Annotated in this window: 59 protein-coding genes and 1 tRNA gene (2 of these 60 cut by a window edge); 15 read left to right on the forward strand and 45 right to left on the reverse strand. The window is 32.3% G+C overall.

Features of this window, described 5'->3' with window-relative positions; translation table 11 throughout:
* From B0A65_RS06135 to B0A65_RS06240, 21 genes are all read right to left on the reverse strand, one after another.
* A protein-coding gene (locus B0A65_RS06135) for a sugar phosphate nucleotidyltransferase (protein ID WP_074660082.1) crosses the window boundary here: on the reverse strand, positions 1-85 show its beginning. The gene continues 932 nt to the left of window position 1, outside the view; the window shows 85 of its 1,017 coding nt (coding positions 1-85); it begins with the start codon at positions 83-85; its stop codon lies off the left edge, out of view.
* Positions 86-251: 166 nt separating this feature from the next.
* Complete coding sequence (dut, locus tag B0A65_RS06140; RefSeq protein WP_074660083.1) at positions 252-686, reverse strand: dUTP diphosphatase; 435 nt, start codon at positions 684-686, stop codon at positions 252-254.
* A gap of 28 nt (positions 687-714) precedes the next feature.
* Positions 715-2,175, reverse strand: a complete 1,461-nt coding sequence (locus B0A65_RS06145; protein ID WP_074660084.1) for a lipopolysaccharide biosynthesis protein — start codon at positions 2,173-2,175, stop codon at positions 715-717.
* Positions 2,176-2,269: 94 nt separating this feature from the next.
* Entirely contained in the window at positions 2,270-2,716 is a 447-nt protein-coding gene (locus tag B0A65_RS06150) for a GNAT family N-acetyltransferase (RefSeq protein ID WP_074660085.1), read from the reverse strand.
* A 582-nt stretch (positions 2,717-3,298) separates the two neighbouring features.
* On the reverse strand, positions 3,299-4,831 hold the full coding sequence (locus B0A65_RS06155; protein ID WP_089069614.1) for an AAA family ATPase: 1,533 nt from the start codon (positions 4,829-4,831) through the stop codon (positions 3,299-3,301).
* A gap of 8 nt (positions 4,832-4,839) precedes the next feature.
* On the reverse strand, positions 4,840-5,670 hold the full coding sequence (locus tag B0A65_RS06160; protein ID WP_074660086.1) for an ATP-binding cassette domain-containing protein: 831 nt from the start codon (positions 5,668-5,670) through the stop codon (positions 4,840-4,842).
* A 2-nt stretch (positions 5,671-5,672) separates the two neighbouring features.
* Positions 5,673-6,404, reverse strand: a complete 732-nt coding sequence (locus B0A65_RS06165; RefSeq protein ID WP_123890284.1) for an ABC transporter permease — start codon at positions 6,402-6,404, stop codon at positions 5,673-5,675.
* A gap of 86 nt (positions 6,405-6,490) precedes the next feature.
* Positions 6,491-8,305 (reverse strand): phosphate ABC transporter substrate-binding/OmpA family protein, encoded by a 1,815-nt coding sequence (locus tag B0A65_RS06170; protein ID WP_074660088.1) that lies wholly within the window; start codon positions 8,303-8,305, stop codon positions 6,491-6,493.
* Positions 8,306-8,333: 28 nt separating this feature from the next.
* Positions 8,334-9,455 (reverse strand): hypothetical protein, encoded by a 1,122-nt coding sequence (locus tag B0A65_RS06175; RefSeq protein WP_074660089.1) that lies wholly within the window; start codon positions 9,453-9,455, stop codon positions 8,334-8,336.
* Positions 9,455-10,129 carry a hypothetical protein gene (locus B0A65_RS06180; RefSeq protein WP_074660090.1) on the reverse strand — a complete coding sequence of 225 codons (675 nt, stop codon included), beginning with the start codon at positions 10,127-10,129 and terminating at the stop codon, positions 9,455-9,457. The genes B0A65_RS06175 and B0A65_RS06180 overlap by 1 nt, the downstream gene beginning before the upstream one ends.
* A gap of 346 nt (positions 10,130-10,475) precedes the next feature.
* Positions 10,476-11,336, reverse strand: a complete 861-nt coding sequence (gene atpG / locus B0A65_RS06185; protein WP_074660091.1) for an ATP synthase F1 subunit gamma — start codon at positions 11,334-11,336, stop codon at positions 10,476-10,478.
* A 91-nt stretch (positions 11,337-11,427) separates the two neighbouring features.
* Complete coding sequence (gene atpA / locus B0A65_RS06190; RefSeq protein ID WP_074660092.1) at positions 11,428-13,005, reverse strand: F0F1 ATP synthase subunit alpha; 1,578 nt, start codon at positions 13,003-13,005, stop codon at positions 11,428-11,430.
* A 38-nt stretch (positions 13,006-13,043) separates the two neighbouring features.
* Positions 13,044-13,577 carry an ATP synthase F1 subunit delta gene (atpH, locus tag B0A65_RS06195; RefSeq protein WP_074660093.1) on the reverse strand — a complete coding sequence of 178 codons (534 nt, stop codon included), beginning with the start codon at positions 13,575-13,577 and terminating at the stop codon, positions 13,044-13,046.
* Positions 13,578-13,581: 4 nt separating this feature from the next.
* Positions 13,582-14,082 (reverse strand): F0F1 ATP synthase subunit B, encoded by a 501-nt coding sequence (locus B0A65_RS06200; protein ID WP_074660094.1) that lies wholly within the window; start codon positions 14,080-14,082, stop codon positions 13,582-13,584.
* A 125-nt stretch (positions 14,083-14,207) separates the two neighbouring features.
* Complete coding sequence (atpE, locus tag B0A65_RS06205) at positions 14,208-14,399, reverse strand: ATP synthase F0 subunit C (protein ID WP_047774646.1); 192 nt, start codon at positions 14,397-14,399, stop codon at positions 14,208-14,210.
* Positions 14,400-14,496: 97 nt separating this feature from the next.
* Entirely contained in the window at positions 14,497-15,648 is a 1,152-nt protein-coding gene (atpB, locus tag B0A65_RS06210; RefSeq protein WP_074660095.1) for a F0F1 ATP synthase subunit A, read from the reverse strand.
* 568 nt (positions 15,649-16,216) lie between these two features.
* Positions 16,217-16,444, reverse strand: coding sequence for an AtpZ/AtpI family protein (locus tag B0A65_RS06220; protein WP_026982434.1), 228 nt, complete (start codon positions 16,442-16,444; stop codon positions 16,217-16,219).
* Positions 16,410-16,820: a bactofilin family protein gene (locus tag B0A65_RS06225; protein WP_074660097.1), complete on the reverse strand. Its 411-nt coding sequence runs from the start codon at positions 16,818-16,820 to the stop codon at positions 16,410-16,412. Before B0A65_RS06225 ends, B0A65_RS06220 begins: the two co-directional genes overlap by 35 nt.
* 3 nt (positions 16,821-16,823) lie before the next feature.
* Positions 16,824-19,439, reverse strand: a complete 2,616-nt coding sequence (porW, locus tag B0A65_RS06230) for a type IX secretion system periplasmic lipoprotein PorW/SprE (protein ID WP_074660295.1) — start codon at positions 19,437-19,439, stop codon at positions 16,824-16,826.
* An 88-nt stretch (positions 19,440-19,527) separates the two neighbouring features.
* Positions 19,528-20,223, reverse strand: a complete 696-nt coding sequence (locus B0A65_RS06235) for an ABC transporter ATP-binding protein (protein ID WP_074660098.1) — start codon at positions 20,221-20,223, stop codon at positions 19,528-19,530.
* A 115-nt stretch (positions 20,224-20,338) separates the two neighbouring features.
* A complete protein-coding gene (locus B0A65_RS06240) occupies positions 20,339-21,799 on the reverse strand; it encodes a DUF5687 family protein (protein WP_074660099.1) in 1,461 nt (486 codons plus the stop codon).
* A 128-nt stretch (positions 21,800-21,927) separates the two neighbouring features.
* Here B0A65_RS06240 and B0A65_RS23640 point away from each other — a divergent pair, with 128 nt between their 5' ends.
* The 3 genes from B0A65_RS23640 to B0A65_RS06255 all read left to right on the forward strand — a co-directional run bounded on the left by B0A65_RS23640 (position 21,928) and on the right by B0A65_RS06255 (position 24,068).
* Positions 21,928-22,980, forward strand: a complete 1,053-nt coding sequence (locus B0A65_RS23640; protein WP_074660100.1) for a ferredoxin--NADP reductase — start codon at positions 21,928-21,930, stop codon at positions 22,978-22,980.
* Between the two features lie 144 nt (positions 22,981-23,124).
* Complete coding sequence (locus tag B0A65_RS06250; RefSeq protein ID WP_074660101.1) at positions 23,125-23,433, forward strand: hypothetical protein; 309 nt, start codon at positions 23,125-23,127, stop codon at positions 23,431-23,433.
* 236 nt (positions 23,434-23,669) lie between these two features.
* Positions 23,670-24,068: a hypothetical protein gene (locus B0A65_RS06255; protein WP_074660102.1), complete on the forward strand. Its 399-nt coding sequence runs from the start codon at positions 23,670-23,672 to the stop codon at positions 24,066-24,068.
* A gap of 84 nt (positions 24,069-24,152) precedes the next feature.
* Here the strand turns inward: B0A65_RS06255 and B0A65_RS06260 are convergent, their stop codons facing one another.
* On the reverse strand, positions 24,153-25,166 hold the full coding sequence (locus B0A65_RS06260; protein ID WP_074660103.1) for a glycosyltransferase family 9 protein: 1,014 nt from the start codon (positions 25,164-25,166) through the stop codon (positions 24,153-24,155).
* A 241-nt stretch (positions 25,167-25,407) separates the two neighbouring features.
* Positions 25,408-26,013, reverse strand: a complete 606-nt coding sequence (locus B0A65_RS06265) for a DUF4254 domain-containing protein (protein WP_074660296.1) — start codon at positions 26,011-26,013, stop codon at positions 25,408-25,410.
* Between the two features lie 111 nt (positions 26,014-26,124).
* Between B0A65_RS06265 and upp the strand changes: the two genes are divergently transcribed.
* On the forward strand, positions 26,125-26,778 hold the full coding sequence (gene upp / locus B0A65_RS06270) for a uracil phosphoribosyltransferase (protein ID WP_074660104.1): 654 nt from the start codon (positions 26,125-26,127) through the stop codon (positions 26,776-26,778).
* On the opposite strand, the gene B0A65_RS06275 is transcribed toward upp, so the two are convergent.
* Positions 26,773-27,702: a DUF6427 family protein gene (locus tag B0A65_RS06275; RefSeq protein WP_074660105.1), complete on the reverse strand. Its 930-nt coding sequence runs from the start codon at positions 27,700-27,702 to the stop codon at positions 26,773-26,775. The genes upp and B0A65_RS06275 overlap by 6 nt on opposite strands.
* Before the next feature lie 141 nt (positions 27,703-27,843).
* On the opposite strand from B0A65_RS06275, the gene B0A65_RS06280 reads away from it, so the two are divergent.
* A complete protein-coding gene (locus B0A65_RS06280) occupies positions 27,844-28,074 on the forward strand; it encodes a DUF6341 family protein (protein WP_074660106.1) in 231 nt (76 codons plus the stop codon).
* On the opposite strand, the gene purD is transcribed toward B0A65_RS06280, so the two are convergent.
* Positions 28,066-29,340 (reverse strand): phosphoribosylamine--glycine ligase, encoded by a 1,275-nt coding sequence (purD, locus tag B0A65_RS06285; protein ID WP_074660107.1) that lies wholly within the window; start codon positions 29,338-29,340, stop codon positions 28,066-28,068. The genes B0A65_RS06280 and purD overlap by 9 nt on opposite strands.
* Before the next feature lie 136 nt (positions 29,341-29,476).
* On the opposite strand from purD, the gene B0A65_RS06290 reads away from it, so the two are divergent.
* A complete protein-coding gene (locus tag B0A65_RS06290; protein ID WP_074660297.1) occupies positions 29,477-30,787 on the forward strand; it encodes a phenylacetate--CoA ligase family protein in 1,311 nt (436 codons plus the stop codon).
* Between the two features lie 41 nt (positions 30,788-30,828).
* Positions 30,829-31,359 carry an ORF6N domain-containing protein gene (locus B0A65_RS06295; RefSeq protein ID WP_074660108.1) on the forward strand — a complete coding sequence of 177 codons (531 nt, stop codon included), beginning with the start codon at positions 30,829-30,831 and terminating at the stop codon, positions 31,357-31,359.
* A 117-nt stretch (positions 31,360-31,476) separates the two neighbouring features.
* Here the strand turns inward: B0A65_RS06295 and B0A65_RS06300 are convergent, their stop codons facing one another.
* Complete coding sequence (locus B0A65_RS06300; protein WP_074660109.1) at positions 31,477-32,244, reverse strand: glycosyltransferase family 2 protein; 768 nt, start codon at positions 32,242-32,244, stop codon at positions 31,477-31,479.
* A 12-nt stretch (positions 32,245-32,256) separates the two neighbouring features.
* Positions 32,257-33,240, reverse strand: coding sequence for a UDP-glucuronic acid decarboxylase family protein (locus tag B0A65_RS06305; protein WP_074660298.1), 984 nt, complete (start codon positions 33,238-33,240; stop codon positions 32,257-32,259).
* 181 nt (positions 33,241-33,421) lie between these two features.
* On the opposite strand from B0A65_RS06305, the gene B0A65_RS06310 reads away from it, so the two are divergent.
* Positions 33,422-34,498 carry a glycosyltransferase gene (locus tag B0A65_RS06310; RefSeq protein WP_074660110.1) on the forward strand — a complete coding sequence of 359 codons (1,077 nt, stop codon included), beginning with the start codon at positions 33,422-33,424 and terminating at the stop codon, positions 34,496-34,498.
* Here the strand turns inward: B0A65_RS06310 and B0A65_RS06315 are convergent.
* From B0A65_RS06315 to B0A65_RS06355, 9 genes are all read right to left on the reverse strand, one after another.
* Entirely contained in the window at positions 34,467-35,612 is a 1,146-nt protein-coding gene (locus tag B0A65_RS06315) for an O-antigen ligase family protein (protein WP_242670244.1), read from the reverse strand. The genes B0A65_RS06310 and B0A65_RS06315 overlap by 32 nt on opposite strands.
* 130 nt (positions 35,613-35,742) lie before the next feature.
* Positions 35,743-36,807: a hypothetical protein gene (locus tag B0A65_RS06320; RefSeq protein WP_074660112.1), complete on the reverse strand. Its 1,065-nt coding sequence runs from the start codon at positions 36,805-36,807 to the stop codon at positions 35,743-35,745.
* A gap of 15 nt (positions 36,808-36,822) precedes the next feature.
* A complete protein-coding gene (locus B0A65_RS06325) occupies positions 36,823-37,842 on the reverse strand; it encodes a glycosyltransferase family 2 protein (protein WP_074660113.1) in 1,020 nt (339 codons plus the stop codon).
* Positions 37,843-37,853: 11 nt separating this feature from the next.
* Positions 37,854-39,158 (reverse strand): oligosaccharide flippase family protein, encoded by a 1,305-nt coding sequence (locus B0A65_RS06330; RefSeq protein ID WP_242670245.1) that lies wholly within the window; start codon positions 39,156-39,158, stop codon positions 37,854-37,856.
* A gap of 4 nt (positions 39,159-39,162) precedes the next feature.
* Positions 39,163-40,152, reverse strand: coding sequence for a hypothetical protein (locus B0A65_RS06335; protein ID WP_074660114.1), 990 nt, complete (start codon positions 40,150-40,152; stop codon positions 39,163-39,165).
* Between the two features lie 8 nt (positions 40,153-40,160).
* Positions 40,161-41,840, reverse strand: a complete 1,680-nt coding sequence (locus B0A65_RS06340) for a DUF6909 family protein (protein ID WP_074660115.1) — start codon at positions 41,838-41,840, stop codon at positions 40,161-40,163.
* Positions 41,841-41,922: 82 nt separating this feature from the next.
* Complete coding sequence (locus B0A65_RS06345) at positions 41,923-42,585, reverse strand: transposase (RefSeq protein WP_074660116.1); 663 nt, start codon at positions 42,583-42,585, stop codon at positions 41,923-41,925.
* Positions 42,586-42,654: 69 nt separating this feature from the next.
* Positions 42,655-44,139 (reverse strand): GH3 auxin-responsive promoter family protein, encoded by a 1,485-nt coding sequence (locus B0A65_RS06350; protein WP_074660117.1) that lies wholly within the window; start codon positions 44,137-44,139, stop codon positions 42,655-42,657.
* 11 nt (positions 44,140-44,150) lie between these two features.
* Entirely contained in the window at positions 44,151-44,651 is a 501-nt protein-coding gene (locus B0A65_RS06355; RefSeq protein ID WP_074660118.1) for a peptidase, read from the reverse strand.
* Between the two features lie 212 nt (positions 44,652-44,863).
* Here B0A65_RS06355 and B0A65_RS06360 point away from each other — a divergent pair, with 212 nt between their 5' ends.
* The gene (locus B0A65_RS06360; protein WP_074660119.1) at positions 44,864-45,040 is read left to right on the forward strand and encodes a Sec-independent protein translocase subunit TatA/TatB; all 177 of its coding nucleotides are present in this window, start codon (positions 44,864-44,866) and stop codon (positions 45,038-45,040) included.
* Positions 45,041-45,115: 75 nt separating this feature from the next.
* Here B0A65_RS06360 and B0A65_RS06365 read toward each other — a convergent pair whose 3' ends face one another.
* The 3 genes from B0A65_RS06365 to B0A65_RS06375 all read right to left on the reverse strand — a co-directional run bounded on the left by B0A65_RS06365 (position 45,116) and on the right by B0A65_RS06375 (position 49,486).
* Complete coding sequence (locus B0A65_RS06365) at positions 45,116-45,742, reverse strand: hypothetical protein (RefSeq protein WP_074660120.1); 627 nt, start codon at positions 45,740-45,742, stop codon at positions 45,116-45,118.
* A 261-nt stretch (positions 45,743-46,003) separates the two neighbouring features.
* Entirely contained in the window at positions 46,004-48,127 is a 2,124-nt protein-coding gene (locus tag B0A65_RS06370) for a Tex family protein (RefSeq protein ID WP_074660121.1), read from the reverse strand.
* Positions 48,128-48,187: 60 nt separating this feature from the next.
* On the reverse strand, positions 48,188-49,486 hold the full coding sequence (locus B0A65_RS06375; protein ID WP_074660122.1) for a Fic family protein: 1,299 nt from the start codon (positions 49,484-49,486) through the stop codon (positions 48,188-48,190).
* Between the two features lie 163 nt (positions 49,487-49,649).
* Here B0A65_RS06375 and B0A65_RS06380 point away from each other — a divergent pair, with 163 nt between their 5' ends.
* Entirely contained in the window at positions 49,650-49,919 is a 270-nt protein-coding gene (locus tag B0A65_RS06380; protein WP_074660123.1) for a DUF1294 domain-containing protein, read from the forward strand.
* 153 nt (positions 49,920-50,072) lie between these two features.
* On the opposite strand, the gene rpiB is transcribed toward B0A65_RS06380, so the two are convergent.
* Positions 50,073-50,504 (reverse strand): ribose 5-phosphate isomerase B, encoded by a 432-nt coding sequence (gene rpiB / locus B0A65_RS06385; RefSeq protein WP_074660124.1) that lies wholly within the window; start codon positions 50,502-50,504, stop codon positions 50,073-50,075.
* 870 nt (positions 50,505-51,374) lie between these two features.
* Positions 51,375-51,608, reverse strand: coding sequence for a putative signal transducing protein (locus B0A65_RS06390; RefSeq protein WP_026982402.1), 234 nt, complete (start codon positions 51,606-51,608; stop codon positions 51,375-51,377).
* Between the two features lie 107 nt (positions 51,609-51,715).
* On the opposite strand from B0A65_RS06390, the gene rnr reads away from it, so the two are divergent.
* The 4 genes from rnr to B0A65_RS06410 are packed head-to-tail and all read left to right on the forward strand — an operon-like array spanning position 51,716 to position 55,839.
* Positions 51,716-53,896 carry a ribonuclease R gene (gene rnr, locus B0A65_RS06395; RefSeq protein ID WP_074660125.1) on the forward strand — a complete coding sequence of 727 codons (2,181 nt, stop codon included), beginning with the start codon at positions 51,716-51,718 and terminating at the stop codon, positions 53,894-53,896.
* A 23-nt stretch (positions 53,897-53,919) separates the two neighbouring features.
* Positions 53,920-54,588, forward strand: coding sequence for a head GIN domain-containing protein (locus tag B0A65_RS06400; RefSeq protein WP_074660126.1), 669 nt, complete (start codon positions 53,920-53,922; stop codon positions 54,586-54,588).
* Between the two features lie 13 nt (positions 54,589-54,601).
* Positions 54,602-55,279 (forward strand): LysE family translocator, encoded by a 678-nt coding sequence (locus tag B0A65_RS06405; protein WP_074660127.1) that lies wholly within the window; start codon positions 54,602-54,604, stop codon positions 55,277-55,279.
* A 14-nt stretch (positions 55,280-55,293) separates the two neighbouring features.
* Positions 55,294-55,839: a hypothetical protein gene (locus B0A65_RS06410; protein WP_074660128.1), complete on the forward strand. Its 546-nt coding sequence runs from the start codon at positions 55,294-55,296 to the stop codon at positions 55,837-55,839.
* 208 nt (positions 55,840-56,047) lie between these two features.
* On the opposite strand, the gene B0A65_RS06415 is transcribed toward B0A65_RS06410, so the two are convergent.
* The 4 genes from B0A65_RS06415 to B0A65_RS06430 form a co-directional block, all read right to left on the reverse strand.
* Positions 56,048-56,121, reverse strand: a tRNA-Cys gene (locus B0A65_RS06415).
* Between the two features lie 95 nt (positions 56,122-56,216).
* Positions 56,217-56,576, reverse strand: coding sequence for a dihydroneopterin aldolase (gene folB, locus B0A65_RS06420; protein WP_074660129.1), 360 nt, complete (start codon positions 56,574-56,576; stop codon positions 56,217-56,219).
* Positions 56,577-56,578: 2 nt separating this feature from the next.
* Complete coding sequence (locus B0A65_RS06425) at positions 56,579-56,875, reverse strand: hypothetical protein (protein WP_074660130.1); 297 nt, start codon at positions 56,873-56,875, stop codon at positions 56,579-56,581.
* Positions 56,876-57,094 (reverse strand): hypothetical protein, encoded by a 219-nt coding sequence (locus B0A65_RS06430; RefSeq protein WP_072970018.1) that lies wholly within the window; start codon positions 57,092-57,094, stop codon positions 56,876-56,878. It lies immediately after the preceding gene.
* A gap of 134 nt (positions 57,095-57,228) precedes the next feature.
* Between B0A65_RS06430 and B0A65_RS06435 the strand changes: the two genes are divergently transcribed.
* Positions 57,229-57,671: the 5' end (the start) of a glutamine--tRNA ligase/YqeY domain fusion protein gene (locus B0A65_RS06435; RefSeq protein ID WP_074660131.1), read on the forward strand. The gene runs 1,675 nt beyond the window's last position; 443 of the gene's 2,118 nt are visible here — the first part of the coding sequence; it begins with the start codon at positions 57,229-57,231; its stop codon lies beyond the right edge, outside the window.

Below are 57,671 nucleotides of genomic sequence, written 5' to 3' on the forward strand. Positions count from 1 at the left end.
CAACCGGAATTAATGGTTTAGGAACAGTTAAAGTATGTGGTCTAAGTCTCGAGCCGCGGCCCGCCATTGGAACTATTATTTTCATTTTGTCTTTATTTTTTATAGAAAGATTAAAAAAATCTTCTTGAGTTGGTTCTTGATTTAATTTTTAACCGCAAAGAGCGCAAAGAATTTACGCAAAGTCGCTCGTTTATCATTTCATTTTTAAGATCGCAAAGTTCAAACTGTTTACTGCGACTGAAAACCGAAAACTATTTTACGCCTGTACTCCCAAATCCGCCTTCACCTCTTGAAGTTTCTGATAATTCTTCAACTTCAATCCATTCAGCTCTTTCGTGTTTGGCAATAATTAATTGGGCAATTCGCTCACCGTTTTCGATTACAAATTCTTCATTTGATAAATTTACTAAAATTACCCCTATCTCGCCTCTGTAATCAGCATCAACAGTTCCTGGTGAATTTAAAACGGTTACTCCTTTTTTCGCAGCCAATCCGCTTCTTGGTCTTACCTGCGCTTCATATCCAATTGGTAATTCAATAAAAAGACCTGTTTTTACTATAGTTCTTTCTAAAGGTTTAAGCGTAATTGATTCGGTTAAATTAGCACGCAAATCCATTCCTGCCGAAGCAATTGTTTCGTAGTTTGGTAAGTCGTGCTGTGATTTATTGATAATTTGTATTTTCATTTTTTATTATAAAAGATTAAAAAGTCTATTACTTTCTATTCATAATTCCTTTGATTGTATCTTTTTCATTATGGTAAACAAAATAGATGAAAGCTAAAAATAACGGAATTCCAACAAAGTAATTTTCTCTAAATCCATAAAAAGATATAGCCGAAAATACTATTGAAATTCCAAGGTAAGCTCCAATTTTGTTCATATCATAAGGTATCGGATAATATTTATTTCCTAAAACATAAGAAATCAACATCATAGTTCCGTAAGCTGAAATTGTTGCAATTGCAGAACCGTAATAACTGTAAGTTGGAATTAATAAATAATTTAAAACCAAAGTTACTATTGCACCAACAATTGAAATATAAGCCCCAATTTTTGTTTTGTCGGTCAATTTATACCAAACTGATAAGTTGTTGTAAATTCCTAAAAAGAAGTTGGCCAGAATAATGAGCGGCACCACTTTCATAGCCTCCCAGTAGGATTGATCTTTAAGTAAAAGCATTTTTAAAAGGTCTGCAAAAACAATTACCCCTAATAAAATTAAGGAACCAAAAATCACAAAATATTTTGTAATTACGGCGTAAGTCTGAGGTGCTTTTTCATTGTTAGCATGACTAAAAAAGAACGGTTCAATTCCTAGTCTAAAAGCTGTTGCAAATAAAACCATAAATAAACCAAGTTTATAACAGGCAGAATAAGCCCCAACTTCAGATTTTGCTAAATTTTCAGGCAATAAATATCCTAATAGAATTTTATCGAAATGTTCGTTAACCGCAAATGCAAGTCCTGCTACCAAAATTGGTAAACCATATTTCATCATTTTTTTCCAAAGTACAGGATCAAATTTTCTTCCAAGCGAAAGATAATTTGGCGAAAGCACAACAAAAGTGGCCAAACTCGCCAACAGATTTGCAATGAAAATATAGGCAATCTGAAAATTCTCAACATATAAATTATCCCAAACTGAATTAGGATTTGAAGCAGCCAGTTTTGGCAAATACATCAAGAAGAAAATGTTCAACAATAAATTGATAAATACGTTTCCAATTTTAATTGCGGCATAAACCATTGGTCTTTGATTCGCCCGAAGTTTAGAAAACGGCACTAAAACCAAAGCATCCAAAACTAAAATCCAAACGGAATAGGTAATATATTGTACATCTACTTCTGCCAGGGCAGCTAATGTATTTCTAAAAATTAAGGCAACAAACAAAAAGATTATTGAAGACCAGAATATAGAAATTGTCGAAGTTGCAATTACATTTTTCTTATCTTCTTCGGCACTGTAGAATCTAAAAAAGGCTGTTTCCATTCCGTATGAAAGTACAACATTAAAGAAAACCATCCACGATAAAACAATTGACACTTCACCATATTCAGCCGTTGGCAAAATATCCGTGTACAATCTTACTAATAAAAAACTCAGCATTCGCGGTAATACCGTTGCTAGTCCGTAAATCGCAGTTTGCTTGAATAGATTTTTATATAATCCCAAAATAATTTAATAATAAGGTTTGTAAAACAAAAATAACCAATTCTTTGGTTTAATACTGATTTTGCAGGTTCAATAAAAAAAGTAATATACTTTTTTATTGCGTTAGTTTGTTTTCATCCAAAATTTTGACAAAATGGAATCCCTTCGGGCCGTAACCCTGATTATAGTAAAAACGGTGTGCAGCAAAATTTCCTGTAAAAGCATCCAGAACGATACTACTACAGTCCAGATCAATAGCTTTTTGTTCGATATAATCTGTCAGTAATTTTCCGATTCCCTTAGAACGATGTTCCGGGTTTACGACAAAATTATCGATCTCAAGATATTTCCCGGTCCACAATTTAGTTGCCGACCAACAACCTGTTATTCCTAGACAAACACCGGCTTCGAAAACGCCAATCTGAATATAATTGTGCGGAACCATCTCTGAAAGAAATGCTTTGTATTTTTCAATCGAAAGTTTTGGATAAAGAAAACGCATCGTATCAATTTGAGCCAGCATTTCTTCAATTGTAGTAAGCTCCTGAATTTGTAGTTTCATTGTAAAAAAAATAGAGACCAAAAATACTCATTTTTTTTTATTGCCTAAATATTACTTAAAATAATGGACATGTGAAATCTATAAATTAAAGATAATAATTATGTAACTTTTAATTAATAGTCTGTTATTAAATTTGTTACCACAGGGATCGAGAAAAGCTAGAAATACAACCCTTATAAAAAAGAAAAGCATTGGGACTAATAAAGCTAGTTTGTTCCCACAAAAGACAAAGCACAAGGGATTGATTCTGCTGTAATGTAACCCTCAAAAAAAACAGAGCATTGGGACTAATAAAGCTAGTTTGTTCCCATAAAAGACAAAGCACAAGGGATTGATTCTGCTGTAATGTAACCCTTAAAAAAAAACAGAGCATTGGGACTAATAAAGCTAGTTTGTTCCCATAAAAGACAAAGCACTGCAGATGGATTATCTGCCTGGTAAATTTATAAAATGGTATTGATTCTTGGTTTTTGAGTAATTCCAGGAATCACCATTTTATAACTTAAACTTCAAACATAGAAAAAGATAAAAACTACTATATTTTAAAAAGAGCCGACAATTGGGGATGTTGGCTCTTTTTTTTTACGATTCTTTACTTTTCATTTCCAAATTAACATTTTGTTCCGTTTCCTTCGGTTCCGGAATATCTTCTTCCGTTAGTGTTTTCAGTACCTTATTGGTAATTTTTTTTAGTTTTACAATTCTGTTTGCCTGATTCTGAACACATTTTTCAAATAGATTTCTAACTACTCTGGCGTTTCCGAAGCTCTCATTTTTACTTTCGTAGAGTAAATCAAAAGTGTCGGTCAATTTTTCTTTAGCATCATCAGAAATAATAAAATCAGACTTCAGACAAAAGGATTCAAAAATTTGAAATAATTCAGTTGGAGTAAAATGATCAAAATGAAAATATCTATTAAAACGAGAGCGAAGTCCCGGATTCGATTCTATAAAAACCTTCATCGGTTCTGTATATCCAGCCACAACAACCGCTAAATCTTCCCGATGATCTTCCATTCTTTTCAGAAGTGTATTTACAGCTTCAGCTCCATAATCATTTCCAAAAGCATTTTGAGATAAGGCATAAGCTTCATCAACAAATAAAACACCACCAAGACTTGATTCTACAGCAGCATCAACTTTTGTCGCCGTTTGTCCTACATAACCCGCCACCAAACCTTCTCTGTCTGTTTCGTACATTTGGCCTTTGGATAAAAATCCCAAATGCTTAAAAATTCGGCTCAAAAGTCTTGCTACAGAGGTTTTTCCTGTTCCGGGTGGACCGAGAAAAACAGTATGCAAGGTTATTTCAACATTTTTTAGTCCTTGTTCAGAACGTTTTTTTTGTATTTCTAACAAATTAATTAGCTCTGAAACATCTTTTTTTACCGCTGCTAAACCAACTAACTGATTTAATTCTTTCAGGACTTTTTCGAGCGTATCTTCTTCCGGAAGAGAATCTATTTCCCTTTTATCGCTTTTTGCCTTACTTAAATTTAAACCTAAATAATTACTGAAAGCAGTGCTGTCTTCAAATTTTTTATCAAAAGCAAAATGAATGAAGTTTTGATATTTAACCAAAATTTCGTCTAATTGATTGCTTTTTTTATCTGCTAAAATCTGAGGTAACAAATATTGATTTTGTTTCACATCGGCAGTGATAATGCTATTCTCTTTTTTTATTTTTAAAAGATGATTTTTGAATTCTGCTGTAAAAATCAATTGATTCAATTCATTTACCGAATTTGCATCTGCGAAATGTTTGTTGCGCAACGCATCATAATAATACGCCAAAACAAATTCTTGCTTTTCGTTTTTCTTTGCGGATTCTCTTTCATAAATGTCGATGATATCTGAAAGAAAAAAGTGTTCTGCTTTAAACAATAAACCTTTCGAAAAAACCGGATTTACTGCTTCATTTATCTTCTGAATAAAATCGGCATCCTGATTTAATACATTGCAAATTTCAAGAATATGCCTTGTTTCTTTTTGCAGATCCATAATAAATGAAGCCGTAAAAACGGCTTCATTAGTATTTATATTTGTTTCTAAATATTTTTTTAGAGACAAAAATGATTCTTCAATAATCGATATCGGATTGTTCTTTTTTGCCATAAGCTAATTTAAGAAATCATCATTTGATGAATAATTTCTTTTGATAATTTTAAGTGATCATCACAATACTCTTTCCACGAAAGTCCCATATCTCTTAGATCGTATTTTGCAACAATGGTCCCGTAATTTTCTTTTTTTCCATTAATGGTAGGATAACCAATAACGTAAATGGTTTGAGCTAACTCAATGGCCAGTTCAATATCATGTGTAGAAAAAATAACCGTATTAGACTCAGATGATTTGCCTAGCAGCTCAAAAGATTTTTTTACTTCTTCGATATTTCCAACATCTAATCCGGAAAAAGGTTCATCTAAAACAATAAATTGATCCGATGAAAACAATTGCTCTATAATAGCTGTTCTTTGTCTCTGTCCTCCAGAAAGCTCGTTAGGATATTTGTCTGCACAATTATCTAAACCCCATTCTTTTAGATACTTTTTTATCTTTTCCTCTTTTTCAGTATTCGATAATGCTGTTTTTCTCAGTGAAAACCGCAACGCCTGAGTAACCGTTTTATGCCTGAACAGAGTATACTTTTGATCAACAAAACCGATGTCGCCTTCGTTTACCGATTTAGCTGCATTAGGTTCTTTGTTTTCAAAATCTCTAATTAGAATTTTTCCTGTATTTGATGGAATAAGTCCAGTCAAGGCTTTAAAGAATGTAGATTTACCTCTTCCAGATCTTCCAACAAAAGCTACAACTTGACCTGTACAGTCTACTCCATCTCTGATTACGTCTTTTTCTACAAGATTAATATCCTTTATAATAACGGTATCATCGTAGGCAACACTTAAATTTTCAACATATAAAAGCGTTTCTTTATATTCGTGTTTCATGATTATATTTTTGAATATCTAAATAGTGCTTTTCTTAAGAAATTTATTCCTGCATCTAAGCCAAGACCTATTAATAAAATGATAATTTGAAGTGCAATGATTCGTCCGGTATTCATGAATTTATCCGAGTTTTTGATTAAAAACCCTAATCCTCCAGAAGCCACTACAATTGACTCAACTGTTACCAACATCATCCAGGTAATGGCTAGATTTTGTCTGATGACATCAATTACATAATCTATCCTTCCTAAAATAATCACCTGCCACAGCACTTCTAATCGAGTACATTTTAGCATTTTGGCATGATCAAATTCTTCTTGCGGAATATCTTTGATAACTGCAATTAATGAGGTTGTTAGGAAAGTAGTCAGGAAAATCACTAAAATCCAGACCTGCATTGCTCTTGCATCGTGCACCACCATTGTTATATAAAATGAAAGTCCGGTAAAAGGCAAAAATCTAAATTTTGTAACGAATTCAGCAATTGGTTTCAATAACGGAATTGGCCATGCATAAGCAAACAATAGAGAAATTATTGTCGCCAGAAAAATCGAGATAAAACACAAAGACAATGAATTGAAAATATGTACAACCAAACCTTCTTTATACAAATCTGAAAAGCCGGTTAAAACTTGCGATGGCGAAGGAAAAAGGTGTTTCTGACCAGCTGTTGTTGCAAACCAAATTATAATCAAAAGAAACAACCAACCCAATAAAATAAGGGTTTTGTTCATTTTTGATATTTTTTCAAAGGGCGTTAAAATTTTTATCATAATTATAGTAAAAGGCTATCCGTTAAGATAGCCTTTAAATATTTATTTTATTTTAATAAAGTAATAACAACACGTCTGTTTGATGCTTTCCCTGAAGCAGAATTATTATCTGCAACCGGATCGCTTTGACCTTTTCCGTCAACTAATTGGAAACGGCTTGCCGGAATACCTTTTTGTTTCAGGTAATTTGCAACTGCTTCTGCTCTGCTTTTTGAAAGAGCTAAATTAGCATCTGCATTTCCAACATTGTCAGTATGTCCAACAATAGTTAGTTTTGTGTTTTCAGCTTGTACCAAAAGATTGTAAATTTTCTCAACTTCTTTACTAGAAGAGTTTGAAATTTCAGCACTTCCTGTATTGAAATTAATTTTCCACTCTCCGGAAGCTACAACTTCTTTTGCTTCTGCACTATAATCTGCTTTATCAGCCGAAGTCGATTCGATATCGTTGATGTTTTTCAGGAAAAATAAGTTTACTGCCTGATCGTAAGGAACAACTGCGCCAACATTTTCATTAAATCCAAACGGATTCAATTCTGTTAAATATCCAGAAACCTGATTATAAACAGATTTATATCTGTTCACACCATCTGATAAACCAAAATATTGCATTACGTCAGCATAATTAAATACTTTAGATCCACCCATATTATAAGTCAATCCTGCTTTTGTTCCTTGCTGTCCTTTGAACATTTTGTACCAATATTCAGGAGTTTCAAGTTTATAAGTATCAGCAACTGCCTGTGATGCTCTTACTTTCCAGTCTTCATAGTTTTTCATTTGATTTGAAGCCGTCAATGCCGATTTCAAAATATTAGAAACAATATCCGGATTTTTCTCAGCCCATTCTTTAACTCCAATAAGAGCAGTTGGCATTTGGTTATTAAATTCTTTTGTAGAAACAATGTCCACAAAACCAGTAAGTTTATCAAAAACGGTTTTATCTCCAGGTGTCCAGGTAGCACAACCGTCGATTTTTCTGTTTACAGATTTTCCAGTTAATTTTCCGTTTACTACTTCTTTCAAAGTAACAGTCCATCCCGTTGTCTGAGATTTGATTAATTCTTCAGCCGATTTAATATAATCATCATTTTCAGATGGATAAATATTCACCGCATCTGCATCATATGTTGTTGGATCCGGATTTACTTTTAATCCGTTTGCAAAACAATAGTTTACAGTTGTAACCCAGTCACCATCTCCAAGAACTGCAGAAATAACAGAACCTTTCATCGATTTTGGATCAGATTTCCAGCTTGGAGGTCCAATCAATTTATCTTCACCGTAACTCATACCCACAACACCCATAACCTGTAAGTGGTATTTGTCTTTTCCGTATTTTTCGTCTAATGATTTTTGAACAGAGCTTATATAAAATGGAGCACCATCACCCATGATCATAACGGCAAAAACACTTTTATCTGAAGATGGAAAAGCTTCGCCTTTATCAAATTCTTCAATAAATTTCATTTGCATATTACGCAATTCTGAAAGCCAGTCCTGACGGATAATTTCAAGATTTACTCCGTTTTTTTCCATCAATGATCCTTTTGTTGTTTTTGGACCACCATTAGAAACAATAATTCCAGACTGCGCATTCCATGCATAAGCACCAATTTTTACTAAAGGTTTGTCGGCAACTTCTGAAGATATTTCTGTTGAAGGAAGTGCTATTTTTTCGGCATTGGTAACATTATTAACGTCTGTCGAGTTTAATTCCATACCATCCAATTGTTTAGAAACAGCTGTTTTAATTCCAGGAGACAAATAATAAACCCCTCCTAAAATTACTCCAATTCCAACAATAACGATCAATAATTCAGAAAGAGTAGTTAGCTTTTCTGTTCTTAAAATTTTTCCCATTTTTATTTAAAAATTAAATTTAATTGTTTTAAAAAATATCTCCAAAACCACCGCCAGACATCTTGTCTTCTTTGGTCATTTTGTAATTTGGATTTGTATATTTTGTCGAATCCGGAATTGTGTTGTCGCCTGTTTTAATTTCATCTGCTAATGAATCTAATCTAGAATAAAGCTCATCATTATCAACAGAATATTTAGAAGTCAGGGCATCAATGTCGATTAAGTTTTCAGACGTTCTGGCGATATCCTGAGCAATTGTAGAAGTTACAACCTCTAAAGCATATTCTAATTCCCAGTCTTTTGTAAATAACATTGCGCTTTTTGCACTTTCTGTCGCTTCTTTAGCGTTTCTGGCAAATTCATATTCTTTTTGAAGCATCTTAACTGTTACATCAAAATCAGCAATTTTAATATCAATTGCTGTTCCTGCCAAAGTTAATTTTCGATCCATTTTTCCTAAAACATTGGCACGAACACCATATTTTTGGATGAAACTTTTACTTTGCTCATATTGAGTTGAAACTCTTTGAGAATCACTTAACTTTCTGGCTAATTCACTTTGAAGAGCTACATATTCGTCAGTATCTTTTGCCGCAACACCATTTTGTTTCACCATTTCATCCATCGCAGATTTTAACTTTTCTGACTGGCGTTGTAAACTCAAAACATCTTCCTGAAACTCCTTTGCCTCTTTTTCAGATTTATTCGCTTCGATTTCCATTTCATTTTTAAGACCTTTTAGCTTTGCTTTGGTATTCTTAAAAACTTCACGGTTTTTAATCATTTTTTGTTTTTGTTCTTCTAACTCATTAAAAGGATTACTTTGAATTAATGCTTTATGAATGTTTTTTGTAGCAAAACGAAGTCCTTTCATAATTACAGGAGCCATCATAACCAAAAAAACCAAAAATACACCCGTCGCAGACAAAGCAATTGCCTGGCCAAGCATTGTAAACAATGGCGGAATAATATAAGTCCAGATTAAATAGCCGCCAACTCCTAATAAGCCAAGTGCCAAAGCCAAAAATAATGACTTTTCACCTTTTTTAAGCGCACCTGATTTTAACGCAATTTCTCCTTTAGACTCGTCAAAATGCTTAAGTATTGGTAGTGTCAAAAGAGTGCTTCTTTCTTGTTCGAATTTGTCCATTATAAATATTGATTAATTCCTGTAATTACAGTATTGATTGAGGCTAAGATTTTTTGTTTTGCCAAATTGTTGGCTTCCATTTTTAATTGAATTTCTGAAAGCTGCTCCATATTAACAGGATCAATTTTTTGAAGTTCTATTTTTTTGGCTTCCAATTCTTTTTGAAGTTCAATAATTTTGGCTTCCAAATCAGAAATACTTTTAGACAAATTGTACTTTTCTTTGGTAATTGTATTATCTAAATCGGCTTTTTTTGCTTTGCCAATTGTATCGTATTTGGCATAAACCTTCTCAATTTCGGCAACATAAAAACTACCTTTTTGTAAAAGGAATTCTTTAGTAAGGTCAGATTTAATTGATTTACCCATCGTAAAAGCCATCTGATAACTTTGCGGATTTGTTACGCCAACCGCCATTACAGATTTGTAAAGTTCGAAAAAATCAAAACCAGACTCATTCAATGACTCAAAACCTTTATCGTAAACTTCAAAAATTTCGTTTAAAAAAGGATTGGTCAGCGAGTTTGCAGAAACTGAGTCTGCAACGTGATTCGGAAATTTATTGTCGCTAGCTGGTAAAACAGGTGCTGATGGTGGAGTTGCAGGTGCACCCTCTGAATTATTTGCCTCATCATTAATGAAGAGACTCTTCCAATTGAAACTTTCTTTTGCCATTGTTTTTGGTTAATCTTTTAAAATAACTTTTTGGTTGTCAAATGTTATACGCAGAAAGTGTTAAAAAGTTACTAATTATGAAGCAATAAATATATACTTTTTAGAATTAAAAATGTAACTGTTTTACTATCAACCTACTTTATTCTTGTTAAAATTTAAAAAAAAATAGATCTAACTCCATTTTCCTTTTCAAATTTTTAAATTAACGGATTCAAAATTACTTGACAAAAATTCTTTAATCGTAATTATTCAATTATTTTAACCGGTATTTTCCCGATTTTTTATATTTTGACAAAAAAAAGAGCCAGCTTTAAGCTGGCTCTTTAAATATGTACCTAAGATATTTTTATCCGTTTAAAGCTTCTGCTCCACCAACAATCTCTAAGATTTCGTTAGTAATAGATGCCTGACGTGCTTTATTGTAAGTCAATTTCAATTGGTTTCTTAATTCAGTTGCGTTGTCAGTTGCTTTGTGCATAGCTGTCATACGTGCTCCGTGTTCTGAAGCAAATGAATCACGTATACCTTTGTATAATTGTGTTTTCAATGATTTAGGAATCAAAGTTAACACGATTTCTTCTTTTGAAGGTTCGAAAATATAATCTGCAGCTGAAACTGGTACATCAGATTTAATTGGCGCTAACGGTAAAAACTGCTCTGTCTGAACAATTTGAGTCGCAGCATTTTTAAACTGATTGTAGATCAATTCTATTCTGTCGTAATCACCTGATAAGAATTTTTGAGTCAAATTATCAGCAATTCCAGCAACATTTTCAAAAGTTAAATGATCAAAAATTGCATTATGATGACCGTGAACTTTAAAAGTTTTACTTAGCACATCATTTCCTTTTTTACCGATAGGAAAAACATCAACTTGTTTTCCAGCGTAAAAAGCAGCACGATTCTTAATCTCTTTTATTACGTTAGAATTGAATGCACCACATAAACCTCTGTTTGAAGTTATAGCAACAAGCAATACTTTTTTTACTTCACGTTGTGTTGTGTAGTCTCCTCCAACTTCATCATCAAGTGTAGCTGAAAGATTTTGCAACAATTCCGTTAATTTCTCGGCATAAGGGCGCATCGCAGTGATTGCATCTTGTGCTTTCTTAAGCTTTGCTGCAGAAACCATTTTCATAGCCGATGTAATTTGCATCGTCGATGAAACGGAAGTAATTCTATTACGGATTTCCTTTAAATTTGCCATTTGTCGATTAAAAAATGTGACAATTTGATAATTAGATAATTAGAAAGTTTCCTGAGATATTTTCTAATTATCTAATTAACGAATTATCTAATTAGATATATTTTGCTGAAATTTCTTTTGCTGCTTTTTCGATAACATCAGTAATGTTGTCATCTAACTTACCAGCTTTCAACGCGTTAAGCGTATCTTTATGTTTGCTGTTTAAGTAAGCTAAGAAATCAGCTTCAAATTCTTTTACTTTATTTACTGGTACACTTTTCAATAAGTTTTTAGAACCAGCATAAATAATAGCTACTTGATTTTCAACAGGATAAGGATCATTTAAACCTTGTTTCAAGATTTCAACGTTTCTTCTTCCTTTTTCAATTACGTTTAAAGTAACAGAATCCAAATCAGAACCAAATTTAGCGAAAGCCTCTAATTCACGGAATTGAGCCTGGTCTAATTTTAAAGTTCCAGAAACTTTTTTCATTGATTTAATCTGAGCATTACCTCCAACACGAGATACAGAAATACCTACGTTGATCGCAGGACGAACTCCAGAGTTGAACAAATCTCCATCAAGGAAAATCTGACCATCTGTAATCGAAATTACGTTTGTTGGAATATATGCAGAAACGTCACCAGCTTGAGTTTCGATAATTGGTAAAGCAGTTAATGAACCACCACCTTTTACGATAGACTTGATAGAATCTGGTAAATCGTTCATGTTTTTAGCAATTCCATCATCAGCAATTACTTTACAAGCACGCTCTAATAAACGAGAGTGTAAGTAGAAAACGTCTCCAGGATATGCCTCACGTCCCGGTGGTCTTCTTAATAAAAGAGAAACCTCACGGTAAGCAACAGCTTGTTTAGATAAATCATCATACACAATAAGTGCAGGACGACCTGAATCTCTAAAGTACTCTCCAATTGCAGCACCTGCGAAAGGAGCATAAACTTGCATTGGGGCTGGATCAGAAGCATTAGCTGCAACAATAACTGTGTAAGCCATTGCGCCTTTTTCTTCTAACATTTTAGCGATTCCTGCTACAGTTGAAGCTTTTTGCCCAATTGCAACATATATACAGAATACAGGTTTTCCTGCATCGTAAAATTCTTTTTGATTTAAGATTGTATCGATACAAACAGTTGATTTACCTGTTTGACGGTCACCAATAACAAGCTCACGTTGTCCACGACCAACCGGGATCATAGCATCTACTGCTTTTACTCCTGTTTGTAATGGCTCAGTAACTGGCTGACGGAAGATAACTCCAGGAGCTTTTCTTTCTAACGGCATTTCGTATAAGTCTCCACCAATTGGTCCTTTTCCATCAATTGGAAAACCAAGAGTGTTTACTACACGTCCTACCATTTGCTCACCTACTTTAAGAGAAGCAATACGTTGTGTTCTTTTTGCTGTTGATCCTTCTTTGATTCCAGTTGATGGTCCTAAAAGTACCACACCAACATTGTCTTCTTCAAGGTTCAATACAATAGCTTCAAGTCCGTTTTCAAATTCAACTAACTCACCATATTGTACATTCGATAGCCCGTAAATACGAGCAATACCATCTCCAACTTGAAGTACCGTTCCTACTTCCTCTAGCGTAGCACCAGATTCAAAACCTTCTACTTGCTTTCTTAATATTGCTGAAATTTCAGCAGGTTTGATTTCCGCCATCTTAATTTATAATTTAGACACTTTTATGTGTAATAAAACTAATTACTTAACTCTCTTTTTAATACTTGTAATCTGTTTGCAACAGAAGCGTTGTATTGTTGATCACCTATTCTTAAAATAAATCCTCCAATAATAGATGGATCTACTATATTTTCTATCGTTATTTTTTTATCTGATAAAGTTGAAACTTTTGCTAAAACTTTAGCTTCTAAAGCTGCATCCAATGGGATTGCTGTAGTAACTGTTGCTACTTCAATACCATTACTTTCATCAAATACTTTGCTGTATTCTGCTGCAATTGCATTTAGAATTTCGAATCTTTTGTTTTCGAATAATAAATGAAATAAACCTTTAGTTACACCATTTACATTTGCAAAAACTTCTAAAAGAGCACTTTCTTTAACTTCAACTTTTGTAGTTGGGTTTTGAATAAAAGTACTTAATTCTAAATTGCTTTCAATCGTAGAAGCAATTAACTTCATATCGTTATTGACAGCTTCGGCAACACCTTTAGAGTTTGCTAAGTCTAGAATTGCTTTTGCATAACGAATTGCTGCTCTTGTACTTGCCATAATCTTAGTTTAACTTTACGTCACCTAACATTTTCTCCACTAATTTAGTTTGAGATTCTTTGTTAGATAATTCTTCTTTCAATAATTTTTCAGCGATGCTTAATGATAAAGTTGAAACCTGTGATTTCAATTCAGCCATAGCAGCATTTTTTTCACTTTCGATAGCCGCTTTAGCCTGCTCGATCATTTTTTGACCTTGCGCTTGTGCTTCGTTTTTAGAATCAGCAATCATTTTCTCTTTCATTTCGCGAGCTTCTTTTAACATCGCATCACGTTCTGCACGAGCTTCGTTCAAAATTCTTAAATTGTCAGCCTGAAGATTTTCCATTTCTTTTCTTGCATTTTCTGCAGAAAGTAATGCATCTTTAATACCTTGCTCTCTATCATTTACTGCATCAAGAATTGGTTTCCAAGCGAATTTTTTCAACAAAAGAATTAATCCAACAAATATTAATACTTGCCAGAAGAACAAACCGAACTCAAACTGATTTATTAACTTTTCCATTATAGATAATTATAAATTTTAATTTATGTCTTTTTTAATCGCTTTCCAAAAAGCAATTTTAATGTTTTAATTTTAAAACAATAGTTACAACCAACCGTTGCAACTATTGTTTTTTTGGGTTTTAACTAAGATGCGAATAACGCAGCGAAACCAATACCTTCAATAAGTGCAGCTGCAATAAGCATAGCTGTCTGGATTTTTCCAGAAGCTTCTGGCTGACGAGCAATAGCGTCCATTGCTGAACCACCAATTCTACCGATTCCTAATGCTGCTCCGATTACAATTAATCCAGCTCCAATGATGTTTGGAATTACCATAATAAATATATTAAAAAATTAAACATTCAATTTTGTTGTAGATTTTTGAATCTGGATTTTAGAATAATACCTAAATCCGGGATCTCGAATCTAAGTTTTAATGATGAGCTTCTTCTTCGTGATGATGCTCTTCTACTGCTGAACCAAAATAAAGTGCAGACAGCATTGTAAAAATATAGGCTTGTAAAAATGCTACTAAAATTTCAAGAATAGAAAGCACAAATGATAATCCAAAAGACAAACTGCTTCCAATCCAGCTTTTAAAGATAAACATTAATCCGATGATACTCATTAAAACAATGTGACCAGCGAAGATATTTGCATACAAACGAATCATTAATGAGAATGGCTTGATGAAAACACCTAGCAATTCAATTGGAGCCAAAATAATTCTCATTGGTTTTGGCACGCCTGGCATCCAGAAAATGTGACCCCAGTAATTTTTATTTGCTGTAAGATTTGTAATTAAGAAAGTAATGATTGCTAAAGAGAATGTAATCGTTAAATTACCTGTAGCATTAATTCCTAGTGGTGTTAATCCGAAAATATTTAAAAACAATACAAAGAAAAAGATAGTCAATAAATAACTCATGTATTTTCTATAATGCTTTTCACCAATATTTGGAATTGCAATTTCGTCACGAATGTAAACTACTAATGGTTCGAAAATTCTTCCAACTCCAGAAGCAATACCTCCGTTTTTAGTATAAGATTTTGCCAGGCTAGAAAACAACCATAACATTAATAAAGCTGCTGCAAAAATAGAAACTACTGTTTTAGTAATTGAAAAATCTAAAGGACGAACATTTGTTGGATGTCCCGTTTTTTCATCTTCAGTAATTGTTCCTGTAGCATCTGTTTTGTAGATTTTACCATCATGATGATTAATCACATAATAATTTCCATTTGATTCAGCTACCGCATGACCATGATTAAATTTTGATGAAGAAAACATTTGCAATCCATTATCCCAGATAATAACTGGTAAAGAAAAACCATAATATTTTCCTGTCTCATCATCCTGAGTCAAGGTAAAATCATGAGAATCTAAAACGTGATGATTCACGAAAGCTTTAATTTTAGATTTTACGTCAGTTGGCTCTGCATGATGGCCTTCTGCAGCAGCTTCATGAGCTACTTCAGTTTGAGTATGTGCAGCGTCCTTTTCCGAATTAGCAAAGCTTATTACTGGAAGACATGCTACTAAAGCTACAAGAATAAATCTGAGTGGTCTGTTTGAAATCACCATATCTGTTGAAAATCTGATTTTTTACGTTTCTAAAATTTGGTGCAAAGGTACATTTTTTATTAATATTCAAAAGGATATGAAAAATTATTTTTGAACCTTGTTTTACAGAATCGCTATTTTAACGCTTTTTGTTTAATAATCGGATAGTTAAAAGCGTTTCAAATAACAAAAATAAAATAAATGTTATAAAAAAATTGATTTTTTCAACAGCCATGCCCGGAAGCTTATCTACTAAAATTGGTCTCAAAATAAAATAGAAAAAAAACATTTGAATAAAAGTCCCTCCCATAAAAAGCATTCCAATATTATCAAAATGACTTGTTTTAAACTTTAATAGTATCATGAAAAGAGCAGTTGCAAATACAAAAAAAATAAAATACAACAACTCTATACTATAATGAAAATTTTGATTTGGGATATCAAAAAATATAAAAACTGCTTTGTGCACTATATAGGATGCTAAAGCAAAAAAGAATAAATGTAAAATTGTCTTGTGTTCTTTAAAAAGCATTTTGAATAATTTTATGCAAAGATGCAACATTTATTTAAAGCTCTTTTAAAAGCAAAACTACTTTGTTTTATTGATCTCGTTTACCTGACGAAATACATTATATAAAGCCAGAAAAACACCAACCATAACCAATATCTTATTATAATAGATTTTTGGACTGGGATGATTTTCATCTAACCAGGTTCCTAAATAAGAAAACAAAAAAATAATAACGCCCATTTGAATGGGAATGTTTATAAGTGCTATCCACTTATTCCTTTGATTTTTGTTCGGCTCCTTTTCCATCTTTTAAAGTTACTTCTTTAGAATTAGTTAGCATGGCACAAGTAGCAGTAAATTCAGCTCCTGGTTCTATAGACAGTTTGCCTACAAGTATTTCTCCATGAATATGAGCTGTTGCTTTTATATTAAGGACTTCTAAAACTTTTAGTTTCCCCTGAAATTCTCCTTCAATATCTGCATTGTGGCAAATAATTTCACCTTTTACAATTCCTGAGGGACCGATAACCAGTTTTCCCTGCGAAGTAAAATTCCCTATCAATTCTCCATCTAATCGAAAATCGGCCTTAGAAACAATATCACCTATTATAGAAGTTCCTTCTACTATTCTATTTGTTTTTCCTAAGAGTTCTGTGCCGCTTTTTTTTGCTTTCTCAAACATGGTTTATGGGTTTTTAGGCGCTAAATACACTTCAAGATTTTTTTTGATTTGAATCACTTTGTAATTATCACTTGATATAATAATTGCCGGATGCGTGATTTTGTACTTTTTATCGTCTCTCAAAACTCCCGAAATATCTCTGGCATATGCCTCAGATTTTATTCCATGGATAACTACAAAACTTTCGGTTTTATTGTATTTGTCAACTGAAGTTGTCAATTTTTCGAAGTTCTCTACCTGCAAAAATATTTTAATCGATTCTTCAATTTTCTTGGCTGTTTTAGTATCTCCTTTTGGAATCGCGTAAATAATTTTCCAGTTTTTTCCGTCAACAGCCGTAAAATCAAGCTTTTCTAAACCTGGAATTTGTTTCTCTAAAATTTCACGGGCATTTTTACCTTCTTCACTGTTTGGATAATTATCTGCAACTGTTTCTAAACCTTTTTTATAAGCTGCCAAACCGTTTACTTTTCCTAATGTATTGGCTTTCAGTAATTCATATTTAGAAACAATTTCATCTCCAGCATATTGGTTTATCAAATTATCAATATTCTCTAAAACAACATCAAACTGTTCTTCTTCATATAATTTATACCACTTATTATATTCTTTATCCGGTGATGCCAAATCACTTGTATTGGTGTTATTTAAAAGTTGGGCATATCTCGAAGTTGGATAATTTCCTACAATGTCAGATTTTACCTTTTCTGCTTTAGCCGGATTTGTAATTTGATAAATTTTATACAAATTATACATCGATGGTAAAACCAATTTTTCTTCTGGATTATTTTTTAATAATTGTTCCAGTTTGTCACTGGCTAAATTGTACTCCTTAAATTTTTCTTTATAAATAAGTCCTAATTGGTAATAAGCAAAATTTCGTTCTTTGCCAATACTATCCATGACAACCGGACTAGTTGGAAGTTGTTTTTCGTAAAATGCCGTAGTATACTTTTCGATTACAACAGAATCCTGTAAAGCATTAAGCGAATCCTGACGAATACGCAATGAGTCTTTTAGAACAGGGTTAACGATTGTTTTTGAAGAGGCTAAACGCCAGTTACCGGCTAACGATCTGTTCCCCCACATTTTTCTAAATTGCACTTTTCCGTAAGCAACCGTTGTTGGATTGTAAAAATAGAATGTACTTGCCTGGTCATTTGTTCCCGGAGGATTAAATGCTCCGCCACCAGGCAAATCAGCAGGTACTGGTGCTTGCGGATTTACAGCAGTCGGTACATTTCCGGCTTTTGAGTTACGTTCTACGTTTGCTAATTTCTCCTTTTCTATTTCTTCTGCAATACGTTTTGCATCGTCCTTCTTTTTAAGCTCGGTAATATAATTTTCGAAATAAGATTTTCGTTCTGCTTCTGGTAAACCATAAACCGTTATAATACTGTCATTACGTTTTGCAATTGCTTCGTATTTAATGACATTATCGAGGTTTTTTCGGTTTTTTTCAATAAAAGCAAACTCTCTGCTTTTAGGATCTAATTTTACTAATGTGCTGTCATAATACTTAGCTGCCATAGTATAATCTGTATTTTTAAAATACATATTTCCAATGTTTCTGTAAGTCGAAGCTACCAAATAAGGATCTTTAGACTTTCTTGCTAATGATTTATTATAAAATTCAAGTGCGTTTTCCTGTTCTTTATAGTTATCGAAAAAAACACCCATTTCGTAAAATAGAATATCGTAGTAAGGTCTGTTTTCGCGATCATCCACCAGTTTATTGTACGTTTCAATAAACATATCCTGATTGCCATTTTCATAATCAAACATTTGTGCCTTTTTTGCGTAAGCATGCATCATGTATTTTCGATCTGCTTTACGGTTCATGTCGATTACACCATTATAAAAATAAATCGCGCTGTCTCGTTTACCGATTTCCTGATACATCTGTCCCAAAATAAAACGATAACGTGCTTTGTCTTCGTTTATTCGCGAAAAATCTTCAGCAATTCTAAGTTTCGCTACAGCACTATCTTTTTGTTCTAAATGTAAAAAAGCCTCAGCTAATAATGCATTTGCATCTGAAAATGTCTGCTTATTTAAATCGGTGTTTTTTAATAACAGATTAATATTTTTTACCACAATTGCATCATTTCCTAAGCGCATGTTGGTTTTTTCGCGCCAGATTTTTGCTGTGTAAATATTACTACTGTTTGGATATTTATAAAGGATATAATTGAATGCTTCTAAAGCCGGGATAAAACGCTGATCATAATATCTTGCTTTTCCTAGCATTAAATAGGCTTCATCGATCTGCGAGTTTTTTTCTCTTCCTCCAATATTCATGGAGTGTTTCTGAATGGCCTTTGTTGCTTTTGTTTCGGCTAATTCAAAATCAGGATTTTTAGCTTTTTCGTCTCCGGAATAATTTTCGTCAACCTGCATTTTTTCAATAGGCAACATCTTCCAAAAATTATCCTGATCATTTGCCTGAATAGATTTTAAACCTTTTTCAAGACCAATACCGCCATTGTACAAAATGTTATATTTTGTACTTAAAGCATGGGAATTTCGAGACACAAAAGTGTTTTTTTTGGTAGAGCAAGCTATCAAAAAGAATAAAAACACGAACGGAAAACTATATTTTAGAGTATTCTTTTTCAATAGAAAAGAGTTTAAATCCATTAACTTCTAAAAAGGCTTTTTAGTATAATGACGTGTAAAAATACGCTTCTTTTTGAAATATAGAAACTTAAACAGCAAAAAACGATTCGAGCTCTTGAAGTGTTTCTTTTGAGGTCTGAATATCTTTAACTATTTCTCCTTTATTTAATGCAACAATGCGATCGCAAACCTCTACAGTATGCTGCAAATCATGGCTTGAAACTAAAACGGTAACATCTGGATTGTCTGCCAAATCTTTAATAATCTTTTTTAAACGGCTAACTGTTGTTGGATCTAAATTTGCAAAAGGTTCATCCAAAATTACAACCTCAGGATTACCAATAAGTGTCGCAATTATTCCTACCTTCTTCTGGTTTCCTTTTGATAAGTCGCGAAGGTATTTTTTGTTATTTAAAATCTCTCCATTAAAAAACTCTTCGTGTTGTGCTAACAATGCATCAATATCCGCTTTATTTTGATGACGCAAATCCCCAATAAAATAAAAATATTCCTCTGGAGTCAAATAACCAATAAGGAAACTTTCGTCTAAAAATGAACCTGTAAAAGATTTCCAGTTCTCATTCGTATTTACCTGAATGTTATTGTTCGTAATATGTCCCGTTGAAGGCTGAATTAAATCTAACAACAAACTGAAAAAAGTCGTTTTTCCTGCTCCGTTATTCCCTACTAATCCAAAACTCTGTCCTTTCGGAATTTCGAGATTGTTAATGTTTAAAACCGTTGTTCCGTTATATTTTTTTGAAAGTTGATTTACTTGTATCATTATAAGTGTTGATTTTAGATTGTAGATTTTAGATTAAAAAACCATTCTTTATTTTTTGCTATTTGATTGCAATCAGATGAAAATTATCTAATTATCAAACTGGCGCATTTTCTAATTAATTCTTTTGTTTATAGGCGCTTATTGTACTGTATTTCTCGATTTTGTATCTTTTTTCAATTATAGAAAAAACAGTATTTCTAAACACAAATCCTAAAACTCCCGCTCCAGCAACCAGTAACAATCCAAGTGTTTTATCTCCTAAATAAAGTCCGAGACCGTAAAGGCCTAAAGGCAATAATAGTTTTGGCAAGGTCAATAGCATGGCACTTGCGCTGAATGCTTTTTTATCACCAAAAGCTCCGCTGGCATTGCTCAAATCAATTGGCGTTTTAGTAAATGCGCCTCCAAGTAAAACTAAATGTGAATTAACCCCGATATTATAAATTGCACCAACAACAATCGTCAGGTAAACTTCCCAGCCATAAAAAAGATAAAAAGAGGCCAAGACTGTTGAAATAAAAGTTGCAATTACAATAAGCCACCATTTTGAAGTAATGTAACCTCGATACGGAATATTTTGCGTCATCATTAATTGATAATAAGAACTATCCCAACTTGGTACAAATTGTCCGAAGACAAATAAAAATCCGCCCGAAACAAATATTCCGGCAAAAATATGCATCACTGCCGGCTGATGGGTATTTCCAAAAAATATCAATCCATAGAACAAAAAGAAAAAACTCATAATTAGTGTCGTTTTTGATCTTTTATTTCTTCTGATTAATTTGATATCGTTTTTAAGGAATGTTCCTAAAGTTCCAAATTGATTCAGCCAAACAAGATTTTCAGTTGTTGCGATATCTTCTTTTTTAGAAAGTCCTGCATCTAAGAATAAATTGTTTTTAAAATACTTAAATGTAAATTGATACAATCCAATCAGCGCTAAAACCGGAATTAAAAACAATCCTTTTTGAGCGTATAATCCTTGAAAAAATGGTGCTGTATAAATGGTAATATCAAATAATTTATAATATTGAGCAGCTCCCAAACCAATTGCAATTCCGACAAAAACAACAAATAATTTGTCGATATTAGTTAAGATAATATTTAAAAAATTGTTGATGTATATTAAGGAGAAAATCGCCAAAAGCCACATCAGGATTCCAATAACGTCGTAACCTTCTAATACTAATACAATCGCAAAAGGAACGAAGAAAAGGGCATGAACCCAGTTAAAAAAAGACAATACAGTTTTTCCTAATGAAAAGTGTACAATAGTTGGTTTTTTGAAAGACAAAACCAATAAAGGTTTGATATTTAATACCGGAATTGCCTGCATCAGCAAACGAATTACTAAGTCGAACAAAAAATAATAAATCAAAAATCTATTGACTGTTCGTAAGGGTTCAAGGTTCATTTTTTTTAGTAAATAAAATGCTCCAACGCCGGCCCCAATAAAAAGTAGTGAAAAATAAATCATTAAAAAACCTAACAAAATTTTCATTGCCAGATTTGCTCCAAATGAAGCCGATCTGGTAAAGGCCTTCCATTCGAGATAAATAAACTTTTTAATCATGGTTATTGGTTTTGAGTTTTTGTAGTAAGAGATCAAATGTAAGAAAACGTTACAAAAAAAGTTAAAAATAATAGTTTAGTACCTGTGAATTAATCTCTGTTTGCTACTTTTGCATAAAATATACAATCATGCCTTCATTCTTAAAACTGATAATTAAAGAGGTAAAACGTGAAACTACAGATGCCGTTTCTATTCTTTTTAATGTTCCTGAGGAACTAAAACCAGACTATAAATTTATTGCGGGACAATATATAAATTTAAAACTAACTCTTGATAATCAAGAAATTAGACGTGCTTACTCTATTTGTTCTGCACCAGAAAGCGGTGAATTACGAATTGCTGTTAAAGCAGTTAAAAATGGTTTGTTTTCTCCATTTGCTAATACAAAACTTAAAGCTGGAGATGTTCTTGAAGTAGGTCATCCTGAAGGAAAATTTACTTTTGAACCAGATGCTGAAAGACAAAAAAATTATGCTGCTTTTGTAGCAGGAAGCGGAATTACTCCAGTACTTTCTATCATAAAATCAGTTTTAAAGAGTGAACCAAAGAGTTCATTTGTATTGGTTTACGGAAATAAAACTCCAGATGAAACTATTTTTCACCAGGAATTACACGATTTACAATTAAAATATGTGGGTCGTTTTTTCGTGCACTATGTATTTAGTCAGGCTAAAGCCGAAAATGCATTGTTTGGAAGAATCGAAAAATCAGCAGTGAATTTTGTGTTGAACAACAAACATAAAGAACTTCAATTTGACAAGTTTTACCTTTGTGGACCAGAGGAAATGATCAATACCGTTTCTGGTATTTTGAAAGAGAAAAACGTAAAAGATTCTGCTATTAAGTTTGAACTTTTTACAACTTCAACACAAGAACATGAAATAAAAACTTCGCTTGAAGGACATACAAAAATCACCGTTTTAGTTGATGATGATGAAGTTTCTTTTGAAATGTCTCAAAAACAAACAATTCTGGATGCAGCTTTAAAACAAGGAATTGACGCTCCGTATTCTTGTCAAGGCGGAATTTGCAGCAGCTGTTTAGCTCGTGTAACTTCTGGAACTGCAGAGATGACAAAAAATTCTATTTTAACCGATAAAGAAATTGCTTCAGGATTAATTTTAACCTGTCAGGCACATCCAACATCAGAATCTATTTATGTAGATTATGATGATGTATAAGCGTTAAAATTCTTATATAAAAAATTCCAAATACCAGCTTTAAAATTGGTATTTGGAATTTTTTTTGTCTGATTAGAAATATTTATAATCTTTGTCAATTGGAATTTGGTATTTTTTTTTTGAAATTTTTTAATTTAAATTGTTATGAGATCGGTTCGAGAAATTTTTAAGAATAAGAAACATCTTTTAGAGGAACCTGAAGTTGAAAAACTTATAGAATATTGCGAAGAACTTCAGGATGAAATTGTAGAATTTAAATTTCAGAAAAACGACAATAAAGAACTTGCCATGCTGGATATGCTTAAAGAAGTCATAAAAGGGTGCAATTCTATTGAAAAAGAACAAATGGAACATGAACGATTTGGTTATGAAGCTCCAAATTACGAAGCCACAATTTCAAATCTTAAAAATTATATTTATAGCAGATGTCGGGAAGAAAAAATTTGGTTGTGATAAATTCCAATAAATCTGTTGTAAAAGTTATTCTTTTCTTCACAAGTATAATCCAATCAGCAAAACCCATCTAAACAAAGTGCAGAAAAATAGATATATTTTTAAACATATTTTAAAAAATGTGCTTAAAATTTACTATATTAGTACTTTACTTAAAGCTGATACCTATTTCTTTTTATTAAAAATAGAATTGTAAAGCTAAATCTGATTGTCAACAAGTTTAAAAATTAAATATTATGGCAATGCATCACTATCTTCGACTATCTTTTATATTACTTTTTGTAATAACATCTTTTATCTGTATCTACTTTATAATAAAAAAAAGGAGAAACAGAAAAGTTCCTAAACTACTTTCGCAAGAAAAATATAGTTTGTCAATGAGTGAAAAAATGCAAGAAATACCTGTTTCTAACGGTAGTGTTTTTAATATTTGGCCTTATATAAGTGAATTAAAAGCGGTCAAAATTTTATCGAATAAAGTTAAAGAATCAGAGTTGATACATAAGGTTTACAGAAATTCAACTGAAGATTTTGAGCACATATTATTGGCTACAGAAAAAGAAAATCATTTTGTTAAAGTTGTAGTTGATCGAAACAAAAAGAAACCAATGGGTTATCTTTTTCTTGAGTTATAAGAAAATTAAATTCCATTAAAAAATTCCAAATTCCAACTTTACAATTGGGATTTGGAATTTTTTATTGGAATTTCTTCTAAATATTTATTTTGAAAACTGTTCTTCTATCTTTGCAATTACATCTTTCGGAGAAATACTTCTCATCGCATCCGCATAGCCATCAACAATCTTATTTCCATAAACGGAAGTTGGTAATTTTGGATATTGATTTCTGTCAGAAGTCAATGCATTTTCTAAACTTTGATTGAATGGTAAAAATCCTGCGTATGGATGCGTTGCTCCCCAAAGAGAAACTACTTTTACACCCAACATTGCTGCAATATGTGCGTTTCCTGAATCCATAGAAAGCATTATGTCAAGATTGCTGATCAATTGTAATTCTTGTTGGAATTTGATTCTTCCAGCCATATTGATTACATTTTCAAATGGTTTTGAAAGTGAATCAAGAATTTCAATTTCTTTCTTTCCTCCGCCAAAAAGCAATATTTTATAGTTTGGATTTTGCGCCAAAGTCGAAACAACTTCAGTCATTAAATCTATCGGATACACTTTAGAATCGTATTGTGCAAAAGGCGCAATTCCGATTAATTTTTGATTCTGATTTCCAATAATTTCCAAAATAGCTGCATCTAATTTTGCCTTTTCAGGAAATTCCGGTTGAGATAAATCTAAAGGAAAACCGAGTTTTTCAAACACTTTGTCATGTCTTTCAAACATGGTTGGCAATTGTTTAAAAATCTTATTTTCTGCTCGGGTTAATTCTTTTTTACCTTCTCTTCCTTTGTCAACCGTGGCTCTTTTTTTTCCGCTTAAAGCGAAAAGCAAACTCACAACCTTAGATCTTAAAACATTATGAAGATCTGCAAAAGCATCAATTTTGAACTTTTTAAGATCCCTATATAATCTCAATAGTCCAGGAAAACCTTTGTGTCTTTCTTTTTCATCAAATGCAAAAAACTCAAGATTCGGAATTCCGTCAAAAAAAGGTTTAAAAAAAGGACGGGATATTACGGTTAGTTTTACGTCTGGATACTGTTTTACAAAGGCGCGTAAAACAGGAACCGTCATGGCGACATCTCCCATTGCGGATAGTCTCATGACGGCTATATGCTTAATTTTATTTGACAATTTTTGTATTTTAAATTGTGATGAAATATTGCAATATGTTCTGATTTTTTCTGTTCTTCTTTTTAGCCCAGATTGAAATGGAAATCCCGGAGCAAAAAAAATAAAGTTTCTTGTTTAAAAAAAGCGACCAACGGAAGCTCTTTTTTGAACAATAGAAACTCTATTTTTTTTGTGAGGAATTGAAATGGAAAGCTGGAAATAGCTCCAGAAACTATTTTTTATTTTGATATAAAACAGGATTCAAATCATCATCATTGTACATTTTCATTTGTTTGTACACTTTCATGAATTTATCTCCGTTTTCAATGTCAGTCAATAAGTCTTCAATTGCTGTTGACAAATCGCTTCTTTGCTCTAAAAGAATATTTAATTTTTCCTGACATTTATCTCTATGCTCTTGTGAAGCCTCTGCACGAGTTGCTTCTTCCTGCATATGATAAATTTTTAGAGCTAAAATTGACAATCTGTCAAAAGCCCAGGCTGGACTTTCAGAATTGATTTTTGCTCCGTCTTTTGCTTGTACATTGCTGTATTTTTGCAAAAAATAGCTATCAATATATTCCACCATATCCGTACGTTCCTGGTTTGAAGCATCGATTCTTCTTTTTAAAGTCAACGCTGCAACCGGATCAATTTGCGGATCACGAATGATATCTTCAAAATGCCATTGAACAGTGTCAATCCAGTTTTTTAAATATAATAAATGTTCAAATTTATCCTTTGGAAAAGGATTGTTTATAGGCTGATCAACATTATCAAACTGGTGATAATCTTTGATACTTTGTTCGAAAACAGAATAAGCTAATTTTGAAAACATGTCTTTAATTATTAGAGATACAAAGATACTTTTTATACTTTTATAGTGTGAAAAAAACGGTTGTTTTTTCATATTAGTATCGCAAATCATTGATAATTCTAAAAACTCCACATGAAAATTCATTATATATCTGAAAAAAACAGCGTATTAAACCACTTTTTAGGTCAAATCAGAAATGTAAATGTTCAGAACGACAGCATGCGTTTTAGAAGAAATATCGAACGTATTGGCGAAATTATGGCTTATGAATTAAGCAAGAATTTGTCTTATAAAGAAGTTGAAATTCAGACACCACTCGGTATTAAAAAAACGACAGAAGTAGAAAGTGATTTGGTTTTGTGTTCTATTTTAAGAGCTGGTTTACCGCTTCATAATGGCTTTTTAAATTATTTCGACCATGCCGAAAACAGCTTTGTTTCGGCTTGCAGATATCATCCGAATAACGATCATGAATTTGAAATTAGAGTTGAATATCAAGCCCTTTCAGATTTAAATAATAAAACCGTTTTACTTCTGGACCCCATGCTGGCAACGGGTCAATCAATTGTGGCTGTTCATGAAAAATTAGTTCAAAATGCTACACCTCAAGAAATTCATATAGTTGTTGTTATCGCCGCTCCGGAAGGAGTTGCATACCTCGAAAAAAGTCTTCCCGACAACTGTCATTTATGGGTTGCTGCCTTAGACGAAAAATTAAACGAGAAAAACTATATTGTTCCCGGACTAGGTGATGCCGGTGATCTTGCTTATGGAAGTAAATTATAATTGAGAGAAAAACGTAAATAAACTACAGCAAATCAACACATAAAAAACAATCTCGTTGTTTAGTTTTTGCTGTATATATTCAACATGGCTTGCTGCCATAATCGTTAATGGAGTAATGCTGAAAATTAATAAATCATTACTTTTATTAGGCGAAAGAATAAAAACAAAAACCGCAATAAAAAAACAAGCCACTACTTTTTTATACGATGTGTGTACAATTTGTGGTCTGCTTGATAGTGTTGTCAATATTGAAACTACAAAAAATAAAGCTATCGCAACATAGATTGAAAGTGCTCCATTTTCGTAATTATTCTTAAAATAATCAATCCTTAAATCGATTACAGCTCGTTTTTCAAAAAATTCTATGGCGTTAAAATGAAAAACAAACGATATCAATAAAAAAATAATTGAGACTGCCAGTAGCGCTATAAATGGTAAAACCCAGTTTCTATAATCTCTCGAAACGTGAAAAATAATCGATATGAAAACTAAAATCAGGAAAAGAATACACCAAAATTGAAATAAAGAGGCTACTAAAATCCAAAAAGACGCATCAAAGATCTTTTCTTTTGAAGCTTTTAATGACTGCAGTGAAATTAATCTTCGGAGCGCCAGTAACAGAAAAAAGTTGGCGTATATAACATTCGGATTATTGAATATCGTGGGGAAAAATAATAGAAATAATAAATAGAAAAAGATAGCATAACCATTGTCTTTACTGAGCCCATTCTTTTTGACAATAAAATTTATCAGAAAAAAAGAAGCAAATATAAAACACAGTAAACTCAATTTTTGAAACGCCAAAAAATAAGAACTCATCCATGATGGTTCCTGAATTTGAAACAGAAAAAAGAAAACCAGTATTAAAATTACGACCAAAGAATAATTTAATGGTGTAGATTTTTTAAAAACACTTGTTATCATAAGGATATTTTATACTTTTGTGATTGTAAATATAATACTTGTTTAAAAAGGAAAACCCAACAAGTTGAAAAAAGATTCTATTATCTGAATTTTGTCTTCAATGCGTTACAAAACAATAAATAACATATAATTTTATAAATTATGACAGCTTTTTTCGAAGGAATACAATACTTATTCGTTAACATTTTGTTTGCTCCTCTTGACTTTTTACGTCGTTTGGAACTAGTTAGCTGGTTTGCTGCAAGCACAATTAACTGGATTTTTATGATCATCTGCGCATGCGCAATTGGTTATTGGATTAAACAATTACGCATATTTGATGACGCCGGAACAGAAAACCAAGATACTACTGCTCACTCTTTCTTAAAGTAAGTCGAAGCCGATATCTTTTCTAAAATACATCTTATCAAAATTTAGTTTATCTATATTTTGGTAAGATTTTTTTATGGCCTGTTGGAAATCGTCTCCGTATGATGTTACAGTTAATACACGTCCTCCATTACTAACGACATTTTCGTTATCTAATTTTGTTCCTGCATGAAAAACGATAGAATCTGTAATGTTTTCTAATCCTGTAATTACTTTTCCTTTTTCAAATTCTTCAGGATATCCGCCAGAAACAACCATAATTGTAGTGGCACTTCTTGGATCAACTTCTAATTCGAAAGTATCTAACTTTTGATCTGCCACAGACTGGAACAATGCTACTAAATCAGATTTTAATCTTGGAACCACAACCTCAGTTTCAGGATCACCCATTCTAACATTGTATTCGATAACAATTGGTTCGTTTTTTACATTGATCAAACCAATGAAAACAAATCCTTTATATTCGATTCCGTCTTTCTGGAAACCTTCAATTGTTGGTTTAACGATGCGGGTTTCGATTTTTTCCATCAAAACAGCATCAACATAAGGAACTGGAGAAACAGCTCCCATTCCGCCTGTATTTAAACCTGTGTCTCCTTCGCCAATACGTTTGTAATCTTTTGCTGTCGGAAGGATTTTATAGCTTTTACCGTCCGTTAAAACGAAACAGCTTAATTCGATACCATCCAAAAATTCTTCAATAACCACTTTTGAACTTGCAGCACCAAATTTTTCATGAACCAACATGTTTCTTAATTCCGTTTTTGCCTCTTCAAGATCCTGAATAATCAAAACTCCTTTTCCAGCCGCTAGTCCATCTGCTTTTAAAACGTATGGAGGTTGTAAAGTTTCTAAGAAAGCACATCCTTTTTCAACTGTTTCGGCAGTAAAACTATCATAAGCTGCTGTTGGAATGTTATGTTTCATTAGGAATTCTTTTGCGAATTCTTTACTTCCTTCTAGTTGAGCACCTAATTTTGATGGCCCAATAACCGGGATATGATTTAAACTTTCGTCGTTTTTAAAATAATCGTAAATACCTTTTACCAACGGATCTTCAGGTCCAACGACTACCATTTTTACATTTTCTTTTAGTACAAATGCTTTTATGGCATCAAAATCGGTTGGAGACATGTCAACATTTGTAGCAATTCCAGCCGTTCCTGCATTTCCTGGTGCAACAAAAAGTTTTTCGCAAAGCGGACTCTGAATCATTTTCCACGCAAAAGCATGCTCTCTTCCGCCTGATCCCAATAATAAAATTGTCATGGTATAGTTGTATTTAGTTGTGGTGCAAAAATAATTGCTTTTGCACGTAAAAAATAATTAAATCTTAAAAAGTTCGTGATTCTTCTCTGTTAGTAGTTGGATAATATTATTTTTGATGAAAATTAATCTTCCAAAAATGATTTCTCTTTTCGATATTTCCCTTCAATTAAATGGTTTTCAGATAAAGAAAGCAAAAACTGAATTGGACCGAATTGTGAATTTATCTGAAGAAGATTATGCCGTTTTCCTTCAAAATAAAAAAGAGGAAATCGTTGCTTTTCATTTGCAAAACAATGTCTTTTATCAGGAATTAGTTGGAAATAAAACGATTCCAACATGGGAAGATTTACCCATTCTGAACAAACAAAATCTACAGAAACCGCTCGCAGAAAGACTTTCAAAAGGATATACTTTAAAAAACGTCTACCTCAACAAAACATCCGGATCCAGCGGAACTCCTTTTGTTTTTGCCAAAGACAAATATTCGCACGCTTTAACCTGGGCTTCGAACATTATGCGTTTTGGCTGGTTTAATATTGATTTTAATCATTCCTATCAGGCTCGTTTTTATGGCATTCCAATGGATTTTGTTGGATATCAAAAAGAACGTTTTAAAGATTTTTTAAGCCGACGTTTTCGTTTTCCAGTTTTTGATTTGTCTGATGTAGTTCTGGAAAAATTTCTGCAGAAATTCAAAACCAAAAAATTCGATTACCTCAACGGTTATACCAGCTCTATTGTATTGTTTGCGAAATATTTAGAACAAAAAAACATTATTCTAAAAGAAATCTGTCCGACATTAAAAGCTTGTTTTGTTACTTCGGAAATGCTTTTTGAATCGGATAAAAAACTTTTGGAAAAACAATTCGGTATTCCGATCATCAACGAATACGGCGCTTCAGAATTGGATTTAATTGCTTTTGAAAATCCAGAGGGCGAATGGCAAGTGAATGCCGAAACACTTTTTGTTGAGATTTTAGATGAAAATAACAAAGTTCTCCCTTACGGGGAAGAAGGCCGAATTGTGATTACTTCTTTATTCAATAATGCGAATCCTTTTATTAGATATGAAATTGGCGACATCGGAATTTTAGATGAAAAAAGTACGCCACAAAAACCAATTTTAAAGAAATTAATTGGAAGAACAAACGACGTTGCGATTTTGCCAACCGGAAAAAAATCGCCTGGATTGACTTTCTATTACGTAACCAAAAGCATTATTGAAGACGATGGAAATGTTAAAGAATTTATCATCAAACAAACCAAATTAGATACCTTCGAAATTGAATATGTTTCTGAAAAAGAACTACATTCGGAACAAATTCAAAAAATTGAAGAAGCGATTTCCTTATATCTTGAACCCAATTTAAACTTCACTTTTACCCGAAAAAAAGTTCTGGAAAGAACCAATCGAGGAAAATTAAAGCAATTTAAATCGTATCTATAATATAAATAAAATCTTACATTTGTTTTTATTAATAAAAACTCATGGACGATCAATCTTTGCTCTCAGAAGAAACAATTTCAAACAAAATATATTTTATCCGCGGTCAAAAAGTTATGCTTGATAGTGATTTGGCATTGCTGTACGGCATTGAGACAAAAGTTCTAAAACAATCAGTAAAAAGAAATTTATCCAGATTTCCAGAAGATTTCATGTTTGAACTTACTAAGATAGAATATGATTCTTCAAGGTCACAAATTGTGACCTTGAAGAATGGACGAGGATCTAATTTGAAATATCTTCCTTATGCATTTACTGAACATGGTATTTTAATGCTTTCAAGTATCTTGAAAAGCGACAAAGCCATTCAAACCAATATTCAAATCATGCGCATTTTCACGAAAGTGAGACAAATGCTTTTGGATACAACCGAAATTAAAGTTGATATTCTTCAGATTCAAAAGAAATTGGAGAATCATGATAAAAACATCGAATTGGTTTTCTCTTATTTGGATGAATTGACAGAGAAAAAAGAAAACGAAAGTGAAAGAGTAAAAATTGGATATAAGAAATAATTGGAGGTCGCAATTTGCAACCTTAAACAGCAATTTTGAAGTCGCAATTTGCGACCTCAAGATTTAATAACTATATCAAGAATTCTTCAAGGTCGCAAATTGCGACCTTGAAGAACACTAAATCTTCTTTATATATCGGGGTTTGATAAACAACTGACTAAATAAAAAGCGCACCATCAACAAAACAGAAAACACAAAATTAAAACCATGAAATTCTCTGTAAACTCCAAAGTTGTGTTTGATCAATTTGAACTTTGATGATGAAATTGAATCTTTTCTGATTCTATAAAATGCTAAAGATTCCGGAACTGGTTTTGTAACCTGAATTTGTTTTAAAATCGTAAGCCACAAACGCCAATCTTGTCTTTTTTGTGTGGCTTCAATTACAATTTTACAGAAATAATCTGCGTCGTAAATGGCGGTTAAATTGCCAACGTAATTGCAAAAAAAGAGTTCGTCGTAACTTAAATTTAATGGTGCTTCTACCCTTCTTTTTAAAGAATTTCCTTCTTCATCAATACAGTCGTAAAAACTAAAAGTAAACGGTAAATTATTTGTTTTTAAAAACTCGACCTGTTTTTCTAATTTATTTGGAAACCACAAATCATCAGCATCTAAATAAGCAATATATTTCCCAACTGCTTTTTCTAAAGCTATATTACGTGCAAAACCATTTCCTGAATTTTTTTCTAATTTAAACAGTTTTATTCTACTGTCTTTTTCGGCAAAATCAGAAATAATCTTTACGGTTTCATCCGTAGAAGCATCATCAACCAAAATCATTTCCCAGTTTTGGTACGTTTGATTTTTAACTGATTTTAAAGTTTCTGTAATGAACTTTTCAGCATTGTAAGTTGGCGTTATAATAGAAACTAATTCACTCATTAACGCTTGCGATTATTTTATATAGCTTGAAAAGTCTTTGTGTTCTTCCTTAGAAAGTTCTTCGGGCGACAATGATCTGAAATAATCATACGTAATTTTCATTCCTTCAGAACGGCTTACTTTCGCTTCCCAATCTAATAATTCCTTTGCTTTTGTAGTGTCTGGCTGACGTTGTAAGGGATCATTTATTGGCAATGGATGATAAACTACTTTCTGGTTCGTTCCAGTCAATTTAATGATTTCTTCAGCGAAATCCTTAATTGTGATTTCGTCCGGATTTCCAATATTGACAGGATAAACATAATCTGAATGCAATAATCTGAAAATACCTTCTACCTGATCGTCTACATAGCAAAAAGAACGCGTTTGCATTCCGTCTCCAAAAATCGTTAAATCTTCTCCGCGCAAAGCTTGTCCGATAAAAGCCGGAATAACACGTCCGTCATTTAATCGCATTCTTGGTCCGTAAGTATTAAAAATACGCACTATTCTGGTTTCTACGCCATGAAAAGTGTGGTATGCCATTGTGATCGATTCCTGAAAACGTTTGGCTTCGTCGTAAACCCCTCGAGGGCCAATCGTATTTACGTTTCCGTAGTATTCTTCCGTTTGGGGATGAACTAAAGGATCTCCATAAACTTCCGAAGTTGAAGCAATCAGGATTCTTGCTTTTTTAACACGAGCTAATCCTAATAAATTATGTGTTCCTAGTGATCCTACTTTCAAAGTCTGAATCGGAATTTTTAAATAATCTATTGGACTTGCTGGCGAAGCAAAATGCAAAATATAATCTAAATCACCCGGAATGTGAACAAATTTAGTGATGTCGTGATGATAAAATTCAAAGTTTTCTAACTTAAATAAATGCTCAATATTTTTAAGATCTCCCGTAATCAGATTGTCCATTCCAATGACAAAATAGCCTTCTTTAATAAATCGGTCACACAAATGTGATCCTAAAAATCCTGCTGCTCCGGTAATAAGTATTCTTTTCATAATTGATTTAATTGAACATTTTTGAATTTTATTTTGCACAAAATTCAAGATAGAGGCACAAATGTAATAAAATATCTGACCTTTAAATTGTACTTGAAATCATATCTCAAAAGAAGTTTTATCTTTTCAGAAAATTATTAAACTCATTTATCTATTTTTACCCCCAACTAAATCCACTGTTTTGAAAGTTGTACATATTATTGAAGCTCTTGGTGGCGGCGTTTATACATATTTTAGAGATTTATCAACTTTCTTTGGAGATGATGAAATAAACAAAAACATTGAAACCACTATTGTTTATAGCGGCAATCGAAAAGAAATTGACGCCCAAAAAATAAAATCTGAATTCTCAAACGGTGTTAACCTGATTCAGGTCAATATGGTTCGGGAGTTTTCTCCTATACAGGATTTAAAATCTGCTTATCAATTAGTCAAAGAACTCAAAAAAATCAATCCTGATGTTATTCATCTTCATTCTTCAAAAGCAGGTGTTTTAGGCAGGGTTGCTTATTTTTTCTTATTCAGCAAAAAAAAACTATTTTACACACCCCACGGTTACTCTTTTTTAAGAACTGATACATCAAAAACCGTTCGAAAAATATACTGGTTTATTGAAAAGAGTTTTCAGGTTTTATTTGGAGGAACAATTGTGGCCTGCGGAGATACTGAACTCGAAATAGCAAAAAAAATAGGCGATTCAAGATTGGTGAGAAACGGTATTGACATCGCGAATGTTCAGGAACATTTTGCACCTGATCAAAACGAAAAACTAACCATTGGAATTATGGCCAGAATCACGGCTGCCAGAAATCCTGAACAGTTTAACCAAATCGCTTTAAAGTTCCCGGACTTTAATTTTGTCTGGATTGGAGATGGTGAATTAAGACCTTTGATTACTGCTCCAAACATACGAATTACGGGTTGGATTTTAGATAGAAAAACAGTTTTAAAAGAACTAAACAACATTGATATTTATATGCAAATTTCGCTTTGGGAAGGATTGCCAATCGCCGTTCTTGAAGCAATGGCACTTCAAAAACCGGTAATCGCTACTAATATCATTGGAAATAAAGATGCTGTTTTGCATAACAAAACTGGCTTTCTTTTTACGGATGTATCTGAACTAGAAAGCTTTTTTGAAATTTTAAAAGATCCAAAAACAAGATCGGAATTTGGAGAAAATGCTTTGGCGAGATGTCACGATTTATTCGATAAAAATCAAAATTTTAAACAACTGCTGGCACTTTATCAAGAGTAATTTTTTGCTGCAGCCAATAACTCCCAAAAATAGAAAACCATAATCCGCTAAAGGCAATGCCGTCGAAGCGGAGTAAAAAATCATCTGTTAGATTTGAGGTAAAAAAGATTAGAAAAAACGAAAGTATCATTGCATTTTTTAAATCGTAGCCTAAATAACCGATGGTGAAAATATAAAGAAAAACCACAAAAGGCCCGAGAATACCAAACTTCAATAAAAAATCAAGAAACTGATTGTGAGTAGGAAATTCGTATTTGGCTAAAAATTGCTGATTGGTTGCCTTATAATATTTGTTTAGCTCCGGTTTTCCGTCTGAGGCGCCAACACCAAAAGGAAGGTTTTTAACAGACAATTCCCAAGCTGATTTCCAGATCGAAACCCTTGTTACCAACGAATTAAAAACCTTGATTTCAGGATGGTCAATTTCATCCAATTTTCCCACTTTGTCCATATAGGCAAAAGTTACTGAAGAATATTTCTCTTTCATATAAGGATTCTTCTGAACAAAGAAAAAGGTAATTCCACCTAACAAAACAAGAACAGCGGCAGCCGTTATAGCGATTTTTTTTGTGTTGAACTTCGATCTGATTTCAAAAAAGAAAACAATTAAAAATCCAATTAAAACATTGATCAGTGCCATTCTCGTATTCACAAAAAGCACAAAGAAAAACGACAGTAAAAAAACAATAAAACGAGCCATTTTAACTATTGTTTTTTCCTGATTTCTGAAGCTTTCAAAAATAAAATAGAGCGCACAAACTGATACAAAGGCCAAGTGCATGTTTAAGGCCGGAGCATGAATACCAATGCTGTCTGCGAATTGATACCCCATTTCCCATAAATCGATTCCATTCAAATATTTATTCATCAATTCAGGATAAATAATTAGAAACCTCAGAAAGAAAAACAACATAATCAACGTTGTAACAATCGCATATGTCTTTGCTATTTTAAAAAAATTTACGCGCTGATAATTTCCAATAATAAACAAAGGGAAAATCAACAACGAAGTACTTTTTTCTATTGCTTTTAATCCTTTAGCAAAAGAATCATTGTTCCAAAACATCAGTAATTCCAATAAAACTGGTGATGCTATACAAGCTATTAAAATCAATGACGTTTTACTGTAATTTAATTTTTTTAGAAAAATCAAATTAAATGCGGCAAACAAAATAATCAGCAAGGAACATGGTTTCCTGAAAATCATCGCGACAGCAATCAAACACAAAAAAACATGCAAGATTTTATTGAAGTTCTTTTCGGAAATGTTCATAGTATAACGCAAAATAAATTAAAGGAAAAATACCGATCTTATGTCGAATCGCCGAACCTAAATCAGGTTCAAAAACGCCTTGAAGAATAAAAAAAGAAAACAAAATGAACATAATTAAAAGTTCATAGCGGTACTTTTTTCGTTCTTTTAAACATTTAGAAAATCGGACTAATAAAATATAAAACAACAAAAGTTGCCAAATTATAAAAATGATAATTTGAGGCGAAAGTATGTGTTTAAAACCATTTAACGGAAGATTTACGGTAAAAAATCCATAAAAAATGCCAATGATTTCTCCATACCAGTTGTCTGTTTTTACTGGTGATGTAATAATTGAATTGGCATCTGATGAAGCCAATCTGGTACTGTTTACCACTTCCCTACTAATTTCAGAAAAATATTTGCCTTTTAAAACACCGTAACTTAACGATAAAAAGACAGCGATAAGCACGCCATAGAAAATTGTTGTTATGGTTTTATTTTTAAAATTAATAAAACTCACCAAGTACATACCGCCGCCAACAACAGGTATTAAAGCGAAATAAGGACGGTATAAAGCTCCGAAAACAATTAATAGTAATGTAGAAAGGATAATGGTTTTTCTATAGGAAAATCGTTCGTTTTTGCAAAGGAAAATAAGTATTGCTATAAACAAGTACGTAATAAATTCTTTTGATGGCATTGAGATGAAAATCGCAATCATAAAAATGCTCAAATACACTAAGAGATTTTTAATGTTTACTTTTTCGAAATTCTCAGGAATTCCAATTTTATATAAAATATACATTAAAATTGGAAACTGTATGAGTGCAATTATTGGGAAAGGCAGATAGCGGAAACCTATAATTTTATAGAACAAAATCGTTAACGGATAACTTCCAAAATAGCCAATTTCATTATACTTGTCATAGATAATAATGGCTGTATCGTAGAAAAATTTGGGAGGTAAAACAAAAAAAGCCAAAACCGCCACAACTAAATTAGCTGAGGCAATAAGCAAAAATGCCGCGGTACTTTTTTTGATTAATAATTTCATATTTCTATTTGTAATTTATTTTGAAGCTCGACGTTTTTTATGCAGACTTCTTTTTAAACGGTAACCATTCAAAAAGAAAATCAATGTTTTAAAGGACAAAAATTTATAGAATTTCATCACTTTGTCCACTTTTATATTGCGTCCTTTTCTAAGTAGATATTTCCAGGAAATTAAATCATCCCAAATCTGTTGTTGTGTTTCAGTCGACAAAACATAAAAATCTTTTAGAATTACAACATAATTGCACGCCCAATAATTCTCTATTGCTTTATTTAATACTTCTAATGTGGTTTCCTGCGCCTTTAATCCGTCTTTTACCATTTCATAAACATCTTCAATATGTTTTGCACTTACTGTTGTCGTAATAGAACCTTGGCGCGCCTGACGATACACATAAAATGATTTCGAATAAATACTGAAAGTCTTGAGATAATGCATCAATTTTCCGCACCATTCAATATCTTCAGATTTCTTTTCAACAGGAAAAAATAACGTATTTTCGATTAAAATTGTTCTTTTAATTACTTTATCCCACGCTGAGGCAGCGTATAAATCATAATAAACAAGATTTAAAATCTCATCTTCAAATTTTCCGTTTTTGTTTTTTATAAATCGTTGATTGTATTTGCAGACAACATCTTTTTCAGAAAAAAATCGGCTTTCTTCATGAATGATTATATCTGGATTTGTTTTAGAAATTAAATTATTCAAATCTTCCAAAACTTTTTTTCCCTGCCAATAATCATCACTATCGGTAAAAATAATATACTCGCCTTTTGCTATTTTTAATCCCGTATTTCTGGCATCAGACAAACCTCCGTTTTCTTTGTCAATCAGGATTATCTGAGGAAATTTCTGCTTGTATTGCTTACATATTTCCAGGGAAGAATCAGTTGATCCGTCATTGACTAAAATTAGTTCAAAGTCAGAAAAAGACTGGCACAAAATAGTGTCTAAACATTGTGACAAATAATCCTCAACGTTGTAAACCGGAACAATAATGCTAAAAAGCAAAGTCTTTTTCTGAACGTTCATAGCATAATTTTTTAATGCAGAAACACTTTTATTTTATCCTTTCGATAAATAACAATTGCCACTACTAAATTCCAGAAAAAAGAAGCCGAAACAAATGCAATTGCCGCTCCTGTCATTCCGTATTGTGGAATTAAAAATCGGTTTAAAACAAAATTAAGTATAACTGCGACAATTAAAACAATCTGAAAAGTGTGTTGTCTTCCGGTCATATTCAAATAAACCGAAGCCGTACCAAATGCCGAGCAAATTCCCTGACCTATTATCAAAATTAAAAATGCCTGCTGGGCCACAATATATTGATGTCCAAAAATTGACAAAATAGATTTTGAAAAATAACTGATCAGTATAATAACCGGTAATGTTATCCCAAAAATTAAACGAGCACTGTTTCTGGACAATTCGATTAATTCTGCTGTTTTATGGCTTGCAAAAAACTCTGCAATTTTAGCCGAAACCGTAATATTTATACTCACGATTATTATCGAAATAATCGTCATAATCTTAACTCCTACCGAATAAAAAGCAACTGTTTCGTCGTTTCTGTATTTCTTCAGAAACATAATATCAAAACACATTAATAAAAATAATGCCATTGCACTGATGGCAATTGGATATGATTTTAAAAATATTTCTTTATGTGAAATTTTTTCAGCTGTTAACGAAACTGTCTTTTTTCGAAAATAAACAAAAGCGAAGATTGAACTCAGCAACGCAAGAAAAACAAATCCCAACAGAAAAACATCAACCAAATATTCTTCTTTATGCCAATAAAACAAAATAACAGAACCAATAATCAGCGGAATATATTTAATGATATTTCTAAACAATTCTGCTACATATAATTTATCCAATGCTCTGAAAACTTCTGTATTTAAAATCGATAATCCTGAAAAAAACAATGTTAAAGTTCCTTTTAAAAGAATTGAATATACCGCTGGATCTGAAAAGTAATTGTTTATAGTTTCTTTGCTGATAATTGCAATTAAAAGCAAAACCACCAAGGAAGTTCCAAAAAGCATCAGAACCATTTTTTGGTATATACTTTTTAATTGGTCAAGAGCGTTTTGGCTTGCTAATTTTCCTCTAAAATATATAATCGACTGATCAAAACCAAGCAAACACATACTCCCGATGGATAACAGAAAAGAACGCACAAAATCATACTGGCCAACTAATTTTGGACTATAGGTTTTTGTCAGGAAAACTGTAAATCCAAATAACAGCAACGCACCAAAAACACGTAAGGATAAGGTGCTGAAACTTTGCCTTAAAAATCGATTCTTTAAAAATCTTTCAAAAATAGGATTGGTTCTCAATTTTTTAAAGTTGATTCGCTTTTGATATCGCAAGCTGTCTGTGATAGAATCTTTTGAACAGACTAATCAAAACAAAAAGAAAAATAAAGAAAAGCGGTAACCAGATTTTAAAATGGCCATTTACCGTCTTACTTTCATTTATATTAAGAGTTGCATTAATTTCTTTGATTGTTTTATCAAAACTAATTAATCTGAACCTGTTTTTCCCTTGTTCCGTAACTAACTTTTGCTTGGTTTTTATAATATCGTTTAGCTGCAAATTCTCACTGTAATAAACCAGTTTATCATTTTTAGAGCTGTTTTTTGCGGTACTTGAAAGACCATTTAAAACCTGATCGATCTGAGCTATTATGGTATCGTTTTGAGCGATTTCACGTTGCAGGTTTTTATATCCAATTTTTTGAATTGAATTAAAATAAGCCGAATTGTTCAGGTATTTCAACAACGGTTCGACTACATCTTTTTCATCTACGGTTCCATTTGACAAAAAAGAAATAGTGTGATAAGTATAATTTTTACTCGTCACGTTGTCCTCTAAAACCTTTTTCACTTCGCCAACCTCAGCCATTAATTTTATTAGCTCAAGATTTTGTTCTTTGTCTTCAATAAATTTATAAACATCTGCAATTGGTTTGATTTCAATTTTTCTAAGTGTTTGTGGATTGGCTAATCCAACTGTATTTTTCAGAAAATCCACATCACCAGCAGCAATTTTAGATTGTATCAAATCGACTTTGGCGTACAAGTAATCAACACTTTCAAAATTTGGCGTTACAACAATCTGATTGTTGTATGATTTTTTATTAGAATCTAAATAATATCCCAGTACAGCACCAAGTACAACCAAAATTAGCACCACAATCCAGTTTCGAATAAAAAACTGAATTGCTCTAAAAACAGACCAGTTCACACGATCAAAAAAGCCACCGATGCTTCTTGAAAGCTGAAAAATATCTATTTCCTGTTCTGAATTTTGGGGTACTTTTGTACTCATTTATTATTTTATTTTACGTTGAAAATTTGTTCCAAAATTTTAATAGTAATCAAATACGTTGGTTTTACACCCGTCGTTCCTAATCCTCCTGAAGCTAGCGTGCTTCCGGTTTCCAAAGGATTATCCGAGGCATAATAGGCATAACGAACCTTAATATCGTGAGGTACACTTTTTCTAATTTTTGATGCCGACTGAATCGCTTTTTGGTAATATGATCCTTCCATTTCAAGACCAATCACACCCCAGGTTGATTCGTGGAAAAATTTCAGTAAGTCTCTGTTTTGCAAAGATGTTCCTAAAACGGTAACCATTGCACCTTCAAAAACCGCAATGTCGTTTCCTTCAAACATAGCGCCTGTCAATTCATTTTCGAAGAAATAATTATCCGCCGTTCCTTCATTTATGTGCGCTGTCGGAATCATAATATCGCCTTTCCCGCCTTCCAGAATTCCGGCTTTTCCCATAATAGAAACAGATTGAACATTCAATAACGTTTCTTTTTTATAGGGTTTCAAAAGCTCGTCGATTGTTTCATAAGCCTGCTCACCAAACGCATAATCCATTACAATAATAACCGGTGCGGCTTCTTCAATTACAGCTTTTGGAAATCCTGTTTTCTTCCAATCTATTTGTGCCGTGTCAAAAATCTGAACATCGATATTTGTACCAGATGTATCCGGCAAGGAAATCATTCCGTTTTTTAATGCCAGTTCTTCAACTACTCCTCTAATTTCTTTAGCCCCGGATTTGCTTAATTCTTCATAAATAAAGAAATCTGATTTATCCTTGAATTTTGTTTTCAACAGCGGCGTTGCAAAAATCGAATTCATCACACTGTGCATGTTGGCACTAATCACATGAATTGGACGCTTTAAAAGATTATTAGCTTTTAAAACTTCCTTGATGTTGGTTGCCCAGATTTCTCCGTGAATGTGATGTCCTAAACGTTCTCTTAAAACCGGACTGAATGTAATTGTTCGTTTATTGTTTTCGATTACTTCTTCAATCGCTAATTTTCCTAACCAGTAAATAACGTGCAGGAAGCGATCCGGTGCATTTTCAGATCCGAAAGCATCGTAAATATCCAACACCTCTTCAAACGTTCTTCCTAAAATATTAGCAACGTGTGAGATTGCTTTCTCTTTTTCTATTAAAGCCAGTTTTTTAGTTTGCATTACCGCTTGTTCCAGTTTCAACCAGTCGCGTGAAACTTCTCCTCCATCATCTAATAAAACCCTGTTTTTTATTTTATGCGATTCGATGAAAATAAAGGTCAAATGCGTCAAAATGTCGTAGATGTCAGAGCGTCCACGCGTGATTTCAACATTCATTTGTTCTTCGTCGATTCTGTAGCAATTTCGTCGCCTTTTTGGAGGAACAATAGCTTGGAAATGCGATTTCGAATAGCCTTCATCAGAAGTTAAATTGATAAAACGGCATTGTTCAATTCCGATTGGAAGACGTTCTATAACGTACAAAAGTCCGTTCAATTCTACTTTTTCTTCACCTATATTTCCGTAAATTTCCGGGCGTAATGCTAATAATGATTCCCGTAAACTGTCACCAGAAACTCCCATTGGTTTATAAAACCCACGGTTGAATAAGTGGCGCATTGTAATGTACATTTTTTCAATAGCGGCAGATGATTCCTGCGCTCTTGATCTTGATATATGTTTGGTTTCTTTCATTCTTTTTTATTTTATAAACTCAAATTTAAGCAAATACGAGGCATACCTTGTATCTCCCACATTATTTTTTAAAAAATCATTTTTATTTATCTTCTCTTTTAAATTTATCTTTCGTCCAATTTTCCGGATTTGAAACAATATAATCAGAAATTCTTTGATAATCATTATTGCTTCTAATGATATTGTCATAAAATAATTTTTGCCATTGATGTGGATATCCTAATCTGTTAGCGTGTTTGGTTACCGCAGATTTATAAAATCCAACAATTGACGAAATGGTATTTTTTCCAATATTTTGAAAACGTTGCGAACCTGGTTTTGGTAACGACGGCAACGGTGGTGATGACGGTAGAGACAGGGCATGCCCTGTCTCAACGCGCCCTGTTTCAACACGCCCTGTCTCAACGTTATCCGTATTATTCACGTTATCTGTATTATTCACGTTATCTGTATTAATATTGGTCGATTGTTTATCGATAATTAAAATTCCGTGAATATGATTTGGCATGACCACAAAATCACCCAATTCAACGTTTTTATGGTGTATTGGAATTTGATGCCACAATATATCAGCAATAATACCGACCTCCGACAAAACCATTTTATCATTTTGAATTTCTCCAAAATAATGTTCTCTGTCTTGTATGCAAATTGTTATAAAATAGGCTCCGCTCCAGCCATAATCCCACCATTGAGCTCGTATTGAAGAAGTACGGTATTTATTTTTAAACTTTCCCTGACTCATTAATTTTAATAACTATACATCCTATTCATAAGGATAATAATGCTTTAACCTTGGAAATATTATCTTAAGTTATTTCAAATTATCCGCAATCTTTCTATCATTAGATAATCTCGGCGTTTTATTCTGCCCGCCTAATTTTCCCTGAGATTTCATATATTCCTGAAAACCATTTTTAGAAACTTTGGTTACTACCACTTTTCGTAAAACACTTCCGGTAATCAGATCGTCGTAATAGATGTTTTGCTTTCTCATTGCGTTGTCAATTGCTTCGGCGAAAACTTCCATATTCTCCGGCTCAGTCTCAAATTCTACAAACCATTCATGATAAGGCAATCCGCTTGACGGATTAATTTGTGGTGCCACAGTAAATTCGTTGATAACAATTTTAGTTCCTGCAGTGGCTTCTTTCATTGCATTTTCGACTTCATTGGCGATAACATGTTCTCCAAAAGCCGAAATATAATGTTTGATTCGGCCCGAAACTATCACACGATGTGGAAACAAAGAGGTAAACTGTACTGTATCACCAATATTATAACGCCAAAGTCCTGCATTTGTTGAGATGATCAAGGCGTAATTTACCCCAACCTCAACTTCTCCAATGGTATAAGTTTTTGCATTTGGTTCAAAAAATTCATCGGCTTTAATAAATTCATAGAAAATTCCCGAATTTAATAACAGCAGCATTCCTTTTGCTTTTTGAGAATCCTGATAAGCAAAAAATCCTTCAGAGGCCGGAAACAATTCGATGCTGTCAACTTTTCTTCCAATCATGTTTTCGAACTTCGCACGATAAGGTTCATAATTCACACCGCCGTAAATAAACAGATTAAAATTTTTGAATAATTCGCTGATTTTTTTGCCGCCGCTTTTCTCCTGCAAACGCTCAAAATACATTTGAACCCAAGACGGAATTCCTGAAATAATGGTCATATCCTGCTCGATAGTTTCTTCAACAATCGCATCAATTTTGGTTTCCCAATCTTCAATACAATTCGTTTCCCAGGAAGGCATTCTGTTTTTTTGGAGATATTTCGGGACGAAATGCGCTCCAATTCCAGAAAGTCTTCCAAATTTGATTCCGTATTTCTCCACTAAAATAGGACTTCCTTGCAGGAAAATCATTTTTCCATCTACAAAATCAGCATTTCCGGTTTCATAGATATAATGCAAAATGGCATTTCTTGAAGCTTCAATATGAAATGGCATTGATTCCTTCGTTAGCGGAATATATTTTGCTCCGGAAGTTGTACCTGAAGTTTTAGCAAAATAAAGTGGTTTTCCTTTCCACAGAATATTTTTTTCACCCATTCGAACTTTGTCGATATAAGGTTTCAAGTCCTCATAATCGCGAATAGGAACTCGTTTTTTGAAATCGTGAACTGTTTTTATTTTATCAAAATGGTGATCAACACCAAACTGAGTTTCTCTTGCGCTGTTTATTAAACCCTTAAAAACTTCTTGTTGTGTTTCGACTGGTTTATTGGCCCAAGCCTGCGTTTGATAATATATTTTGCTGGCAAATAATTTTGCTGCTACAGATTTAATAGACATTTTTTATAGTATTATTTCTTGTCACTTTTGTTTTTGCCATTCGTTTTTTTGCCCGACTCCTTCTCTATTTTCGCCACATCCTCTCTTAATTTCAATTCTTCTTCACTAGCTTTCATATTCACTTCCGAAGGCTCGTCAACTTCTGATAATATTGAATCTTTATTGAATTTAGAGTACTCTAATTCTCCTCTTAAAACTTTTTGAATTCCGTGAATGTAAGCTTCATTTTTATTTAAAGCAGTTTCCAATGAATCTGATTTTATAGCCAGTTTAGTTGCGTCTCTTTTTAATTTAGAAGAAGAATAGCCGGGAATAAATTCACGCAAAGGTGTAAAAGCAATGATAAAAGTCGTAATTAAAATTAAGAATATACTTCCTAAAGACAACACAACAAAAACATTCATTAAATTGAGTTTGAGCGAAAAAGTTTCTTCAAAAGTATCTTCATTCAAAATTACCAATCGGTTTTTAGTGAATAATTTTCTTCTGAAATTGTGTTTCTTCTTGGCCATTTCGGTTCTTTATATGAGCAAATATAATAATTAATCGCCTTGTTGATGCCCGCCAAATTTGAACGAATCTGCTTAATTTACGTTTTTATAAAATATTTAACGTTGCTAAGGCTAAATATTTTAAACCAAAAACACTTCTTCTTCGTATATTTCTATATACCTTTGCGGTACAAAATAGAAAAACAATTTGCTTCGGCATTAAATATACAATCATGGGAAGATTAGGTCTTACAGAAATCCTTGTAATAGTAGGTATTGTGATTTTACTTTTTGGAGGTAAAAAAATTCCAGAATTAATGAAAGGTTTAGGAAGCGGAATCAAAGAATTCAAAAACGCTGCTAAGGACGATCAGCCTGCTGTGAAAAAAGAGGAAGAAGAAGTAAAATAATAATTACAACTTTTAAAAATTTATAAAATCCCAAGTTACAATTGTAGCTTGGGATTTTTTTTATTTCTGTTTTTATTATTTACACTTTGTTTTATTAAAAATAGCCGTTATTCGGTCTAATACTGTATCCAATTCAAATATTTCGTTTTCTATTGCTTTACTAATTTTAGGACAATCCGTAAATTCTTGCTTCGCCATTTTTTTCATCATAGCATCTGTCCCATGTGATTTGACTGCATTTCCCATTGTATTGTAACCATATACTAAATGGTCAGTTCCTTTTTTTCCAAAAAAATACGAAGAATTGGCTGATCTGAAGGTATTTCTTCTGCTGTCTCCTTTATCAAAGATTTTACCTATTTTATATTCTTTATTGTACACAATTTCAAACCAATGTTTTTTTCTGGAGTTAGAAAATTTTCCAGTAAAAACGCCTGCGCTTGTTAAATAAAGGTATTCCATTGTAAAAATGTTTCCAGTTTCATTAGTGTATACTATTTTAATAAGATCAGCACCGGCGATTTTTTCAGTATCTGCATCTTCATTTGTCTTAAAAGTAACTTTGGAGTCATCTTCCTCAACAAGTTTTGCTAGACCCGTTTTGTTGGTTCCGTCTGCTAAATACAAAACAGCCTTAAGATATTTAGCCTGTCCTACGGTGGAGAATAATAACGTAATTAGAATCAAAATAATTTTTTTCATGGTATTTGGGGTTTTCAATTTCCCGCAAATATATAGTAATAGGTAAGAATTACTTTAACAAATTAAAGTAAAACAGGTGCTTTTTTTACTTGCTTACACTTAACAACTTTACTTCCAATAAGTTGTTATAATCTAAAACTTCACTTACAAAACTAAAATTAATTTAAAATCAAAAATCCCAAATTACAATGTAGTTTGGGATTTTATTTTTGTTAGAACTTCTCTATTTGGAATTTGAATTTTCTTTTTTGGAATTTGTTTTTACAATACCATCGTCAACTGAATTCTCTTTCTATCTTCATCAACCTCCGTAACTTTTACATCAACATGTTGGTGCAATTTTACCACTTCATTTACATCACTCACAAAACCAGCTTTTAATTGTGAAATATGAACTAAGCCACTTTCCTTAATTCCGATATCAACAAAACAGCCAAAGTTGGTAATGTTATTCACAATTCCGGGTAAAATCATTCCGGTTCTCAAATCCTTGATCGATTTTACATTTGCATCAAATTCAAAAACCTTAGCCGACTTTCTCGGGTCTAATCCTGGCTTTTCAAGCTCTTTTATAATGTCTTTTAGGGTAAGTAAACCTATTTCAGGTGTAATATAGTTTTCGGCTTTAATAAGGGCTGTTTTCTCTTTGTTTGCAATTAAGTCGTTTACAGATAATTTCAAATCTTTTGCCATTTTCTCCACAACCGGATAGGCTTCCGGATGTACTGCCGAATTATCCAACGGGTTTTTAGCATTCGAAATTCTAATAAAAGCCGCACCTTGCTGATATGCTTTATCGCCCAGACGAGGCACTTTTTTCAATTGTTTTCTATCTTCAAACGGACCGTTTTCTGAACGATATTGCACAATGTTTTCGGCCAGCTTCTCTCCTATTCCACTTACATAACTTAGTAAATGTTTACTTGCCGTGTTGATATTAATTCCAACCGAGTTTACACAGCGAATTACGGTGTTATCTAATTCTTCTTTTAATTTCGTTTGATCCACATCGTGCTGATATTGACCTACGCCGATTGCTTTCGGGTCGATTTTAACCAATTCGGCCAAAGGATCTGAAAGTCGTCTTCCGATCGAAACTGATCCACGAACCGTAACATCATAATTAGGAAATTCTTCACGAGCAATTTTTGATGCCGAATAAACCGAAGCTCCAGCCTCTGAAACTATGAAAACTTGCAATGGTTTATCAAACGCAATCTTTTTTATGAAGAATTCGGTTTCTCGCGAAGCCGTTCCATTCCCGATAGAAATCGCATCAATTTGATACGCATTTACCATCGAACGGATTTTCTTAATTGCCATGGTTTCTTCATTTTGAGGCGCATGCGGATAAATGGTTTCGTTGTATAATAAATCGCCCTTTTCATCCAGACAAACTACTTTACAACCACTTCGAAATCCTGGATCGATCGCTAAAATTCGTTTTTCTCCCAACGGCGGAGCCAATAATAACTGTCCTAAGTTGTTAGCAAAAACCTGAATCGAGTTCGCATCTGCTTTTGCTTTTGCTTCCTGTAAAGTCTCATTTCCAATCGCCGGATTCAATAATCGTTTATAACTATCCTCAATCGCTAACTGTAAATGAGCCGTTGTGCTGTTTTGTTTTTTAATTATAATTTCGTCAATAATATCATACGCTTCATCCAGATCAACATCAACTTTCATCTTAACAAAACCTTCATTTTCAGCACGAAGCATGGCTAATAAACGATGCGAAGGTGCTTTTGTCAAGTTTTCATCCCAATCAAAATACTGACTGAATTTTTGCGCTCCTTCTTCTTCGGCTTTCTTTTTTACAACTTTAGTTCCTATTGTTGCTTTTCTTTGAAATAATCTTCTTAATTGCTTACGAACAAAAATATTCTCGTTGATCCATTCAGCAACAATATCTCTTGCGCCTTGCATAGCGGCTTCTTCGTTGATTACATTTTCATTGATATATTGAGTCGAAATAAAATCGACATCAACATTACTTTCCGACATGATAATTTTCGCTAATGGTTCTAAACCAAATTCGCGCGCCACATCTGCTTTTGTTTTTTTCTTCTTTTTGTAGGGAAGGTAAAAATCTTCAATTTCCTGCAAATCAAAACTCTGCTCGATTTTTTGTTTCAATTCCGGAGTAAGTGCTTTTTGCTCTTCAATCGATTTTAAAACTGCTTCTTTACGTTTTACAATCGTTTCATACTCTTTTTGAAGTTTGGCAATTAGCTCAATTTGCACTTCATCCAGGTTTCCGGTTGTATCTTTTCGGTAACGGGAAATAAACGGAATCGTACAATCTTCCTCTAATAATTTTACCGTGTTTTGAATGTTAATTGGCGCTGTTTGAACAGTCTTGGCAATGAATTGTATGTTAGTCATTTATTATGGATTAAAAAAAATATGTAAAAATTACGAGATTTAACGAGAATCTCGCAATTTTTATAATTTATATGATTTTAAAATTTTATTAAACTGTTTTGATTTAATAAAATTGTGTTTTATTTTATTAACTTGTATTTTTTCTAAAAAACCTAAATTTTCAAGATTATTTAAATCTGTTCTAGCCGTAAAATTTGAAATTCCAAATCTATTTTCTATTTCTTTACTACTTAAAACCCTATCAGAATCTTCGTTTAAGATTTTTAAAATTTGTGCTTGACGCTCATTCACATTTGGTATCTTAATGAATTTTGCCGCTTGAATTACTTCATTTTGTTTTCTACCAATATATTCCTTCAATGCTGTAAATGCCTTCTCCATTGTTTTTATATGATAAGTTATAAAGTAAGTAAGGTCATTTTGATCAATTTCTGAATACAAAAAAGCTTTTTCATACTGCACTTTTGTATCTTTTATAATAGTAGAAATCGTTAAATATTCTGTCAGCCAGTAACCATTTTTGAGCATATACCAATAAAATAGAGCCCTTGCTGTTCTACCATTTCCATCAGAAAATGGGTGTATCCAACCAATCATAAAATGAATTATAATTCCTTTAATAATTGGATGAATAAAAGTTTTTTGTTCTTCATTAAAAAACAAACATAAGTCATTAATTAACTTTTGTATTTCTTCATTTTTTGGTGGTGTGTGTACTACTTCACTATTTGAATAGTTTACCACATAAATATCGTTGTTCTCTCTATATCTTCCTTCATCTTCAATATCTTCTAATGTATTATTAGAAATAAGTTTATGAATGTATAAAAGATTCTCTGGTGTTAAACTATCCTTTTTATGTTGAACAATATATCTCATTGTGAAATAATTATTCATAATCATCTGTTCTGATTTATTTTTCGGTTTACGTTCTTTTTGAATCATTTCCTTTGCCGCTTTTCTAGTGGTATTTGCACCTTCCATTTGACTACTTGAAATAGCTTCTTCCATTATTGAACTTATGAGAAATTTATTTTTGTCAGTATCATTTATACCTATATTGCTTCCTAAATTTCCTCCGATATGTAAATCAAAATGATGTAAAAGTCTAAGAATATAATCAGTAACGTTAAAGTTAAAAGAATATGTTCCAAATAAAATATTTTGCTTATTTAATGATCGAGATAATTTAATAGCATTCCAATATTGTTCAGATTCAATAGATTTTGTTTTATATTTAACTTTATCCCAATATAAATATTCATCGTTGATTTCTTTCAATTCCCCTGACAATGTAAGCTGAGTAAGTAAACTTATCGTATTATTATCGTATCTCGATATTGGTGGATGTTCTAACATAAAGTTATTTTTATGCTAAAGTAATAAATAATGCGAGATTCTCGTAAAATCTCGCATTATTTACTTCTTTTGAATTACTGAGTCCTTTTTATGAAAGTTATTATATACTATTTTTATAATATAATTTGGCCAAAATAATACCTTTGTTTCTAATTTTAAGCCAATGAAAGTTTTATTAGTGTCGTTTTTATTTATTAATATTTTCGTTTTTCTACTTGCAGGTTTTGATAAACATCAAGCAAAAAAAAACAAACGAAGAATTCCTGAAAACACATTGTTTTTCCTGGAAGCGATTGGCGGAACATTCGGTTTATTACTAGCTATGTTATTCTTTAGACATAAAACGAGTAAAACTTCTTTTATTGTGAAGTTTTCTGGGATTCTTTTGATTCAGATTGTGTTGGTTTATCTTAAATTAACTGATAAGATTTAAACAATTATATTGTTAATAACTACATAACTTATTATATAACAAGTATTTAAATACTGTATTTTTAAAAACATTAAATAAAAAACCGGATGAATTTAAAAATCCGCCCGGTGTGTTTATTTCTACTGGTGCGTAGCACCCGATTTTTTTAAATTTTTACGAACAGGCGATTTTATTTACTCTGTTTTGGTGTCTTCCGCCTTCAAATGCTGTAGTTAAAAAAGTTTCTACCATTTCTACCGCTTGTGGAATAGACGTAAAACGCGCCGGAATACTTATAATATTAGCATCATTATGCAAACGAACTAAAGCTGCAATTTCTTTAGTCCAGCATAAACCAGCTCTTACTTTTGGATGTTTGTTAACCGTCATGGCTATTCCGTTTCCGGTTCCGCAGATTACGATTCCAAAATCAGCTTTTCCTTCAGATACATCATTTGCAACCGGATGTCCATAATCAGGATAATCAACAGAGTCTTCAGAATCTGTGCCGTAATTAGTTACTTCATATCCTTTTGCTTTAAGCATCGCAACAATTGCTTTTTTATAATCTGGTCCTGCGTGGTCGTTTCCTATCGAAATTTTCATTGTAAATACTATTTAGTTGTGTTATGCAAATTTAACCAAACAATTACAAACATGTTTAAAAAGGAAATTAAATTTTTTCGCCACGAATTCACGAATTCTATAAAACTAAAAATTTGTGAATTCGTGGCGAAAACTACTTAGTATATGCATTAAACTTTGTGACCTTTTGACACAAATTAATACGTATATATAGATCCAAACTTTATTAACTTTGCGTAAAAACTTTGTATTCTTTGTGGTAAAATACACCCCATTTACAACACGCTTTATATCAAAACCTTAACGTTATTAACAATTTTAATATCTCTATAATTAGCTGAATATCAATTAGAAATAAACATTATTTCTGTTAAAATTTTAGATTGTTAATACCAAAAGCTAATTCGTTGATATTCAGTTAACTTTAAATTAACATTATTTGTTAATAAGTTCAGATAGAATATTAGAAGTTTTTTTTGGTCGTGTCATAAAAAAACCTAATCCAAAACCGGAATCAAAAAACCTAATAAAGTTTGAGAAATTTTTAGAAAAGTTATCAATATCAAAAATGCCATTTTCAACAAATATCAACATATGAACTTATCTACAAAATGAATCCCTTTTTAGTTGTCAACCGTTGTTAATTAAAATACAAAAAGTCTTATAAATTAATCTTTTAGCTAAATATAAGTATGTTGATAACTCTATATAAGTAAGCAAAACTTCATTTCAATACAATTAAAAATAAAATTATTGCACATATTAACAAGCTATAATAACAACCATAAATTAATTTAAATTAAATTTTTCTTTTTGTTGTATTTAATATATGTTGACAACTTTGAAAAGTTTTAAAAGAAAAAAAAATTGAAACTGAAAAAATAGAACGGTTTAAACGATTTTGAGTGGACTGTTGAGATTGTCCAGAATTTGCTGAACTTCTTCGAAATCGTTTGGATGAACTTTCAGTTTGATTCCACCCAATGCTGCCGAATACATTGGAGCCACAGAGAGCGTCATTTCGTTTTCAAAAAAATACGGAATCTCTTCTTGTTCTAGTAAGTGTTTCAGAACAACGGTTTCGTGCTGGTAATTGAATATGGCGATGGTTTTAAAGCTTTCCATACAAGGTATTTTTATAAAGATACGAAAGTTATTTTTTTAATAATTTATTTGTTAAAATCTATAATCTGATATCTTATTTGTAATTTTAACTTTTTAAGAAAAGATATATGAGTAAGAAAATTAGAAAGCCGATAAAAAATGAGAAAGATTTCTCTAGTAAGATAGTAAAAATTTTATCGCAAAGCCCAAATAAAGCATTCAACTACAAACAAATAGGAGCAAAGTTAGAACTTGATGATACAAAAAGCAGAAATCAGATTATAAAAGATTTAAAAATTCTGGCTGCTTCAAAGAAAATTATAGAAACCGAACCTGGAAAATATTTAGTGAAAGCCGAAAGTCAGGATTATTACGAAGGAACCATTGATATGACCAGCAGAAAAACGGCCTATTTTGTTTGTCCTGATTTTACTGAAGATGTTTTTATTCCGACCAATAATTTGAATCGTGCACTAGACAAAGACAAAGTAAAAGTTTACGTTTATAACAGAAGAAAAGGGAAAAGACCTGAAGGAGAAGTAATTGAAGTAATTGAAAGAAATAAAACAGAGTTTGTTGGTGTAATAGATATTCAGGCCAATTTTGCCTTTGTATCAACAGCAAATCCTAAAATGTATACGGATATTTTTATTCCGAAAGATAAAATTGGTGAAGCAGAAAATGGTGATGTTGTATTAGTTACGATTGAAGACTGGCCTAAAAGAGCGGATAGTCCGTTTGGATCTGTGATTAAAGTTTTAGGAAAACCTGGAGAACACAATACAGAGATTCATGCCATTTTAGCTGAATATGGTTTACCATCTGATTTTCCGGTAGAAGTAGAAGTATTTGCACAAAAAATAGATACTTCGATTCAGGAATCTGAAATTGCAAAACGTCGTGATATGCGTGATACACTGACATTCACGATCGATCCAAAAGATGCAAAAGATTTTGATGATGCCTTGTCTTTCAAAAAGTTAGAAAATGGAAATTTCGAAATAGGTATTCATATTGCCGATGTTTCGTATTATTTAGAAGAAGGAACAATTTTAGATGATGAAGCATATCAAAGAGCAACTTCGGTTTATTTGGTTGATAGAGTAGTACCAATGCTTCCGGAAGTTTTATCTAATTTTGCCTGTTCATTACGTCCAAATGAAGAGAAATATACATTCTCTGCCATATTTGAAGTTTCTGAAACATCGCAGGTTATTAACCAATGGTTTGGTAGAACAGTAATTTATTCAGATCAGCGATTTGCTTATGAAGAAGCGCAATATATCATTGAAACAAAAGACAATACAATTCCGGTTGATATTTCAATTACAGGAGAATCGTATGTTGTTTCAGATGAAATTGTGGAAGCCACTTTAAAATTAGATGAATTAGCTAAGATTTTAAGAAAGAAAAGAATGGCCAATGGAGCCATTTCTTTTGATAAAGTAGAAGTAAAATTCAACTTAGATCCTGAAGGAGAGCCAGAAGGAGTGTACTTCAAAGTTTCTAAAGATGCCAATCATCTTATTGAAGAATTCATGCTTTTAGCGAATAGAAAAGTAGCTGAGTACATTGGAAAACAGAAGAAAACATTTATTTACAGGATTCACGATGAACCAAATGAAGATAAATTAATTGCGATGCAAACCGTAATTGCTAAATTTGGTTATAAAATTGATTTCAGAAACAAAGGCGATATTTCAAAATCATTGAATGCCTTGATGGAAGAAGTGAATGGTAAAAAAGAGCAAAATTTAATTGATACTCTAGCGATTAGAAGTATGAGTAAAGCCAAATATTCAACAGAAAATATTGGACATTATGGTTTAGCTTTTGATTATTATAGCCATTTTACTTCGCCAATTCGTCGTTATCCTGACGTTATGGTACATCGTTTGCTGCAATTTTATTTAGATGGAGGTGCTTCTGTAAACGAAGAAATCTACGAAACAAAATGTCTGCATTGTTCCAATATGGAAAGTTTAGCAACCAATGCTGAGCGCGACAGTATCAAATACATGCAGGTTAAATACATGCAGGATCACCAGGACGAAGAATTTTTGGGCGTTATTTCAGGAGTTACAGAATGGGGAATTTATGTTGAAATTGTTTCGAATAAATGCGAAGGAATGGTAAGAATCAGAGAAATAAAAGATGATTATTACACTTTTGATGAAAAACAATATGCTTTGGTTGGAGCTACTTCAAACAGCATATTGCAATTAGGAGATGAAATTTATGTTAAAGTAAAAAATGCCGATTTAGTGAAGAAACAACTGGATTTTCATTTTTTGCGACGAGCAGAATAGTTGTTAAATTAAAATAGAGAGATATGAAAAAGTTATTAATTGGTGTTGCAATTTTATTTGTACAAATGTCATTTGCACAGGTAACGAAAGAAGTAGGAGATTTTGATGAAGTAAAAGTTTTTGATAAACTTCATGTTAAATTAGTAGCGTCTTCAGACAATAAAGTGGTCATTAAAGGAGCTCGTGAATCAGAAGTAGAGGTTATCAACAAAAAAGGTACCTTAAAAATAAGAATGACTATATCTAAACCATTATCTGGAGATGAGCTTGATATTACATTGTATTATAAACACATAGAACTTATTGATGTTAATGAAGGTGCCCTTGTTACAAGCACAGAACCTGTAAAAGCAACTTCATTTAAGGTAAGTGCTCAGGAAGGCGGTAAAATTAATGTAGATTTAGATGTTGATAAACTAAAAGTAAGTTCAGTTTCTGGAGGAGAAATTACTTTGACAGGGAAAGCTTCAAACCAGGATGCAAGTTTAGGAGCTGGTGGTTTTTTATTAGCTAGCAAATTAGTTACCTCTCAAACTACAGTAAGCGTTTCTGCGGGAGGAAAAGCAGATGTGAATGCTACTACGCTTGTTGATGCAAAAGTAAGCGCAGGAGGCTCTATTTACATTTACGGAAAACCTAGACAAATTAATCAAAAAACGGTTTTTGGAGGTAAAATCGAAGAAGTGAAATAATAATTCTATTTGAATGATAAATGATATTTTGGCTGGACTGCCATGGGGACTTTTTTTAAGTTTTATGGTAGGTCCAGTATTTTTTATATTACTGGAAACCAGTATTACAAAAGGATTCAGAGCTGCAATAGTCTTTGATTTTGGTGTAGTATTAGGTGATATTTTTTTTATAGCCATCGCGTATTTAGGAAGTTACAGATTAATTCAGAGTTTAAAAGATAAACCGGCACTTTTCATTTTTGGCGGAATAATTATGCTGGCTTATGGTGTAATTTCTTTCGTAAGATTAAAAAATGAAGAAAAAATAGATGATGAAGAAATTGATCGCGATATCATCAAAAGAAATTATGGAAGTTTGTTTATAAAAGGTTTTTTACTGAACGTTATTAACATAGGAGTATTAGGTTTTTGGCTGGCTGTTATCATTTCTGTCGGACCAAAATTAGAAATGCAAAACTCCAGAATGATTACTTTTTTCACTGCTGTTATTGTTACTTATTTATTAGTAGATTGTATTAAAATACTATTAGCCAAACAATTAAAATCTAAAATGACACCCAATAATATTCTTAAAATAAAGAAAATTATAAGCATTGTTTTAATGGTTTTTGGATTTGCTTTAATGATCCAGGGTTGGTTTCCAAAAGAAAAAGAAATGGTTAAAAATGCTTTTGAGAAGATTGAGAAGTAGTCATATTTAATTACATGAAAAGACTTTTACTTATTTTAATTGTGATTTTTGTTAGTTGTAATAACTCGAATAAAACTGAAATTAAAAAGGAAGAAGTTGTAAAGAAGGATCTAGAACCTTTTTTTATTGCAGATAAAATTGATCACTATTATTTAGATATTTCTGATTTTTCGGTTTATGACATTCTCAGAAAAAAGAGAATTGTTGATAATCAAATTAAGTTAAGTAGTTTATTAAGTGGTAATTATCCTCAAACTATTTCAGAACCAAATTTTGAATCTGATTTATTAAAATTTCATTTTGTTAAAACAGAATTAACTAAAGAAAAGAAGAAAGAAGTAGAGACAATTTTTACACAAAATGATTCTTTATCACCAGATGTAGCAAGCTGCATTCCAAAATATAGGGATATATTTATTTTAAAAAAAAATGATTCTATAATTGGTATTGCCAAGATTTGTAATGGTTGTGGAGAATCTCAATTTTTGGGAACTAAAGTTGACACTCATACTTTTGGTTTACCATCAGAGCTTGAAAAGCTTTATAAAATAGTAAGATAATGATACTGGAATTATATTTTAAACCTCTCTAAAGCAGAGGTTTTTTTATGTTTAAAAGTCTGTTTTTTTGTCATTGCGAGGAACGAAGCAATCTCGTGTAGTATATCAATATATACGGATTATAGGAATGAGATTGCTTCGTTCCTCGCAATGACAAAAATGAGTAAAAATTAAACATAAAAAAAGAGATACATTTCTGAAGGTCTTCTGGAGGCATCGTCCGGATTCGAACCGGAGTAGGAGCTTTTGCAGAGCCCAGCCTAGCCGCTCGGCCACGACGCCATTGCTTGAACGGATGGCAAAAGTAACTAAAATCTTTAAAATTCAAAACTTTAAAAGTAACTATTTTAAAAAAATTAGTTTTCTGAGCGAAAGAATTACTTTCTAGTTTCCGTCATTTTTATAGTAACTGATTCAACATCACCACCAATAGGAGGATTTATTTTAGAAACCCAAACTGTAGTTTTTTCTATCATTTGTATTTCTGCCAGAACACGAATGTTGATTCTTTTCGCCACATGTTCTAATAAATGCGAACGAATTGCCATTTCTTCGGTAACAATTTTGTTCAAATGTACATAATCAACAGTGTCAAGAAGATGATCTGTTTGTGCTGATTTTTGTAAATTGGCTTTAATTTTTAGATCAACAGTATAGTCTGATCCAATTTTTCCTTCTTCAATTAAACATCCATGGTAGGAAAAAGTACGGATGTTTTTAAGTTTTATAACTCCCATTTTTATAGTTTTATTCTTGTAGTGTTTGGATCTTGGTAGTTTGATGTTACAGCTTGTATTGAAACGATTTTTTCATTTTCATCAACCGTAAAATGAATTGTATAAGGGAATTTCTTTAAAGGTAAAGTACGAACTACATTATATTTTTCTTCAAAAAAAGGAAATGTTTTTAAAGTTTCTACATAATCCTGATATTCATTTATGAATTTTGTTCCTAATCCGTTAGATAAAGATTCATAATATTCAGCAATCTCATCTGCTTCCAGGTCAGCACGTAAGAGAATAATTATTTCCAACATTTATTTATTCCATTTAGCGTTAAGCTTTTTTTTAGATTCTTCCCAACTTATATAATCTTCTGGTTTAGCATTTTTGATTCGATCTAAAACCATTTCTTGCTGCCAAAGCGGAATTTCATTCTCTTGAGTTTCATTTATAGAAACATCTGGAACATGTTTGAAAAAACTAATAAAAGTTTCGTAAAAATCGTCTGGAATTGTAACAGTTAATTGTCTCATAACTTCAATATTTATACAAAAATACTAATAAATTTAGTTTCAAGTTTAAAGTTTCAGGTTTAATGCCAGTTAAGTAACTTTAAACCTGAAACCTGAAACCTTTTTTTTATCTTTGCTAAAATTACTATAAAATAATGGCATCAGAAGAGAAATCACTCAATTTTATTGAACAAATCATAGAGGAAGATTTAAAATCAGGTCTTTCACAAACTAAACTTCATTTTCGTTTTCCACCAGAACCAAACGGTTATTTGCATATCGGACACGCAAGTTCTATTGCTTTAAATTTTGGTTTAGGAATTGATTATCAGTCTCCTGTAAATTTACGTTTTGACGATACAAATCCAGAAAAAGAAGAGCAGGAATTTGTTGACGCTATTAAAAAAGATGTCGAATGGCTGGGTTATACCTGGGCAGAAGAACGTTATGCTTCAGATTATTTTCAACAATTGTACGATTGGGCCGTTTTATTAATTAAAAAAGATAAAGCATATGTTGATAGTCAGTCTTCTGAAGATATGGCGATTCAAAAAGGTACTCCATCTACTGTTGGAACAGATAGTCCGTATAGAAATCG

Source organism: Flavobacterium frigidimaris (assembly GCF_002217275.1).
GTDB classification, from domain to species: domain Bacteria; phylum Bacteroidota; class Bacteroidia; order Flavobacteriales; family Flavobacteriaceae; genus Flavobacterium; species Flavobacterium aquidurense.

Excerpts from the sequence above, each read along its gene's own strand:
- atpB (WP_074660095.1), bottom strand. The coding sequence starts at position 15,648 with ATGGTGATTTCAAACAGACCACTCAGATTTATTCTTGTAGCTTTAGTA.
- B0A65_RS06305 (WP_074660298.1), bottom strand. The coding sequence starts at position 33,240 with ATGAAAAGAATACTTATTACCGGAGCAGCAGGATTTTTAGGATCACAT.
- purD (WP_074660107.1), bottom strand. The coding sequence starts at position 29,340 with ATGACAATTTTATTATTGGGATCAGGCGGAAGAGAGCATGCTTTTGCG.
- B0A65_RS06235 (WP_074660098.1), bottom strand. The coding sequence starts at position 20,223 with ATGATACAAGTAAATCAACTTTCAAAAAAATATAACGGAACAACGGTT.
- B0A65_RS06225 (WP_074660097.1), bottom strand. The coding sequence starts at position 16,820 with ATGTTTGAGAAAGCAAAAAAAAGCGGCACAGAACTCTTAGGAAAAACA.
- rpiB (WP_074660124.1), bottom strand. The coding sequence starts at position 50,504 with ATGAAAATTTCGATAGGAAACGACCACGCAGGACCAGATTATAAAAAA.
- B0A65_RS06300 (WP_074660109.1), bottom strand. The coding sequence starts at position 32,244 with ATGAGTGAATTAGTTTCTATTATAACGCCAACTTACAATGCTGAAAAG.
- B0A65_RS06365 (WP_074660120.1), bottom strand. The coding sequence starts at position 45,742 with ATGAAAAAAATTATTTTGATTCTAATTACGTTATTATTCTCCACCGTA.
- B0A65_RS06220 (WP_026982434.1), bottom strand. The coding sequence starts at position 16,444 with ATGGAAAAGGAGCCGAACAAAAATCAAAGGAATAAGTGGATAGCACTT.
- B0A65_RS06175 (WP_074660089.1), bottom strand. The coding sequence starts at position 9,455 with ATGGACAAATTCGAACAAGAAAGAAGCACTCTTTTGACACTACCAATA.
- B0A65_RS06250 (WP_074660101.1), top strand. The coding sequence starts at position 23,125 with ATGAGATCGGTTCGAGAAATTTTTAAGAATAAGAAACATCTTTTAGAG.
- B0A65_RS06165 (WP_123890284.1), bottom strand. The coding sequence starts at position 6,404 with ATGAACAAAACCCTTATTTTATTGGGTTGGTTGTTTCTTTTGATTATA.
- B0A65_RS06335 (WP_074660114.1), bottom strand. The coding sequence starts at position 40,152 with ATGAGTACAAAAGTACCCCAAAATTCAGAACAGGAAATAGATATTTTT.
- atpA (WP_074660092.1), bottom strand. The coding sequence starts at position 13,005 with ATGGCGGAAATCAAACCTGCTGAAATTTCAGCAATATTAAGAAAGCAA.
- B0A65_RS06295 (WP_074660108.1), top strand. The coding sequence starts at position 30,829 with ATGGACGATCAATCTTTGCTCTCAGAAGAAACAATTTCAAACAAAATA.
- B0A65_RS06350 (WP_074660117.1), bottom strand. The coding sequence starts at position 44,139 with ATGTCTATTAAATCTGTAGCAGCAAAATTATTTGCCAGCAAAATATAT.
- B0A65_RS06405 (WP_074660127.1), top strand. The coding sequence starts at position 54,602 with ATGATAAATGATATTTTGGCTGGACTGCCATGGGGACTTTTTTTAAGT.
- B0A65_RS06400 (WP_074660126.1), top strand. The coding sequence starts at position 53,920 with ATGAAAAAGTTATTAATTGGTGTTGCAATTTTATTTGTACAAATGTCA.
- B0A65_RS06160 (WP_074660086.1), bottom strand. The coding sequence starts at position 5,670 with ATGAAACACGAATATAAAGAAACGCTTTTATATGTTGAAAATTTAAGT.
- upp (WP_074660104.1), top strand. The coding sequence starts at position 26,125 with ATGAAAATTCATTATATATCTGAAAAAAACAGCGTATTAAACCACTTT.
- B0A65_RS06150 (WP_074660085.1), bottom strand. The coding sequence starts at position 2,716 with ATGAAACTACAAATTCAGGAGCTTACTACAATTGAAGAAATGCTGGCT.
- atpH (WP_074660093.1), bottom strand. The coding sequence starts at position 13,577 with ATGGCAAGTACAAGAGCAGCAATTCGTTATGCAAAAGCAATTCTAGAC.
- B0A65_RS06290 (WP_074660297.1), top strand. The coding sequence starts at position 29,477 with ATGATTTCTCTTTTCGATATTTCCCTTCAATTAAATGGTTTTCAGATA.
- B0A65_RS06370 (WP_074660121.1), bottom strand. The coding sequence starts at position 48,127 with ATGACTAACATACAATTCATTGCCAAGACTGTTCAAACAGCGCCAATT.
- B0A65_RS23640 (WP_074660100.1), top strand. The coding sequence starts at position 21,928 with ATGCCTTCATTCTTAAAACTGATAATTAAAGAGGTAAAACGTGAAACT.
- B0A65_RS06380 (WP_074660123.1), top strand. The coding sequence starts at position 49,650 with ATGAAAGTTTTATTAGTGTCGTTTTTATTTATTAATATTTTCGTTTTT.
- B0A65_RS06410 (WP_074660128.1), top strand. The coding sequence starts at position 55,294 with ATGAAAAGACTTTTACTTATTTTAATTGTGATTTTTGTTAGTTGTAAT.
- B0A65_RS06275 (WP_074660105.1), bottom strand. The coding sequence starts at position 27,702 with ATGATAACAAGTGTTTTTAAAAAATCTACACCATTAAATTATTCTTTG.
- B0A65_RS06255 (WP_074660102.1), top strand. The coding sequence starts at position 23,670 with ATGGCAATGCATCACTATCTTCGACTATCTTTTATATTACTTTTTGTA.
- B0A65_RS06360 (WP_074660119.1), top strand. The coding sequence starts at position 44,864 with ATGGGAAGATTAGGTCTTACAGAAATCCTTGTAATAGTAGGTATTGTG.
- atpG (WP_074660091.1), bottom strand. The coding sequence starts at position 11,336 with ATGGCAAATTTAAAGGAAATCCGTAATAGAATTACTTCCGTTTCATCG.
- B0A65_RS06390 (WP_026982402.1), bottom strand. The coding sequence starts at position 51,608 with ATGGAAAGCTTTAAAACCATCGCCATATTCAATTACCAGCACGAAACC.
- B0A65_RS06180 (WP_074660090.1), bottom strand. The coding sequence starts at position 10,129 with ATGGCAAAAGAAAGTTTCAATTGGAAGAGTCTCTTCATTAATGATGAG.
- B0A65_RS06170 (WP_074660088.1), bottom strand. The coding sequence starts at position 8,305 with ATGGGAAAAATTTTAAGAACAGAAAAGCTAACTACTCTTTCTGAATTA.
- B0A65_RS06340 (WP_074660115.1), bottom strand. The coding sequence starts at position 41,840 with ATGAAAGAAACCAAACATATATCAAGATCAAGAGCGCAGGAATCATCT.
- B0A65_RS06260 (WP_074660103.1), bottom strand. The coding sequence starts at position 25,166 with ATGAGACTATCCGCAATGGGAGATGTCGCCATGACGGTTCCTGTTTTA.
- rnr (WP_074660125.1), top strand. The coding sequence starts at position 51,716 with ATGAGTAAGAAAATTAGAAAGCCGATAAAAAATGAGAAAGATTTCTCT.
- B0A65_RS06155 (WP_089069614.1), bottom strand. The coding sequence starts at position 4,831 with ATGGCAAAAAAGAACAATCCGATATCGATTATTGAAGAATCATTTTTG.
- B0A65_RS06345 (WP_074660116.1), bottom strand. The coding sequence starts at position 42,585 with ATGAGTCAGGGAAAGTTTAAAAATAAATACCGTACTTCTTCAATACGA.
- folB (WP_074660129.1), bottom strand. The coding sequence starts at position 56,576 with ATGGGAGTTATAAAACTTAAAAACATCCGTACTTTTTCCTACCATGGA.
- B0A65_RS06280 (WP_074660106.1), top strand. The coding sequence starts at position 27,844 with ATGACAGCTTTTTTCGAAGGAATACAATACTTATTCGTTAACATTTTG.
- B0A65_RS06355 (WP_074660118.1), bottom strand. The coding sequence starts at position 44,651 with ATGGCCAAGAAGAAACACAATTTCAGAAGAAAATTATTCACTAAAAAC.
- atpE (WP_047774646.1), bottom strand. The coding sequence starts at position 14,399 with ATGGTAATTCCAAACATCATTGGAGCTGGATTAATTGTAATCGGAGCA.
- B0A65_RS06325 (WP_074660113.1), bottom strand. The coding sequence starts at position 37,842 with ATGAACGTTCAGAAAAAGACTTTGCTTTTTAGCATTATTGTTCCGGTT.
- dut (WP_074660083.1), bottom strand. The coding sequence starts at position 686 with ATGAAAATACAAATTATCAATAAATCACAGCACGACTTACCAAACTAC.
- B0A65_RS06430 (WP_072970018.1), bottom strand. The coding sequence starts at position 57,094 with ATGAGACAATTAACTGTTACAATTCCAGACGATTTTTACGAAACTTTT.
- B0A65_RS06265 (WP_074660296.1), bottom strand. The coding sequence starts at position 26,013 with ATGTTTTCAAAATTAGCTTATTCTGTTTTCGAACAAAGTATCAAAGAT.
- B0A65_RS06320 (WP_074660112.1), bottom strand. The coding sequence starts at position 36,807 with ATGAAATTATTAATCAAAAAAAGTACCGCGGCATTTTTGCTTATTGCC.
- B0A65_RS06425 (WP_074660130.1), bottom strand. The coding sequence starts at position 56,875 with ATGTTGGAAATAATTATTCTCTTACGTGCTGACCTGGAAGCAGATGAG.
- B0A65_RS06375 (WP_074660122.1), bottom strand. The coding sequence starts at position 49,486 with ATGTTAGAACATCCACCAATATCGAGATACGATAATAATACGATAAGT.
- B0A65_RS06200 (WP_074660094.1), bottom strand. The coding sequence starts at position 14,082 with ATGGAAAAGTTAATAAATCAGTTTGAGTTCGGTTTGTTCTTCTGGCAA.
- B0A65_RS06240 (WP_074660099.1), bottom strand. The coding sequence starts at position 21,799 with ATGATTAAAAAGTTTATTTATCTCGAATGGAAGGCCTTTACCAGATCG.